The 57,671-nt window shown below is 41.1% G+C and carries 52 protein-coding genes, 1 tRNA gene and 7 pseudogenes (1 of these 60 running past the window's edge); 18 read left to right on the plus strand and 42 right to left on the minus strand.

Features of this window, described 5'->3' with window-relative positions:
* Positions 1–416 precede the first annotated feature (416 nt).
* Positions 417–599, minus strand: a complete 183-nt coding sequence (locus tag RS130_RS22130) for a hypothetical protein (protein ID WP_316027724.1) — start codon at positions 597–599, stop codon at positions 417–419.
* A 58-nt stretch (positions 600–657) separates the two neighbouring features.
* Complete coding sequence (locus tag RS130_RS22135) at positions 658–1,062, minus strand: transposase (protein ID WP_316027725.1); 405 nt, start codon at positions 1,060–1,062, stop codon at positions 658–660.
* Positions 1,063–1,207: 145 nt separating this feature from the next.
* Between RS130_RS22135 and RS130_RS22140 the strand changes: the two genes are divergently transcribed.
* From RS130_RS22140 to RS130_RS22150, 3 genes are all read left to right on the plus strand, one after another.
* A complete protein-coding gene (locus tag RS130_RS22140) occupies positions 1,208–2,218 on the plus strand; it encodes an IS110 family RNA-guided transposase (protein ID WP_316024692.1) in 1,011 nt (336 codons plus the stop codon).
* Positions 2,219–2,674: 456 nt separating this feature from the next.
* Entirely contained in the window at positions 2,675–2,845 is a 171-nt protein-coding gene (locus RS130_RS22145; RefSeq protein ID WP_316027726.1) for a hypothetical protein, read from the plus strand.
* Positions 2,846–2,857: 12 nt separating this feature from the next.
* Complete coding sequence (locus RS130_RS22150; RefSeq protein ID WP_316027727.1) at positions 2,858–3,646, plus strand: hypothetical protein; 789 nt, start codon at positions 2,858–2,860, stop codon at positions 3,644–3,646.
* Positions 3,647–3,834: 188 nt separating this feature from the next.
* Here RS130_RS22150 and RS130_RS22155 read toward each other — a convergent pair whose 3' ends face one another.
* The 4 genes from RS130_RS22155 to RS130_RS22170 form a co-directional block, all read right to left on the minus strand.
* Positions 3,835–4,902 (minus strand): hypothetical protein, encoded by a 1,068-nt coding sequence (locus tag RS130_RS22155; RefSeq protein WP_316027728.1) that lies wholly within the window; start codon positions 4,900–4,902, stop codon positions 3,835–3,837.
* An 11-nt stretch (positions 4,903–4,913) separates the two neighbouring features.
* Positions 4,914–5,636, minus strand: a complete 723-nt coding sequence (locus tag RS130_RS22160) for a hypothetical protein (RefSeq protein ID WP_316027729.1) — start codon at positions 5,634–5,636, stop codon at positions 4,914–4,916.
* A gap of 9 nt (positions 5,637–5,645) precedes the next feature.
* Positions 5,646–7,439 (minus strand): P-loop NTPase family protein, encoded by a 1,794-nt coding sequence (locus RS130_RS22165; RefSeq protein ID WP_316027730.1) that lies wholly within the window; start codon positions 7,437–7,439, stop codon positions 5,646–5,648.
* 67 nt (positions 7,440–7,506) lie between these two features.
* Entirely contained in the window at positions 7,507–8,166 is a 660-nt protein-coding gene (locus RS130_RS22170) for a hypothetical protein (protein WP_316027731.1), read from the minus strand.
* A 216-nt stretch (positions 8,167–8,382) separates the two neighbouring features.
* Between RS130_RS22170 and RS130_RS22175 the strand changes: the two genes are divergently transcribed.
* Entirely contained in the window at positions 8,383–8,559 is a 177-nt protein-coding gene (locus RS130_RS22175; protein ID WP_316027732.1) for a hypothetical protein, read from the plus strand.
* 964 nt (positions 8,560–9,523) lie between these two features.
* Here RS130_RS22175 and gcvP read toward each other — a convergent pair.
* The 3 genes from gcvP to gcvT form a co-directional block, all read right to left on the minus strand.
* Positions 9,524–12,460 (minus strand): aminomethyl-transferring glycine dehydrogenase, encoded by a 2,937-nt coding sequence (gene gcvP / locus RS130_RS22180; protein WP_316027733.1) that lies wholly within the window; start codon positions 12,458–12,460, stop codon positions 9,524–9,526.
* 116 nt (positions 12,461–12,576) lie between these two features.
* Positions 12,577–12,966 (minus strand): glycine cleavage system protein GcvH, encoded by a 390-nt coding sequence (gene gcvH, locus RS130_RS22185; RefSeq protein ID WP_316027734.1) that lies wholly within the window; start codon positions 12,964–12,966, stop codon positions 12,577–12,579.
* A 54-nt stretch (positions 12,967–13,020) separates the two neighbouring features.
* Positions 13,021–14,100, minus strand: a complete 1,080-nt coding sequence (gene gcvT / locus RS130_RS22190) for a glycine cleavage system aminomethyltransferase GcvT (RefSeq protein WP_316027735.1) — start codon at positions 14,098–14,100, stop codon at positions 13,021–13,023.
* Between the two features lie 152 nt (positions 14,101–14,252).
* Between gcvT and RS130_RS22195 the strand changes: the two are divergent.
* Positions 14,253–15,102: pseudogene (locus RS130_RS22195) on the plus strand (LysR family transcriptional regulator).
* A gap of 66 nt (positions 15,103–15,168) precedes the next feature.
* Here RS130_RS22195 and RS130_RS22200 read toward each other — a convergent pair.
* From RS130_RS22200 to RS130_RS22220, 5 genes and pseudogenes are all read right to left on the minus strand, one after another.
* Positions 15,169–15,339: a hypothetical protein gene (locus RS130_RS22200; RefSeq protein ID WP_316027736.1), complete on the minus strand. Its 171-nt coding sequence runs from the start codon at positions 15,337–15,339 to the stop codon at positions 15,169–15,171.
* A gap of 160 nt (positions 15,340–15,499) precedes the next feature.
* Positions 15,500–16,597 (minus strand): XrtA/PEP-CTERM system-associated ATPase, encoded by a 1,098-nt coding sequence (locus tag RS130_RS22205; protein ID WP_316027737.1) that lies wholly within the window; start codon positions 16,595–16,597, stop codon positions 15,500–15,502.
* Positions 16,598–16,687: 90 nt separating this feature from the next.
* Positions 16,688–17,320, minus strand: coding sequence for a PAQR family membrane homeostasis protein TrhA (gene trhA, locus RS130_RS22210; protein WP_316028122.1), 633 nt, complete (start codon positions 17,318–17,320; stop codon positions 16,688–16,690).
* A gap of 34 nt (positions 17,321–17,354) precedes the next feature.
* Positions 17,355–18,406, minus strand: a pseudogene (locus tag RS130_RS22215) (DUF21 domain-containing protein).
* Positions 18,407–18,446: 40 nt separating this feature from the next.
* On the minus strand, positions 18,447–19,760 hold the full coding sequence (locus RS130_RS22220) for a mechanosensitive ion channel family protein (RefSeq protein WP_316027738.1): 1,314 nt from the start codon (positions 19,758–19,760) through the stop codon (positions 18,447–18,449).
* Between the two features lie 281 nt (positions 19,761–20,041).
* On the opposite strand from RS130_RS22220, the gene RS130_RS22225 reads away from it, so the two are divergent.
* Positions 20,042–20,332 carry a GIY-YIG nuclease family protein gene (locus RS130_RS22225; RefSeq protein WP_316027739.1) on the plus strand — a complete coding sequence of 97 codons (291 nt, stop codon included), beginning with the start codon at positions 20,042–20,044 and terminating at the stop codon, positions 20,330–20,332.
* Positions 20,329–23,229 (plus strand): bifunctional [glutamate--ammonia ligase]-adenylyl-L-tyrosine phosphorylase/[glutamate--ammonia-ligase] adenylyltransferase, encoded by a 2,901-nt coding sequence (gene glnE, locus RS130_RS22230; RefSeq protein WP_316027740.1) that lies wholly within the window; start codon positions 20,329–20,331, stop codon positions 23,227–23,229. The genes RS130_RS22225 and glnE overlap by 4 nt, the downstream gene beginning before the upstream one ends.
* A 288-nt stretch (positions 23,230–23,517) precedes the next feature.
* On the opposite strand, the gene RS130_RS22235 is transcribed toward glnE, so the two are convergent.
* Together RS130_RS22235 and lpxL are read right to left on the minus strand one after the other, a co-directional pair.
* Positions 23,518–24,105 carry a TcpQ domain-containing protein gene (locus tag RS130_RS22235; protein ID WP_316027741.1) on the minus strand — a complete coding sequence of 196 codons (588 nt, stop codon included), beginning with the start codon at positions 24,103–24,105 and terminating at the stop codon, positions 23,518–23,520.
* A gap of 30 nt (positions 24,106–24,135) precedes the next feature.
* Complete coding sequence (lpxL, locus tag RS130_RS22240; RefSeq protein WP_316027742.1) at positions 24,136–25,068, minus strand: LpxL/LpxP family Kdo(2)-lipid IV(A) lauroyl/palmitoleoyl acyltransferase; 933 nt, start codon at positions 25,066–25,068, stop codon at positions 24,136–24,138.
* Positions 25,069–25,342: 274 nt separating this feature from the next.
* On the opposite strand from lpxL, the gene RS130_RS22245 reads away from it, so the two are divergent.
* Positions 25,343–25,918, plus strand: coding sequence for a thymidine kinase (locus tag RS130_RS22245; RefSeq protein ID WP_316027743.1), 576 nt, complete (start codon positions 25,343–25,345; stop codon positions 25,916–25,918).
* A gap of 60 nt (positions 25,919–25,978) precedes the next feature.
* Here the strand turns inward: RS130_RS22245 and RS130_RS22250 are convergent, their stop codons facing one another.
* From RS130_RS22250 to orn, 7 genes and pseudogenes are all read right to left on the minus strand, one after another.
* A complete protein-coding gene (locus RS130_RS22250; RefSeq protein WP_316027744.1) occupies positions 25,979–26,557 on the minus strand; it encodes a hypothetical protein in 579 nt (192 codons plus the stop codon).
* A 458-nt stretch (positions 26,558–27,015) separates the two neighbouring features.
* Positions 27,016–27,513, minus strand: coding sequence for an acetolactate synthase small subunit (gene ilvN, locus RS130_RS22255; protein WP_316027745.1), 498 nt, complete (start codon positions 27,511–27,513; stop codon positions 27,016–27,018).
* Positions 27,513–29,232, minus strand: a pseudogene (locus tag RS130_RS22260) (acetolactate synthase 3 large subunit). The gene ilvN and the pseudogene RS130_RS22260 overlap by 1 nt, the downstream one beginning before the upstream one ends.
* A 341-nt stretch (positions 29,233–29,573) precedes the next feature.
* The gene (locus RS130_RS22265) at positions 29,574–29,942 is read right to left on the minus strand and encodes a MaoP family protein (protein ID WP_316027746.1); all 369 of its coding nucleotides are present in this window, start codon (positions 29,940–29,942) and stop codon (positions 29,574–29,576) included.
* A 128-nt stretch (positions 29,943–30,070) separates the two neighbouring features.
* Positions 30,071–30,605: pseudogene (locus tag RS130_RS22270) on the minus strand (DUF4442 domain-containing protein).
* 138 nt (positions 30,606–30,743) lie between these two features.
* Positions 30,744–30,818 (minus strand) — tRNA-Gly (locus RS130_RS22275).
* A 191-nt stretch (positions 30,819–31,009) separates the two neighbouring features.
* Positions 31,010–31,555 carry an oligoribonuclease gene (gene orn / locus RS130_RS22280; protein ID WP_316027747.1) on the minus strand — a complete coding sequence of 182 codons (546 nt, stop codon included), beginning with the start codon at positions 31,553–31,555 and terminating at the stop codon, positions 31,010–31,012.
* A 107-nt stretch (positions 31,556–31,662) separates the two neighbouring features.
* Between orn and rsgA the strand changes: the two genes are divergently transcribed.
* The 4 genes and pseudogenes from rsgA (at position 31,663) to RS130_RS22300 (ending at position 35,294) form a co-directional block, all read left to right on the plus strand.
* Positions 31,663–32,700 (plus strand): small ribosomal subunit biogenesis GTPase RsgA, encoded by a 1,038-nt coding sequence (gene rsgA, locus RS130_RS22285; RefSeq protein WP_316028123.1) that lies wholly within the window; start codon positions 31,663–31,665, stop codon positions 32,698–32,700.
* Positions 32,701–32,853: 153 nt separating this feature from the next.
* On the plus strand, positions 32,854–33,714 hold the full coding sequence (asd, locus tag RS130_RS22290; protein ID WP_316027748.1) for an archaetidylserine decarboxylase: 861 nt from the start codon (positions 32,854–32,856) through the stop codon (positions 33,712–33,714).
* A 3-nt stretch (positions 33,715–33,717) separates the two neighbouring features.
* Positions 33,718–34,585: pseudogene (locus tag RS130_RS22295) on the plus strand (DMT family transporter).
* Between the two features lie 16 nt (positions 34,586–34,601).
* Complete coding sequence (locus RS130_RS22300; RefSeq protein WP_316027749.1) at positions 34,602–35,294, plus strand: glycerophosphodiester phosphodiesterase; 693 nt, start codon at positions 34,602–34,604, stop codon at positions 35,292–35,294.
* 851 nt (positions 35,295–36,145) lie between these two features.
* Here RS130_RS22300 and RS130_RS22305 read toward each other — a convergent pair.
* The 3 genes from RS130_RS22305 to RS130_RS22310 are packed head-to-tail and all read right to left on the minus strand — an operon-like array spanning position 36,146 to position 37,914.
* The gene (locus tag RS130_RS22305; protein WP_428982828.1) at positions 36,146–36,904 is read right to left on the minus strand and encodes an L-dopachrome tautomerase-related protein; all 759 of its coding nucleotides are present in this window, start codon (positions 36,902–36,904) and stop codon (positions 36,146–36,148) included.
* 53 nt (positions 36,905–36,957) lie between these two features.
* A complete protein-coding gene (locus RS130_RS24015) occupies positions 36,958–37,245 on the minus strand; it encodes a hypothetical protein (protein WP_428982829.1) in 288 nt (95 codons plus the stop codon).
* Between the two features lie 18 nt (positions 37,246–37,263).
* Complete coding sequence (locus tag RS130_RS22310; protein WP_316027750.1) at positions 37,264–37,914, minus strand: peroxiredoxin-like family protein; 651 nt, start codon at positions 37,912–37,914, stop codon at positions 37,264–37,266.
* Positions 37,915–38,055: 141 nt separating this feature from the next.
* On the opposite strand from RS130_RS22310, the gene RS130_RS22315 reads away from it, so the two are divergent.
* Positions 38,056–38,574 (plus strand): TetR/AcrR family transcriptional regulator, encoded by a 519-nt coding sequence (locus RS130_RS22315; protein ID WP_316027751.1) that lies wholly within the window; start codon positions 38,056–38,058, stop codon positions 38,572–38,574.
* A 484-nt stretch (positions 38,575–39,058) separates the two neighbouring features.
* Here the strand turns inward: RS130_RS22315 and RS130_RS22320 are convergent, their stop codons facing one another.
* From RS130_RS22320 to gpmI, 6 genes and pseudogenes are all read right to left on the minus strand, one after another.
* Entirely contained in the window at positions 39,059–39,478 is a 420-nt protein-coding gene (locus RS130_RS22320) for a MerC domain-containing protein (RefSeq protein ID WP_316027752.1), read from the minus strand.
* A 335-nt stretch (positions 39,479–39,813) separates the two neighbouring features.
* Positions 39,814–40,749, minus strand: coding sequence for a DUF808 domain-containing protein (locus RS130_RS22325; RefSeq protein ID WP_316027753.1), 936 nt, complete (start codon positions 40,747–40,749; stop codon positions 39,814–39,816).
* A gap of 9 nt (positions 40,750–40,758) precedes the next feature.
* Positions 40,759–41,300, minus strand: a pseudogene (locus RS130_RS22335) (divergent polysaccharide deacetylase family protein).
* Entirely contained in the window at positions 41,230–41,544 is a 315-nt protein-coding gene (locus RS130_RS22340; RefSeq protein WP_316028145.1) for a divergent polysaccharide deacetylase family protein, read from the minus strand. Before RS130_RS22340 ends, RS130_RS22335 begins: the two are co-directional and overlap by 71 nt.
* Positions 41,545–41,592: 48 nt before the next feature.
* Entirely contained in the window at positions 41,593–42,696 is a 1,104-nt protein-coding gene (locus tag RS130_RS22345; RefSeq protein WP_428982881.1) for a murein hydrolase activator EnvC family protein, read from the minus strand.
* Between the two features lie 70 nt (positions 42,697–42,766).
* Positions 42,767–44,302 carry a 2,3-bisphosphoglycerate-independent phosphoglycerate mutase gene (gpmI, locus tag RS130_RS22350; protein ID WP_316027756.1) on the minus strand — a complete coding sequence of 512 codons (1,536 nt, stop codon included), beginning with the start codon at positions 44,300–44,302 and terminating at the stop codon, positions 42,767–42,769.
* A 224-nt stretch (positions 44,303–44,526) separates the two neighbouring features.
* Here gpmI and RS130_RS22355 point away from each other — a divergent pair, with 224 nt between their 5' ends.
* The 4 genes from RS130_RS22355 to gpsA are packed head-to-tail and all read left to right on the plus strand — an operon-like array spanning position 44,527 to position 46,796.
* A complete protein-coding gene (locus RS130_RS22355; RefSeq protein ID WP_316027757.1) occupies positions 44,527–44,952 on the plus strand; it encodes a rhodanese-like domain-containing protein in 426 nt (141 codons plus the stop codon).
* Positions 44,953–44,994: 42 nt separating this feature from the next.
* Positions 44,995–45,249: a glutaredoxin 3 gene (gene grxC, locus RS130_RS22360; protein ID WP_316027758.1), complete on the plus strand. Its 255-nt coding sequence runs from the start codon at positions 44,995–44,997 to the stop codon at positions 45,247–45,249.
* Between the two features lie 26 nt (positions 45,250–45,275).
* On the plus strand, positions 45,276–45,785 hold the full coding sequence (gene secB, locus RS130_RS22365; RefSeq protein WP_316027759.1) for a protein-export chaperone SecB: 510 nt from the start codon (positions 45,276–45,278) through the stop codon (positions 45,783–45,785).
* Positions 45,786–45,800: 15 nt separating this feature from the next.
* A complete protein-coding gene (gene gpsA, locus RS130_RS22370; RefSeq protein ID WP_316027760.1) occupies positions 45,801–46,796 on the plus strand; it encodes an NAD(P)H-dependent glycerol-3-phosphate dehydrogenase in 996 nt (331 codons plus the stop codon).
* Positions 46,797–46,890: 94 nt separating this feature from the next.
* Here gpsA and RS130_RS22375 read toward each other — a convergent pair.
* Positions 46,891–47,655: pseudogene (locus RS130_RS22375) on the minus strand (SapC family protein).
* A gap of 495 nt (positions 47,656–48,150) precedes the next feature.
* Here RS130_RS22375 and RS130_RS22380 point away from each other — a divergent pair.
* On the plus strand, positions 48,151–49,335 hold the full coding sequence (locus RS130_RS22380; protein WP_316028125.1) for a dipeptidase: 1,185 nt from the start codon (positions 48,151–48,153) through the stop codon (positions 49,333–49,335).
* Between the two features lie 371 nt (positions 49,336–49,706).
* Here the strand turns inward: RS130_RS22380 and RS130_RS22385 are convergent, their stop codons facing one another.
* From RS130_RS22385 to RS130_RS22425, 9 genes are all read right to left on the minus strand, one after another.
* The gene (locus RS130_RS22385) at positions 49,707–51,170 is read right to left on the minus strand and encodes a bifunctional protein-serine/threonine kinase/phosphatase (protein ID WP_316027761.1); all 1,464 of its coding nucleotides are present in this window, start codon (positions 51,168–51,170) and stop codon (positions 49,707–49,709) included.
* Complete coding sequence (locus RS130_RS22390; RefSeq protein ID WP_316027762.1) at positions 51,142–51,444, minus strand: hypothetical protein; 303 nt, start codon at positions 51,442–51,444, stop codon at positions 51,142–51,144. Before RS130_RS22390 ends, RS130_RS22385 begins: the two co-directional genes overlap by 29 nt.
* A 33-nt stretch (positions 51,445–51,477) precedes the next feature.
* Positions 51,478–51,921, minus strand: coding sequence for a cyanase (gene cynS / locus RS130_RS22395; protein ID WP_316027763.1), 444 nt, complete (start codon positions 51,919–51,921; stop codon positions 51,478–51,480).
* Between the two features lie 100 nt (positions 51,922–52,021).
* Positions 52,022–52,831 (minus strand): formate/nitrite transporter family protein, encoded by an 810-nt coding sequence (locus RS130_RS22400; protein WP_316027764.1) that lies wholly within the window; start codon positions 52,829–52,831, stop codon positions 52,022–52,024.
* A gap of 296 nt (positions 52,832–53,127) precedes the next feature.
* Positions 53,128–54,000, minus strand: a complete 873-nt coding sequence (gene yghU / locus RS130_RS22405) for a glutathione-dependent disulfide-bond oxidoreductase (RefSeq protein WP_316027765.1) — start codon at positions 53,998–54,000, stop codon at positions 53,128–53,130.
* A gap of 134 nt (positions 54,001–54,134) precedes the next feature.
* The gene (locus RS130_RS22410; protein WP_316027766.1) at positions 54,135–54,380 is read right to left on the minus strand and encodes an EF-hand domain-containing protein; all 246 of its coding nucleotides are present in this window, start codon (positions 54,378–54,380) and stop codon (positions 54,135–54,137) included.
* Positions 54,381–54,458: 78 nt separating this feature from the next.
* A complete protein-coding gene (gene trhO / locus RS130_RS22415) occupies positions 54,459–55,487 on the minus strand; it encodes an oxygen-dependent tRNA uridine(34) hydroxylase TrhO (RefSeq protein ID WP_316027767.1) in 1,029 nt (342 codons plus the stop codon).
* Between the two features lie 1,168 nt (positions 55,488–56,655).
* Positions 56,656–57,225 (minus strand): YqaA family protein, encoded by a 570-nt coding sequence (locus tag RS130_RS22420; RefSeq protein WP_316027768.1) that lies wholly within the window; start codon positions 57,223–57,225, stop codon positions 56,656–56,658.
* Between the two features lie 420 nt (positions 57,226–57,645).
* Positions 57,646–57,671 carry the end of a CsbD family protein gene (locus RS130_RS22425; protein WP_316027769.1) on the minus strand. It continues 163 nt past the right edge of the window, so 26 of the gene's 189 nt are visible here — the last part of the coding sequence; its start codon lies off the right edge, out of view; its stop codon occupies positions 57,646–57,648.

Here is a 57,671-nt window from a genome sequence, read left to right on the forward strand (position 1 = left end):
ATCTTTAAAAGTATAATTTGAAGTAAGGCCTTAAATAATGGCTAAGTGGTAAGTGGTGAAATAAGTATTGATTCAGACGAATCTCAGGTCTAGGCTAGGGACTGTGGAAGCTAACTAACTAGCTTGCTTACAGTAGTTAAATTGCCAGCAGCAAGCGCTAACAACACGCATTGTAAATAGTAAATTAAAAGGATATTTATGCGCTACGATAGTTTAGATATTTTGCGAGGGATAGCGCTGCTTGGTTTACCGTTAATGAACATTGCGTCATTTGCAATGCCCTTCGCAGCCTATGTTAACCCCTTTGAGGATACAGGGTCAGGTCTTGTATTTTGCAACCTGCGAAATGACAGTTAAATTATCGTGAGTCTCTATAGTAATTCTTCTGACTAACGTGCTGTTGGATTAAGGCAATCTCACCGATTATGCAAGACTTGACCCCGTGCTGCTTCCAGTTCATTTTTAAACCTTTCATTGCCTAAAGTCATACCTGACTTAGTCGCCGCTCTAATATCTTCTAATAACTTACCTTCAACATGAGAAGCAAATAAACTGCGATAACAAGCTTGGCGCTCAGAATCACTCTTACCTAGCGCCATGTACAATAGATGTGGGGTACACAGATTTGAAACTTTGCCTAATGCGTTAACTTGGTAGCTAGTCCAAGTATACTCCGAAGGCTCTGACAGGATTTAATTCAATATAACGATAAAGATGAAGTAGATATACTTCATCTTCTACTAAGCAAGACTTAAAGCGCCCCTCCCACAATGTTCCGGTTCTTTTATAACTATGATTAAAATATCTGACATATTGTCGACCCCAAGCCTGCATCATTTGGCTAACACCATTTTCTTTGTACGGCGTGCATAATAAATGTACGTGATTAGTCATCAACACCCAAGGATGGATATTCACTTCAAACTTAACAGAGAATTCTTTTAACCCACCAATATAAGCAAAAAAATCGTGCTCATTACCAAAACAAATTTGACGGTTGTTTCCCCGCTGAATCACATGCTGGGCAATGTCAAGGGGGCAGATACGAGGTAAACGACTCATAGGATTTTCTTATCTCTGAGTTAACCAAATCTTGAGTATAGCCGATGTTTTATTTAACCTTGTTCTGAAAATCCTCAAGTCAGCCTCCGAGTCCATGTTCAGCTATGCTGAAAGGTGCTCAAACCATCACAAACGGGAGGCTGTTATGTCATTTTACTCGGGCATTGACTTACATTCAAACAATCACGTCGTGGTTGTCATCGACGAAGAGGATAACAAGGTTGTGGATAAGCGTATCGACAACAATTTAAACATCACACTTGAACTGCTCGCACCTTACAAAGAGCAGATAAAAGCGGTGGCCATTGAATCTACCTTTAACTGGTATTGGTTAGTGGATGGCCTGATGGAGCATGGTTATCAAGTGGAGCTGGTGAACACTGCAGCGGTTAAACAATACGACGGTTTAAAATACAGTGGCGACCATCAGGATGCCTTTCACCTTGCGCATTTGATGCGATTAGGGATATTGCCTACCGGTCATATTTACCCGCCTGAATACCGACAAGTACGGGACTTATTGCGACGTAGGCGACAATTGGTGAAACATGCATCCAGCCATATGATAAGCATTCAAAATCAAATCTGGCGCTCGTTAGGGTATCGGGTCAACTGTGTCGACATTCGTAAAAAGACCTTCACACTGCCTTTCGAATCAGGCAGTTTTTTATATCATTCAGCTCATACCAATCTCACCATCCTTAAGGCATTAGATAAACAGATTGCCATCATAGAACAACAAACACTGGAAGCGGTGGAGCTTAAAGATGAATTCAAACTGCTGACCAGCGTAACCGGTATTGGTCCGATTTTAGGTTTAACTATCATGTTAGAAACAGGTGACATCAACCGATTTGAAGCCGCTGGTAATTACGCGTCTTATTGTCGTTGTGTCAACAGTGTGCGTGAAAGTAACGGCAAGAAGAAAGGCACAGGTAACCGTAAAGCAGGCAATAAATACCTGTCATGGGCCTTTTCCGAGGCTGCCCATTTTCTAGTACGGTTTGATGCCAAAGCCAAACGTTTTTACGAGCGTAAAAAACAAAAGCGCAATGGTATTGTTGCCATTAGAGCTGTCGCCCATAAAATCGCCAGAGCGGTATTTCACATGTTAAAGAATAAACAGGCCTTCGATATCGAACGTGTCTTTAGTTAGTTTCCCGGTGTCATTCAGCCAGCAATCGGGGTTGGATATTAAACCAGTGTTATTCTGAATGGAGGGTGATACCGGACTTTATTTTGTTCGCCCGCATGTTAAGCCAAGTTGGGTCTGGAAGGCGAAAGCCTAACCACCACCTCTGTGCGTTTACCGCATTGGATAACATGGGGAACTGAAGTTTTTGTGGCGCACCGAGGTGCGTGGGAAATTGGCCTTTACAGGCCAAGGACTAGAGCCAGATGGGTGACTGTTGCGGATAAATTATCCAGCACAACCAATAGAAAAACATATTAGCGAATAAAAACCGGAACACGCTGTAAGGAAACACAAACTTAAATGTTTGCTAAAAAGCAATCCGACTTTTATCGCACTGTTGACAACGGCTGACTTATGGGTGACCCCGATATTTAAGGCAGAGCAAGTGATTCAGTTGTAGGTCAAACTCAACGCTATATGGGTTATGTAAAACATGAACTGTGTGAAGCTGGTCAACAAGTAAAAGGTATTACTATCGCCTTAGAGGACGACAGACGCCTGCGAAGAGCATTGAGCGTTATTACCAATATTGAATTTTATCGTTATCAAGTAAGTTTTAAATTATTGACGGCATCAGGCGAAAGTTAAAGGAGTAGTTTTATGGCAATGGAATATTTTGTTGGATGGGATGTAGGTGGTTGGAATTGTTCAAAGAATAGAAACAGTCGCGATGCCATTGTGATCTTAGATACCCAAGGTCAGATTATAGGTTTACCTTGGCGCGGCAACTTATCTTCTATTATTCATGATTCCTCTACCCAAAAAGAGTTTATTAATGCTTTATTTGATCTATGCAAAACAGAGTACATCGGGGGCAACTTAACTTTAGCAATTGATACCCCACTTGGTTTTAGCCAAGACTTGTGTGATTTGATAACTGGTAAGATTACTGATTGTGATACTGCAAGTGCACTAAACCCCTATCTATTTCGTCACACTGAACGTTACTTAGCTGAGTGGGGTTATACACCGCTTTCTGCGATAAAGGATATGATAGGTAGTCAATCCACAAAAGGCATACACACATTGACTAAATTTATTCCAAATATAAAGGAAACAGGTATTTGGCAAGATTCCGATTTAACAGCTATCGAGGCTTATCCATCTCCTTGTGTGAGATCTGCGCTTATTCTAGAGTTACAACAAAAAGCAGGTTTAAGTTGGATTGTTAACGAGACTGGTCATGACCTAATATGCGATAAGCTATTGCCGACACAAGATCATGTTGATGCGTTTGTGTGTGCTTTGATTGCCCAGTTGTTTGTTAAACGACCAGACACGTTGAATTTTCCAGATGAAGGAACACCAAAACATGAAGGATGGATTTTTCTGCCGAAAGATTGCTTTAATGATAAAAATAGAAAACCACAGTTTTTAGAGTGTGGATAATTGCAAATTTGACGGTTGTTTCCCCGCTGAATGACATGCTGGGCAATGCCAAGGGGGCAGATACGAAGTAAACGACTCATAGGATTTCCTTATCTATGAGTTAACCAAATCTTGAGTATAGCCGATGTTTTATTTAACCTTGTTCTGACCCCGATATTTCTTAAAATATAAAAAAGACACTTTGCAAATCAAGAGTTCGGTTCTAACAACCTTATCGTCCGTTCGATAGTTTCATCTATTATGGTAAATGCTTCAGATATACCTTCGTTTAGAGACAGTCCCAATGCTCCCAAGATAGGCAGCTGTGGTTCATGCCCAAATAAAGAGAAAGGGTCAATATGGAAGTCAAAGAATCTACTATTTTCTGACTGCCCATGAAACAATATAATCATGCTATGAGTTAATCTCGGATGTCCATTTGCACTCAAGCCATGTACATATTTAATAGTACACTCGGGGAGGTACTCCTTAAAAGCTTTGTCCTTATTTGTATATTTTGCGTCAAAAACTAAAAGAGCAGTGGTTCCTCTATCGTTAACTAATTCTATGACTATATCGGGCTCTCGTTTTTGATTCTTATGGGTTCTGACTTTAGATTTGCTGTCCTCAGAGGAAGATTTAAAAGTTCTATGCTGTGTATTATAAATAGAGCCTTTGTGATTCAAATGACCAAACATCCAATATGTTGGCTCATATAAAAGTCGAGCTTCATAATTAAACAGTTTTCCCTCCCATGCACTAACTTCACTTGTCCCAGAGGTTTGGCCTCTGAGCCTACACCACTTCTTGACTAGTAGTATCGTATATAACTCGAAAAGCTTGGGAACGTTATCAATCGCTACCAGAAGCTTCTTGGCATCCCAGTTTATAGACGAGCCCTTATACCAGTCGATCATTGAACGAAAAACAAGTGCATAAACTCGATTAGCTCTTACTTTAGGTGTGAACTTAGGTAATGTTCCATCACTCTTAGAAATCTTAAGACTTTGTTTAATAATATCTCTGAATTGCAGCAACTTTTGTTGATTTTTTAATATTCTTTGCTTTTCAGGAATAACATTTTTAAGCAACTTTTCCGCTACTGAGCCAAAGAAGCTTACATAGCCGTTATAGCTATTTAGTGAAGGACGAATTAAGGTTTTTTTCTCAGTTTCTTTCAAGATTTCTTGCAAAAATACGAGCAGGCTATCAATGTAACCTATAACTATCTGATTCTCATAAATATCGGCACTCTCATAAATTACAGGGGTTTGCACATATTGCGGAGCTAAAGATGCTCCATACCACTCAAGTAAAGTAGAGTCGGATCAGTGGTTTGCTCAAAAACAGATATATTTTCCGCTAGCCAAGATATTCCTTGCTCTTGAATGTCGATATACGGTGTGTGTCTAACGGTTTCGAGTCTTGTGTCTAGTTTAGTTATTGGTCTATTTACTATGTAAGGTATCTGCTCCTCCAAGACTTGGATATTACTCTCCAATTTTTCTAGTAACCTGTTTGGAGTGTCATTTAAGTCTGGAGCAACATCTGCACCTCTCCTCGTCGCCCCTCGCGAGTTCAGCAATTCTGACTGGTCTGTAGATAGAATAAAGCTAACCATCGACTCAATTTGAGACACCGTAGCTTTTCTAGCGAGTATATCTGCTTGTCCCAACTCCTGTAGCTCAGTTTTACTACCTGTTTCATATCTCAAATAAAAAGTGGCGATACCGAAATAATTATAAAACAGTGACTGAGGACTATGGTCTTTGTAAGCCGGTTCTGCCGAAAAGACATATTTATCGTTGCATGGTTTGCTAGGCCTTAATCTAATCTCGGCGTCTTCAATTATGATCGTGGGGTTGTCGATCCAATTAGCGGACGTCAGTGCTATTCTAAAAGCATCCGTCTCTAATAGAAAAGGTAAAATGCCATCTAATTGAATCCCCTTAACAATATCAATGATTTCACCTTTTCTCTTTCCCGAAATTATTTCAAGTTGTAGTTCCATTTGTTTTCCTTAAAAATAACTGAAACTTCCAACGTGTGCGTCACCAGTGACTAATATCGTATTGAGTATATCAGTCGTACGATTTAGTCCTGTCCGTTTCGACTGCTCTAATATTTTCTCGATTCTTCTTTTGAAATTAGGTCCAAATCCAGTAATTGATGGCAGCATATATTGCGACACAGCAAAGTCAGCAGCAGCAGTTTCATCCATATATTCATTAGCTCTTTTGAAATATGACTGCATAGCATTTATCTTTCGCTTACTAACACGAATATTTTGGCCAAACTCTCTATTAGTATCTTCAAAAATGTTGATCAGTTGTTGTATTTTTGCTGGCGTGTCCTCATAACCATCTTCAGTTACTTTCTTACCAAAGTGCATATCTAATTGGTCATATTCCACAGAGCCATTTATTTCGCTTGCTATAGCACTTCGAATACTTTGATTGTCTTGCAAGTCCATTGAAATGATTGGAACTCGATCACACAGTCTAGGAGATAACATTTCTGTTGTAGCATCATTATTTATCGTTGCTATAAACCTCAGGTTTTGAGGAACATTCAAAAACCTTCTCTGTGTATTAGTATTGCCTGTATCAATAGGCCTACCTCTTCCTTCATTGTCGAATAGTCCAAGGAAATCTGACATGTAATGTTCTATGGGGGATAAATTTGCTTCATCCAGTAATACCAAACGTAATGCTTTTTCGGCTCCTTGCATACTTCCCTGAGTTAGAAACTGAAAAAGTCCTGTTTTAGCGGGTTGATAGTTGCCCTTCAATGCATTGTAGAAGCCGATGAAATCTCGTCCTGATACCCAACCTCTGCTGACTGGTATATTCAAAAAATTATCAAAAGTATTGTTATTGCGGTCGAGATAAAGTGCCTCAGCTAATCTTATCGCAGTAGAAGTCTTTCCAGCTCCGGGAAGACCTTTTAAGACAACCATGAATGATTGTTGAATAGTTACCAGTAAGTTTGCCATCTCTTCAAAACTAAAAGAACGACCACCATCGTCAAAGCGTTCTACGAAATACTGAACTAGTGATTCTCCCTTATCTATTAACTTATCGTGAAAAATTGGAGGTGTGTACGTGATGTTTTCATTTTGCCGCGAAAAGTCCCGTCCTTGAAGTAATCCTAAAATTGTATCTTGCTTAACTACTTCTCTAGCTATATCCGGACTTTTTAGAAGCTTTTCCTGTTCATTAACAGCTGCTTGCAATTCATTTAGTCTTCTCTCTAAGTAGTCTTTTTCGCGATCTAATTCATTTATTTTACTGATGTCTTTTAATTTCTTTGATTGAAGTTCGATTTGTACTTTCAGTGTTTCTAAAGCGTTTTCTTTATCAGAGATCTCTTGCTCAAGATCCGCCATCTTCTTTTTACGCTCACTCTCTAATTGTTCTTGGGTTTGTTGATGTATTTTTTCTATTTCTTGATTTGCACTCTCTTTCTCTTGTTCTACTCTGTTTCGTGTTTGTGTGATCTCTTTTTCTAACTCTGCCTTTTCGATTTTTAGAGACGAGATTTCATCTTCAAACTGATTTTTTTGTGTTTTTAGCGCGCTGGTTTGAGATTCGAATTTTTCAGGATTTTCGTTTATTAACTTAGTTAAAAATGCCTTTCCTTCACTAGTTGATAGCCAACTATCAATGATGTCTTTTCCGATATCTTCATTTTCAAGATAGTCATTGAGTATTGTTCTGATTCGATTCAATCTTTCATTATCATTCAGCTTGAATTTCTTCTTCGCTTCCTGACTAATTGCTTGTTTGAGTTGCTCGGCTGATTTTCTGCTCAACTTTCCTGTAGAAGAGCCAAATTCATATTTTGAGAAATAGGTTATTAGTTGGGCGTCGTTAATATAATCAACTTGCTCTATATTTTTTCCTACTGTAGTTGCTAAGGTCTTTATTAGAAGATATGAAAGCTTCGAACGGAAAGTCAGTTTTATCTTGTAATGAAATATATGTATTAGCTTTTGAAATGGCTTCTAAAGGAATTTTCGCTACAAAATTTGTGTTTAACGCCAATGGAAGGCATTGTGATGGTGTTACATATACTTCCTCGTCAGTGGGTGTGGCTGTGTAAGGCCCATAAAGGAAAGAGTCATTTTCAATGTAAAACTGTTTACTCGGCACGGAGTGGCGCGTATATTTTAGAAGCCCTGTACTTTTGTCAGGAAGTTCGCTTTTTATAACGGGAAGTAGCTTTTCTGAGTCTAGCTTTTTTGCATGTTTTCCTAGCGACCAATGCTCAGCAGTGTTTGAATTAGAGCTGATTTCGTCCTTTTCTCTGTCACTTTTTTCGAAAAAATCTAATAAAAAAGGTTCGTCTCCAGAGAACTCATGCTCAATATTATTATCGTAACCTTTCGATATCCATATTAGACCAGAAGGAAATTGGTTTGGGTCAGTTGGTATTACATTATCTAGTTCATCAATGCTGCATAATATCTGTAAAACACCTGTATCTCCGGCCTTTTGACGAATTTTTTTGGTGACAACGAGACGCAAGTTAGAAGTCATATACATCCTTATAAAAGTTGAGTTTCAGCTAAGTAATTAGAGTAACCTATGTGAAACAAAGAGTTAACTCTTATTTATCTCATATACATCCTTGACGAAGATAGTTTTCAGCTCATTCTTTTACCCTCTTTGTATAAGAGACATGAAGTGGCATAGTTAATTTAGCCACCTAATAAGAGATGTTATGATCACTTCATAGCAGCATTAGGTAGCGAGATGAAAAAGAAAACACGTAAGACATTTAGCCCAGAATTTAGATTAGAAACAGCGCAGTTAGTAGCTGACCAACAATACACACAAAAAATTAACAAAACATCCATGATAATTCATTACAAAGCAACCTGGAATTCCTTGTCGGCGCAGCCATGGATTGTTCACGAAGCGCATGCTTAGTGGCAAAGCCATGCATTAGTGCGTCATTAGAAAAAAGAAATGGATTCCGGCTCAAAAGCACACCGGAATGACGTTTGGGAAATACGCCCGAAATATATATTTGCAACAGTAGCGAAAAACTTCAGTGCTATTTTTTGCTTTCACTACAATCTAACCACTGCTTCATGCTGCTAAGTCTGCTCCACTCTGCTTTATTCTGCTTTTAGTGGCGCAGCCATGCTTTTGATTTTCCTGCGACTCAAAGCTCGCTATTTTTTATTACAAACTCAAGAGGTCGATTGGCATGGATAGCCAATTGAGTGGTGTTTTGTCGGGAACAAATCAGCACGGCCTTTGGAGTTTATAAAAAATAGAATTAGAGCTTTGCTGGAGACCGGCCTCTTTTGCTTACTTTTCTTGGCTGTTGAAGAAAAGTCAGTCGCCCAGCAGGGATGCTGGATGAAAATCCGCAATGGATTGCAGTGAACGTAGTGAATAATCTTAGTGTGCGCAGCACATGCATGTGCACGAAGTGCATGCTTAGTGGCGCAGCCATGTTTTTGATTTACCCGCGACTACAAATTCCCCATCAAATAGTTGGCTTGTCGAATGTCCGAACAAGGACGTTCGGACAAGGCAATCTTTTATAGCAGGACGTGACTTATTGCCGTTTCGACAAAAAAGCCAACTATTTTCTGGAAAAGGAATTTGTTTGGAGCGCGGCTCTTTTGCTTACTTTTTACGGCTGTTGGTAAAAAGTAAGTTGGACGAAATGGATTTCGTTTGAAAAAAGGCAGGGATGCCGTGTGCGTAGCACATAAGTGAGCGAAGCCATGCTTGGTGCTCGCAGAGCATGCCTTACGACGAAGTCGTGCTCCGTGCACGAAGTGCATAATCTTAGTAAGCCCAGCGCATAAAAAAGGGCGAAGCCCATGCTTCACCCTTATTTTGTTATCCAGAAATTCTGCAATACCTTGCAAAAAATCTAATTTTTTTCGTCAATATACGACTCTATTGGCGCACAACTGCAAATCAAATTCCTATCCCCATACACATCATCAATCCGATTAACCGATGGCCAAAATTTATTGCGTGCCACGGCTGCTACTGGGTAGGCGGCTAGCTTGCGGTCGTAACTGCGGTTCCATTCATTATCACAAATATCATCAAGTGTATGTGGTGCATTAAACAATGGATTATCTGTAGCGCTCCACTCACCTGCTTCAACTTTAGCGATTTCTTGACGAATAGACACCATAGCTTCTATGAATCTATCTAGCTCCATTTTAGACTCAGACTCGGTGGGCTCAATCATTAAGGTGCCGGCCACTGGGAAACTCATTGTCGGTGCATGAAACCCATAATCGTTTAAACGTTTGGCTATGTCTAACTCACTCACGCCGCTTGCTTCTTTTAATGGGCGAAGGTCAATAATACATTCATGGGCCACGCGGTCGTTACGGCCACGGTACAACACTGGGTAATGGCTGCTGAGTTTATTGGCCACATAATTGGCATTTAACATAGCCACTTCTGTGGCTTTTTTAAGCCCTGCCCCACCCATCATTTTGATGTACATATAGCTAATAGGCAAAATAGACGCGCTGCCCCAAGGTGCAGCTGATACTGCTCCCATTCTATTTGATGAATCACGCTCTCGTATTTCACTATCTCCCGCGTTTTCTACACCTACCACGGTGTGATTAGGTAGAAATGGCGCTAAGTGTGCTTTTACGCCTATTGGCCCCATACCTGGGCCACCACCACCGTGGGGAATACAAAAGGTTTTGTGCAAGTTAAGGTGAGACACATCTGAGCCTATAAAGCCAGGAGAAGTCACGCCCACTTGCGCGTTCATGTTGGCGCCGTCCATGTACACTTGGCCACCAAATTCGTGCACTATGTCGCACATTTGTTTGATGGTTTCTTCGTACACACCGTGAGTGGATGGGTAAGTGATCATGGCGCAAGATAGGTTTTCACCCGCCTCGGCGGCTTTTTTACGCAGGTCGTCTATGTCCACATTACCGTTTTTATCACAGGCCACCACGACTACTTTAAGGCTGACCATTTGCGCAGACGCAGGGTTAGTACCGTGAGCAGAGCTGGGGATAAGGCAAATGTTTCTGTGTCCTTCACCTTTGCTTTCGTGGTATTTCTGAATAGTGATCAAACCTGCATATTCACCTTGAGCACCAGAATTAGGCTGCATAGACAAAGCATCGTAGCCGGTAATTTCAATTAGCCAGTCACTTAACTCGTCGATCATTTGTTTGTAACCTTGAGCTTGCTCAAGTGGCGCGAATGGGTGTAATTGGCCAAATTCAGGCCAAGTCACCGGTAACATTTCAGCTGTGGCGTTGAGTTTCATGGTACAAGAGCCGAGGGAGATCATAGAATGATTCAAGGCTAAATCTTTGTCTTCCAATGACTTGATATAACGCAACATTTCGGTTTCGCTGTGGTAACTATTGAACACTTTGTGGGTTAAAAATTCGCTGCTGCGTTGTAATGGTGCAGGAATAGATTGGCTGCCATTGTCGATAATATCTTGGTCAAATGCGCTGATGTCTAACTCTACATTGGCCCCAACAAAGGCTTGATACAATGCCTGTAAATCTTCACGGGTGGTGGTTTCGTCTAAGCTGATGCCTAACACGCCGTCTATATCGGTACGCAAGTTTAAATGATTGGCTAGTGCAGCTGCGGTGATTTTATCTTTGTTAGCACTTACTTTCACGCTAAGGGTATCAAACCATGTATCATTCAACAGTTCGAAACCTGATTTTTGCAAGCCTGCCGCTAAAATATCGGCAAATCGATGAATACGCGAAGCTATGGTTTTCAAGCCTTGTGGACCATGATAAACGGCGTAAAAAGAAGCCATGTTGGCTAACAATACTTGGGCGGTACAAATGTTTGAGTTGGCTTTTTCACGGCGAATATGTTGCTCACGAGTTTGTAATGCCATACGCAGTGCAGGACGCCCGCGGGTGTCCTTCGACACGCCAATAATGCGCCCCGGTAATGACCTTTTATAACTATCACGCGTGGCAAAAAATGCCGCATGTGGGCCACCGTACCCCATAGGCACGCCAAAACGTTGGGCGCTACCTAATACCACGTCGGCCCCTAATTCACCTGGCGATTTTAGCAACACTAAACTCAGTAAATCAGCGGCTACCGCTACTACGGCTTTATTACCTTGTAGCGCTTTGATGGTATCTTCAATGTCGTTAACGGCGCCAGTGGTGCCTGGGTATTGCAACAACGCACCAAATAAATCGAGCTCTAGGGCTTGCTCCACTTTGCCTACCACTACTTCAAAACCAAACATGTCGGCACGATTTTGCACCACATCTAAGGTTTGTGGGTGTACGTCGTCGGCCACAAAAAAGGTGTTGGCTTTGCGATTTTTAGACACCCGTTTTGCTAAGCCCATAGCTTCGGCCGCAGCAGTGGCTTCATCTAACAGCGAGGCCGATGCCAACTCCATCCCTGTTAAGTCAATCGTGGCTTGTTGAAAGTTTAGTAAAGCTTCAAGGCGACCTTGCGCAATCTCTGGCTGATAAGGGGTATAAGCGGTGTACCAACCCGGATTTTCTAACACATTGCGTAAAATCACATTAGGCGTGAGCGTATTATAATACCCCATACCAATGAACGAACGATTGATTTGGTTTTTGGCCGCGACTTCTTTTAAATATGCTAATGCCTCGGTTTCGGTATTGGCTTCACCAATATTGATGGGTGAAGTCAAACGGATACTTTCAGGTACCGTTTGTTGCATTAAATCATCTAACGAGCTTGCGCCAATAGCAGACAACATGTCAGCCATTTCAGCATCACTAGGGCCAATATGGCGACGGATAAAATCTTGCTTTTGTTCAAGTTCTGATAAAGAAAAATGAGTTAATGACATAACGAGATACAATTTCCAAACTAAGAATGAGGGATAAATAAAAGGTTTACTAATAATCAGTAAACCTTAAAATTTTAAACTAAATAACGGACTAAATAGCGAATGATGAAAAGCGATTACTCTTCTTCGATACTACCTTCGTACCCTTCAGCGTCTAATAACGATTCTACTTCAGTTGGATCTTCTGCTTTAATTTTAAACAACCAACCATCACCGTAGGGGTCTGAGTTAACTAACTCAGGTGATTCTTCTAAATCTTCGTTAACAGCAACAACTTCACCAGTAATTGGCGCATAAACGTCAGATGCCGCTTTAACCGACTCAGCTACAGCGACGTCATCACCGGTAGAAATTTCATCACCAACATCGGGTAGTTCAACAAAGACCATGTCTCCTAATAATTCTTGGGCATGTTCACTTATGCCTACGGTAAATACTCCGTCACCTTCGGGACGAACCCATTCATGAGTAGAGGCGTAACGTAAATCTGTTGGAATATTGCTCATTGTTGTTCCTAATAATTATCAACTAAATTGTTTAATACCAAATTGGTATGACGGTTATAAGACACTTTTGCCATTGCGGACAAAACTAGGTTTAACCACGTCTACTGTAACCCACTTTTTACGTAATTCAACTTCTGCGGTTTGTCCCACCGATGCCGGCACTCTGGCCATGGCTATACTGTGTCCTAGGGTAGGAGAAAATGTGCCAGACGTGATTACGCCTTCGCCACCAGCGACTTTTACTTTCTGCCCTTTGCGCAGCACGCCCTTCTCTTTCATCACTAGGCCCACCAGTTTGTCGGTGCCTTGCGTTTTTTGTTGTTCTAGCGCTTTTCGACCGACAAAATCACGGTCTTCTGGTTGCCAAGTAATAGTCCAAGCCATGTTTGCGGCAAGGGGCGAAACTGTTTCGTCCATATCTTGGCCATATAAATTCATACCTGCTTCTAAACGCAGGGTATCACGAGCGCCTAAACCGCAAGGCTTAACCCCCACATCTAATAATTTTTGCCAATACTCGGCAGCATCTTCGCTTGGCACCATAATTTCGTAGCCCGCTTCGCCGGTATAACCTGTGGTGGCAATAAACAAGTCTTCAGCTTGCACACCATAAAATGCCTTCATGCCTTCTACTGCTTCTTTTTGGGCTGCGCTAAATAGCTCGGCGGCTTTATTTTTTGCCTGTGGTCCTTGCACGGCAATCATGGCAAATTCAGGGCGCTCGGAGATCACAACATCAAACCCTTCAGCTTGTTGCAGTAACCAGTTCATGTCTTTTTCTCGAGTAGCCGAATTGACAACTAAGCGATAATTAGTTTGCTCAAAATAATAGACGATCAGGTCATCTACTACGCCCCCAGCTTCGTTTAGCATGCCGCTATAAAGAGCTTTGCCCTTGTCTTGTAGTTTTGCTACATCGTTGGCTAGTAAATAACGCAGATAGTCTTGGGCTTGGCTGCCTTGTACATCAACAATAGTCATGTGCGAAACGTCAAACATACCTGCACCTTGGCGTACAGCATGATGCTCTTCTATTTGAGAGCCATAATTAATCGGCATTTCCCAACCATGAAAGTCCACCATTTTGGCATTAGATTCCAAATGTTTGCCGTGTAAAACCGTTCTATTTGACATAGTAATTGTGACTCGTAACAAAACAATGCAAGGAGTATAAGTAGCCGAATAGTTAACAACAAATTGAAATTTTTAATCTATACATTTACTTTTCTTATGAATATTAGAATAATCATTAGTAACTATTATTTAAAAGGCAGTTAGCGTTGCTTATGAAACAACTTTCTCTCGACAACTTACGTACTTTTGTCACTGTGGTGGATTTAGGCGGATATGCGAAAGCTGGAGATGTGTTAGGTCGTTCCCAACCGGCTATAAGCCTACAAATCAAGCGCATAGAACAACAACTAGCGGTGCGTTTGTTTAATAAACAAGGGCAACGTCACATAGTAAATCTCGACGGTCAAAAAGCTATATAAAACAGCCAAACAAATGCTAGCCCTTAACGATGCGGTATTTAGGCAGTTTCAGCCTTCCAATTTAAAGGGCCGGATCAGACTGGGGATTCCCAGTGAATTTGCCACGACTTTGTTACCAAGTATCATCGGTGAATTTGGTAAGTTGTACCCAGATGTATCGTTAGAGGTGACATCAGCCTTGAGTAAATCACTGTTGTCGATAGAAAATAAAAATCAGTTTGATTTGATCATGGCGCTCATTGATCCCCAGGCAAAAGCTGAAGGGCAATTATTGCTTCACGACGAGTTAGTGTGGGTAGGTGATCGCAGTATACAACCTCATCCGAGTCAAATTGCCTTAGTACTCGCACCAGAGGGCTGCATGTACAGAACCCGTGTCATTAACACCTTAAAACAACAGACCCAACAATGGCGAATTACTTATACCAATGCCGATTTAAGCGGTATCACCGCAGCAATTAAACAAGGTTTAGGTATCAGTGCGTTGGCTAAAAGTAGCGTTCCTAAACAACTAGATATTCTTGATCATGGAGACTTACCGACTTTAGGCACGATCAAAATATGTTTATTTACCGGCAATACGCCACATCCGCAAGCCTGTGCGAAGCTGGCTGAGTTTATCCAATCTAGACTACAAGCATAAATTTTAGGCATAAAAAAACGCCAATAAAAATATTAGCGTTTTTAAAAATATAAGTTTTAGCTTGAACTACATTCCTTGCAGTGCAACGACTATAAAAAAACCTGTCACTAATAATAACAGCGACAACATTCTTTTGTGATACTTTCCATGATAATACGCTTTTCTGCGCTCCTTAAAAAACAGGCTATCAGGATATACTCCTGAGGGCTGATCGTTTGCATTTAAATCTTGTTTCAAAACTTCCCCCTCAAAATATCAACTCGTGTTAAACAGGATATTTTTTATACTACACACCATAGGATAAAATAATATCCCAGAAGTTCAATAAAAAAACCTTTATTTTAACAAACGATTAACCTTTGAGGTTTTTAGTCAGATTTTCGGCAAACTTGTTCACTTAATCATCGGATTTTAAGCGTACGTAGGTTTTGTACTTTTTCTGTAACAGCTTATCAATGTAACGAGTTAGTTTAATTTTTTGACTCAAGGCGTTATCTAAGGCATCAACTAGCTCGGTTAACATGGTTTTGTAATATTCCACATCTTTTATTTGCCCTTCGCCAACAGGCAGATCTAATATACCTATAGATTGTGTAGGCGGCGTTTGTGCCGGCTGTGTAGCATGCGCAGACTCGGCGGGCGCGACATTATCATCTACATTTGTTTGCTGTGGTGTTTCAGGACGAAACATTTCTTCAGACACTTCTTTAATCACGTTATCAACCGCTGCACCGTCAAATGTCTCTAATTCTTCCAAGAATCCATAGAGTAAGATCCTATCCATTAACGTATTGATCCGTCTTGGTACGCCAAGTGTGAAACGATAGATTTTATCAAATGCTTGTTGCGAGAATAATTCTTTTCCATCCCAGCCAGCATGAGTCATACGATATTCAATATACGCTGTACACTCAGAGTCAGTTAAAGGTGCTAAGTGGCAGCTGGCAACAATACGCTGCCTAAACTGTTCCATGTTTGGCGCTCTTAAGATTGGCTGCAATTCTTCTTGGCCTAATAAAAAGCTCTGTAACAGAGGCTTACCCGCAACTTGAAAGTTAGACAACATGCGCAACTCTTCAATTGTCTCTAACGGTAAATTTTGAGCTTCATCCACCAGCAATAAAGCCCGTTTGCCTTCTTTGTGAAGCCCCATTAAATATGCTTCTAGATCATTTAAGATATCTGTTTTAGTGCTGCCTTTAACAGGTACATTAAACTTGCTAGCCACCATTTTCACTAATTCGTCTGGGCTCAGCTTAGGCGATACAATTTGCGCAGCCACAATATCTTGCTGCATTTGATCTAATAAACTATTGGCTATGGTTGTTTTTCCGGTTCCGATATCACCTGTAATCACAATAAAGCCTTCAGCTTGGGACAAGCCATATTGCAAATAAGACATGGCTCTTTTATGCCACTTACTGCCAAAGAAAAAACTAGGGTCAGGGGTTAACTGAAAAGGCTTTGAATTAAGTCCGTAATAATTTTCGTACATAGTGGTAAATCGCTCGAGCCGAAGATAAAAAGTAACATCTATTGGACGGTAAGCTTAAGGATATACGCCATGCATAGCAATCTTTAATAGTTATGCGTTGTGATATATAGAAAAATAATGGCATACGCAGCCCGCCGCAACGAACAAGTGCCAGACAGCATGAGTATAGGGTATTGATTTAGCTACATAAAATATAACACCTACGGTATAACACCCTCCTCCAGCTAATAGTAACCAAAAGCTTTGTGCGCTCAAAGAATGATATAAAGGGTAAATCAGTGCAACCGCCAGCCAACCGAGGAACAAATAAGTGATTAAAGATAACTTAGGCCAGCGGTTGGCAAACAAGCATTTAAAGCCAACCCCTAAAAAGGCGATAAACCATATCAACAATAGAGATAAAAACCCTACCTCTCCGCCTACCGTAAGTAACAAAAATGGCGTATAGGTGCCGGCAATTAGAATATATATGGCGCTATGATCGACTATTTTTAGCTTTGCCTTTACATTCGGCTCACGTGCGCCGTGATACAAAGTTGAAGACAAAAACATGCCCATCATAGATAAGCAATATACGCTGTAAACCACTTGGCTATATATATCGTCTACTCGCATCCATAGGATCACCAATCCAATGGCAGACATGACAAAACCGATGGCATGAGTAGCACTACTTAGCCATTCTTCGGTATTTGAATAAGGAGGGGAGAAACCGCCAATGATTACACCTTAAAGCACAGAACAACGGCTACCACGTTTATTCTGTCTTCGGCTTGGCATCTTTACTGTCTTGCGTGCCTATTCCTTTTAGCAATCTGCCTAAAATGTCTGCGCCAGTTATCACTCTACGCTCGTTATTCGACCAAACTAAAATAACATCAGCATGCAAGACTTCATCTGAATGCGCATCCAAATCATGTGATAATTTCAGATTTTTCATTGCTTCACCTAGTGAGCATTGTTCATCTTCAATTATCAAAGGGCGATGACAGTAGGCGTAAGGGTCTTTATTGGCATCTTCGGTAATGGTAGCCCGAATAAAACCGTCGGCATCTAACATTAATAAAGGTGTGTCTTGCTCGTCAGTAAGCAATACCCATTTGTGACCAGAACGGTTAACTTCTTGGGTAAAGGCAGAAAACTGCTCACTGCCTACATCAGGTAGAGTCGGTAAATCAAGTTTACTTGGTAATTTAAGAACACTGTTTGGATCTAAACTTTCACCTTCTTGACTTACCGTTATTTTATCAACTTGTAAAAAGTTTAATGCGCCCATTCCTTGCACTTGCTCCATATCTGTTTCTTCAGATTCTATATGGGCATTGATGATCGCGGTCAGCTCTTTCTCTCTAAAATAGGTAATGCCTTCTCGTCCTAGCCAACCATCTAACACTAGAGCGGTCAGCTTGGCGACGGGAAATAATAGCACTTGATAAAATTTGATAATGGGCGTCAGCTTAGAAGCCACAGTCAGCGCATTACGAGAAAAATAAGCTTGTGGAAAAATCTCCCCTAAAAAGGTGATGACTATGGTAGAAAACATAAACGAATACATACCCGCCAACACCGAATCAGATAACAAGGTCAGCAATACGTTTATCGATACATTGCCCCACAGAATGGTCGAAAGTAAAAAATTAGAATCTTCACGCATCGACAAAATTACCTTGGCACTGCTCCGCCCCTGCTGCGCTTCAACTTCAAGCTGTAGTCGACTAAGACTAAAAAAGCCAAGTTCAAGCCCGAAAAAATAGCAGACTGGGTGACGCAAAAGGCAATGCCGATCCAAATTAAAATATCATAAGTCATTAAAGTGTTACTTCTCTCAAAAATTAATAGTTAACAATCATTACTTGTGGTTTTGCTGCTCTGGATTAAGAATTCTAACTTCACGTTGAGGGAAGGGAATTTCTATACCATTAGCACGTAGTGTTTCAAAAATAATCAACAGTAAATCACCGCCTACCCTGTTTTTACCATCATCAATACCTAACATCCAAAATTCAACAAACATGTTGACCCCAGAATCACCAAAGCTGTCTATTTCGCAATCTGGTCTTTCTTCAAATGGCACATCTAAACCACTGATCACTTGTGGGTGTTCAGCCACGGCTTCTTTAATCAATTCCACCATACTGCGAATATCGGTGGCATAAGGCACAGAAAAATCGACCCGATAACGTTGCTTAGGATCTTTATGGGTCCAGTTGACCATTAATGAAGAAATGAACTTTTCATTGGGCACTAAAATGTCTTTGCCGTCATAGGTTTCTAATACCGCATAACGCATTCTAAACTCACGAACAAAGCCTTTTTGACCATCGTCTAATTCCACAAAATCGCCCACGGTCAAAGAGCGGTCAAGTAATATGATAATTCCAGAAATAAAGTTTGAGGCGATAGATTGTAAGCCTAATCCCAACCCAACCCCGACGGCGCCACCAAATACCGCTAGAGTGGTTAAATTCACGCCCATCACATTTAACAGCAGCAGTACCACAATACAAAATAAGCCAACTTCAAATAGCTTGCTGAACACTTCTTTTGTTGGTACATCTAAGGATTCTTGTTTACGGATTACCGCCTTACCAAAATTATTCGACGCTCGGCCCAGCCAAAATAAAAAGCTACCAAAGATCAATACGCGGCACACACCATAGGCAGACACGCTGACATTTCCGACGTTTAGCGACACTTCTTCAAGGGCGCTAATTACCGCCGGCAACAAATCCAATAAATGCAACAGTAAAATAGGTAGGCCAATCCATCGAAACATTGACGCTACAAACTTATGCATAACAAAAGCGCGGATTAAAGAGTTAAAAAACAATAACACCGCGATGGCCAGCGCTGATTCAATTAACCAAGGCGTGTACTCTAGCTTCTCACCTGCTTTAGTAGATATTTGTAACAACACAATTGCCAGCAAAGGAAACAATATACCTCCGACTCTAAAGGCAAGTTTGCGCACCGGATGAGCGGTCAAATCTGGCTCATTATGGGTAAGGCCAATTCCGTGGCGAATTTTATATGCGGCCAAATAACTGATCATATAAATAGTCGCTAAAATGGCGAGTTGAATATACGTGCTAGTGTCGGCTAGCGCGTGTTCTGCGGTGTGTAGAAAGTCAGTCACAGTAGTCACAATCGGCGAACTGCTCATAAGTGTAAACTCGAGTAATCATAATAGGCGTACTATGAAGCATTTATCAGAATTTGCCTAGAAACTGTTGACGATTATTGATTATTTTTTGCTAGCGACTTAGCTAGCCTAAGTCGCCGCTAGGCGGGGCAATCTGATTGACATATGTAGTGTAAACCTTAAGCTTAGCTTTTATCGAACATTCAGATTAGAAAGAGATTTTTATCAGTATTTCAGCGAATAAAATCGAGACACCGAACTGCGCCGCCACTACAGAAATAGCGCAAGAGAAATCGTGGAATGTGTATATCATCGAGAATAAACTTGGCCAATACTACACAGGGATTTGCACCGACATAAACAGACGTTTTCAAGAGCATCAATCTAACGGCCCAAAATGTGCCAAAGCGTTAAAAGGAAAAGGACCTCTTACGTTAGTATTCCAGAGTAGCGTAGCTGACCATTCTCAAGCGTTAAAAACAGAAATCTGGATAAAAAAGCTAACCAAGGCTAACAAGGTAATGTTAGTGAAGAATCAATTAACTGAGTCCCCTATTAAGAACATGCACCTCATTCAGGAGTCGTTAAAATGAGCATAACATTGCAAAACTTGCCACAAGAATTAGCCACGCTAGGCCAAGCGCGTTGGCTGCAGTTGTCCAGCCATAAAGACTTTAATTGCGCGCTGAAAGACCATGAACAACTAATCGTCCAAGCTATATCACTCAGTGACTTTATTTTTGAGCAGATCAGCCACAAACCTGATTGGTTACACGCTTTACTGATTGAAGAACAACTGTTTGCAGAACAAATTGACTATTGCCAACATTTATCCACAACGCTGGCGACGGTAGAAGACGAACTAGCTTTACATAAAACCCTCAGGCAATTTCGCAACTTTCATATGCTACGCATTGCTTGGCGTGATTTACTGAATATGCAACCAATCGAAAACTCTTTAGCTCAAGTATCTGATTTAGCAATACAACTGATCAATCAATGCAACGATTGGCTATACGCATTATTACAACTCAGGTTTGGCACCCCTGAAGGTGAGCATGGCCCGCAACCGATGCTTGTTCTAGGCATGGGGAAACTAGGCGGCGGAGAACTCAACTTTTCGTCTGACATAGATTTGATTTTCACTTATTCCGCTCAAGGCGACACCCAAGGTGGTAAAAAGTCTATCGAACACCAACAGTTTTTTATTAAGCTGGCACAAAAACTGATCACCGCTTTAAATCAAATTACCGCCGACGGACAGGTGTATAGAGTGGATATGCGATTACGTCCATTTGGTGACAGTGGCCCTTTAGTTTTACATTTCGACGCCATGGAAGATTATTATCAAGAACAGGGCAGAGACTGGGAACGTTATGCCATGCTTAAGGCGCGCATACTCAATAGACCAGATGCCTACACAGCAGAATTAAGCCAAATTCTAAGACCATTTATTTATCGACGTTATCTTGATTTTAGTGCCATAGATTCACTACGGACCATGAAAAATATGATCCAACAAGAAGTGAGACGCCGAGGGCTAGTCAACAATATTAAACTAGGACAAGGTGGGATCAGAGAAGCTGAGTTTGTGGTGCAAAGTTTACAGTTAATTAATGGTGGCCGAGAGCCCAGCTTACAGGTGCAAAGTTTACAACGCGCTTTAAGCGAATTGCAAAATCTCGATATTTTGCCTCAATCGAGTGCAGAAAAAATACTCAGTAGTTACATGTGGCTGCGTAAAGTCGAGCATTGTCTACAGCAGTTTGCGGATAAACAAACGCAAGTTTTACCACAAAATCCTATCGACCAAATCCGTCTTAATCATGTGTTAGGTTACCAGCAAGCCGAAGATTTTATGCAGGCCTTGCATCAACACCACAACTGTATTCACCAGCAGTTTTTATTATTAGTGAAAGATGAGCACGAGAATAACACCAAGCCTGTGGATACCCATGACCAAGTTGCTTACGATTTATGGCATCTTGATCTTGAGCCTGATGAAATTGAAGCTCTGTTTATCAAATTAGCAAAAGAGCCGCTTTTAACATTTTCAGCCGAGCAACTCAGTGACTTTTATCAAACCTACATCACCTTTAAAGACAATCTGCAAAAACGTGTTATAGGGCAAAGAGGCTTAAGTATATTAAACAACTTAATGCCATTAGTATTAAAACTCATTTGGTCTTGTGAAGCCCATAACCCATTAACATTGCAAAATAGAATTTTAACCGTACTACATGGCATTTTAGGCCGCACTGCCTACTTGCAATTATTATGGGAAAACCAAGGGGCGCTAGAACAACTCATCAGGCTTTGCGATGCTAGCCCATGGGTAACCGAACAAATATCTCGATTCCCATTACTATTAGATGAACTATTAAACCCAGCAGCGTTATATCAACCGGTTGACAAAGGCCAATTTAGTGATGAACTACGACAAGTATTTTTACGAGTTGAACCCGATGATTTAGAACTACAAATTGAAACATTACGCTCATTTAAACTCAGCCAACAACTAAAAATAGCCGCTGCTGACATCTCCAATGCACTCCCTATAATGCAAGTGAGTGACTATCTGACCTATTTGGCAGAAGCCATTATCAATCAAGTGGTCGACCTCGCTTGGCAGCAAATGGTTGACCGATATGGCGTACCCATCTGCCAAGACACTGGCCCTAAAACCAATGAAGACAAAGGATTCGCCATTCTAGGTTTTGGCAAAATGGGGGGCTGGGAATTGGGCTATGGTTCAGATTTAGATTTAGTCTTTATTCATGATTGCCAAGGCAACGAAGGAACCAACGGCAAAAAGTCTATAGAGTCTAAAAGCTTCTACTTAAAGCTTGCCCAACGGATAGTGCATATTTTCACGATAAAAACAGGGCTGGGCATATTGTACGAAGTAGACATGCGACTTAGACCGTCTGGTAATGCAGGGTTATTGGTATGCCATATTAATGGGTTTACTGAATACCAAAAACACGATGCATGGACCTGGGAACATCAAGCCTTGTCCAGAGCCCGGTTTATCTCCGGATGCCAACGACTGCACACAGCGTTTAGCCAATTGCGCCTAGCTATTCTCTCCATGCCCAGAGTGTTACCAGACCTCAAAAAAGAAGTAGTAGATATGCGTGAAAAAATGCGCACTCATTTAGCCAAAGGTACGGCCGACTATATTGACTTAAAACAAGATAAGGGCGGAATAGCTGACATCGAATTTATTGTGCAATTTATGCTGCTGGCGCACACTAAAAACGAGCCCAAACTGGCCAAGTGGACTGATAATATTAGAGTGCTCACTTCGTTAGCAACCTATGACTGTCTGCTAGAAACCGAAGTACAAACCCTTACTCACGCTTATTTGGCATACCGAAACAGTTCTCATCGACTGGCCTTACAAAATGGTCAATTAGCTAAATCAACGCCAGAATTATTGGCGCATCAACAAAATGTCATAGCGATCTGGGATAAATATTTAACCTGAGTTCTGGATAAGAAGTATCGTTTAAGCTAAACACTAGTTTACGCTAAGCAATATCAATATAATTCAATGACTTAATATATTTTGTCTACATAACTTGAGCTAAATGTTACTCGGTAACGAAGTTTTTCGTATAGCAAGGCGGATTGTTTGTACGTCATAACGGGTTATTGCTAAACAATCCAACGCCGCTAGACACAGAAAGAGCGTTATCCAGAGGTTCGGCTAATCCAGGATTCAGGTTATTAACGATTGATTAAGACTAACGGCGAGCTTGGGTGCAATATTGACTCAGGTAATCGCTATTTTTTGAGTGATCACTAACGAACGCTGGCGAGGACACATATAGGCTTTTACTTCACCATCAAAATTGGCATCAATGGCACTGGCGATCACCCTTAGGCTACCTAAAATTGAATTATCTAACTGAAATGTATGCTTTATAATAAAGTCTTGTTCTAACTCCCAAATCACTCGCATACCTTCTGATTCTGCATAGTCAGTTATCACCGAGCGCAAGGTACTACCGGATTTAAACGAGCGATACTTGTGCTCCCCTTCCCATCGAGCAGACATTGGCTGTTGTATACTTTCCATTTTTATCAAGCGGTCAGTTAGCGGCTCTTCGGGCGCTTTTACCGCGACCACAAAGTCGCCATAATCTTCTTCTTTGGGACTACGGGAAGTGAGTTTATAGTCAGCATAAAAATCTCGCATGCTGTTTTCAATACTCTTAGGTTCGGCGTCTCCATCTTGCATATTGGCCTCGCGGCTAGATTGCAAATACAGCACTATGCCGCCAACCACTAAAATCACTATGGCAAGCATTACATGTTTAAGCCAAAACAAAGAATCAGAGGCTCTGCTTCTATTTTCCATAAATTAACCTAACTATCACAGTAACAGCCATTAATCATAAAGCGACGCATCATCTACCGATGGTCTCGTTTTGAATCTTTTGTGCATCCATAAGTATTGCTCAGGAGCTAACGCAATCAGCTCTTCAACTTTTTTATTTATACGACCTACATCATAGTTATCGTCACCAGACGGGAAATTCTCCAATCCAGGAAGCACTTTAATTTTATAACCGGTTTGGGTTCGAATTGACGCCAGAAATACCGTTTCACAATTTGCTTGCTTGGCAAATATCAACGATCCTGTCGTAGTCGCTGTTTTATCCACAGCAAAAAACGGCGTGAACTCACATTTGTTGCGACCATAATCTTGATCCGGTAAATACATACATAAGTCGCCGTCATCTAAGGCACCTATCAACCCTTTTACATTGCGTTTGTGGATCATGTATTTATTCGCACGACTACGGCCATAATACTGCATATATTCCATTAACGGATTATTATGCTTACGGTAAAAGACCACAGAAGGCTGTTTGAGACCCAGAACCCGACAAGAAAATTCCAAATTCATATTGTGTATAGCATAGCCTAGAACGCCTTTTCCCTTAGCCATAATCGCTTCAATATGCTCGAAGCCTTCATATTCTACTTTTCGTTGTACACGCCAGTTTGGCCACCACCAGCCCATGCCCGTTTCAAGAATAGCGATACCTGCATTTTCGATATTAGCTGCAAGAATGGCCTGCAATTGTTGCTCGGAATAATCGGGAAAGCATAATTCTAAATTTCGCTTAGCCACTAAGCAGCGTTTTTTAGCGGCTTTTTTCAATAACTTGCCTAACAACTTACCAATAGACAGCTGCCAGCGATGAGGTAGCCAAGAAATACTAAACAAAATTGCAAGACCAAACCAAGTTAACCAATATTTAGGTAATAAAAACGCCAGTTCAAATTTAGGCGCTTCGACCTTTTTTCGTTGCAAAACAAACCCTCACTCAATAATTTGAGACATTATACCCAATCCATTGAAAAATGCCCCTTATGTTAAGGGCTGGTATTAATAAACGGCGAAGGTATAATTCTGCCAACTTTGTCCCAAATAACTGTTATTACAACACGTCGGCCCATACATGTAGCCAACAAACCTGTACTTTCAACAATGAATAAGACAACTAATATTGGAGAACGGCTCGGCTGCAAAACTTGCCTGTTCAAAGTCAGTTAATCTTCACAACGTCTGTTAACGAGAACACCATATGGCCCAGCTTTACTTTTACTACTCTGCGATGAACGCGGGAAAATCTACTTCACTATTACAATCAGCCTATAACTATGCAGAGCGTGGTATGCGAGCGGCTATCTTTACTGCTGCGTTAGACGATAGATACGGTCAAGGTAAAGTCGCTTCTCGGATTGGACTGAAAGCCGATGCAGAACTGTTCACCCCGCAAAGCGATTTATTAGCCACAATAACAACAATGAATGAACAACAACCACTTGATTGTTTGTTTTTTGACGAAGCGCAATTTTTGACCAAAAAACAAGTACAAGATCTTGTATGTGTAGTGGATGACTTGGATATCCCCGTACTAGCCTATGGCTTACGTACCGATTTTCTAGCCGAGACCTTTGAGGGAAGCCGTTATTTATTGGCATGGGCCGATAAATTGATAGAACTCAAAACTGTCTGTCATTGTGGTAGAAAAGCAACATTTGTAGTCAGACTAGATGAAAATGGCGTAGCCGCTAAAGAAGGTGAGCAGGTTGAGGTGGGGGGCAATGATAGATACGAATCTATGTGCCGCAAACACTTTAAAGAGTTAGTTTGGTAAAAAAACAAACAGCCCTTAGGCTGTTTGTGGGTGTTTCTTTTACGTTCTGTAACCGGAATATTACTGCGTAATATACTCTAGAACATTCGTCGCATTATTTTGCTCAAAAAACTCAGTTAAGCTAACACCGCCACAAGAAATATTATTTCCTTCAAGTGCTATGTCTAGCACTTTTTGTCGAGAAGAAGCAATGTTACCTACTTGTCGACTTAACGCTCGTTTAAATTGCCCCAAGTCATTGTTGATCGCTGATTTACAGAAGCTTGCAAATTCACTATCTCCAACAAATTTATACTTGCTAGAAGCCTGTTGAACTTCTGGCGTTGATTGAGAATCAGTAGACGTTAAATAGTTAGCCACATCAACAGAGCCTTTCATTTCTGAAAACTCTACCAAGCCTTTACCAGAACATTGGAAGTTATTTTCTTCAGCGATAACTCTCAACATTTGCTTATTAGAAAAGCCAAATTCAGAGGCATGCTGTCTAACACTTTGCTTCAACATTTGAGTATTATTGGTAGCAGCCGCTTCACACAAAGAAGCATATTTTGTTTCACCAACAAACTTCATCCCAGCATTAGCAGTAAGTGACATAGAAGCAGTAAAAACCACAACAGCAGATAATAATATAGTTTTCATAACAACACCTTCATAGATTAAAATAAAATAAAATAAATTTGGTAGAGCGTATTTTCTCAACTCGATGAAGTAAGTGTAATTAAATTACAGAATTATGTTGTTTTTTTTCTGTTGCAATAAATTAACCAATTGTAAAGCAATTAATTTACCACCTCACAAAAACCTTACCCATTGATTTTTATCGATTTATTTATTTTCAACATTCCCAAAAGAAATAAACATAGACCATAAAGATATAAAAATTCTGTAATTTAATTACAGAAACAATTACAAATAGTGATTTTTGGTTAGGAAATAAATGAATAGACGATTATTTTGGGTTATCTACACGACCAATTCCTTGCAAAATTCAGGTAGATGACTCAAAGATGAGCATACAAATTTATGAAGAGTATTGATCACCCATAAAAAAAGCCCCGCAGGGCTTTTTAGTATAATGATTTAGTTCAATCAAAATATTACAAACGTAGCGCTTTTTCACCCCTAGCTAATCCACAAACACCAGATCTTGAGACTTCAATAATCTCAGTACTTTGGCTAATTGCATGCGCAAAACCATCTAGTTTATCACTGGTACCTGTAACTTGGATCGTATAGTTAGCCGTGTCTACATCTACAATCTGAGCTCTGAATATATCAACGTTACGTTTCACCTCTGCACGCACTGAGTCTGAGCGAGTCGCAACTTTAATTAGCATAAGTTCACGTTCAACATGCATGCCATCAGACAAATCAATCACTTTGAGCACATCAATCAACTTATTCACTTGCTTAGTAATTTGTTCAATTACTTTATCGTCAGCTTCAGTAACAATAGTTAAGCGTGAAAGGCTTTTATCATCGGTGGGTGCCACACTTAATGAGTCAACGTTATAACCGCGTTGTGAGAAAACACCAACTAAACGTGATAACGCGCCCGGTTCGTTTTCCATTAATACAGATAATATTCTTCTCATTAGGTACGCTCCGTCTTACTTAATCGCATATCATCCATCGCACCGTATTTTATTTGCATTGGATATACATGTTCATTTTGATCTACGCGAATATCCATAAACACCAGACGATCTTTCTCTGCAAAACAGCGAGCCATTGCGTCATCTAATTCTTCTGGTTTGTCTACTCGGATCCCAATATGTCCGTATGCTTCAGCTAATTTTACGAAATCAGGCAAAGAATCCATATAAGAATGAGAATGACGACCTTTATAAATCATGTCTTGCCATTGACGTACCATACCTAAAGCACGGTTGTTAATAGAGATAATTTTTACTGGTATGTTGTATTGTAAACATGTCGCTAATTCTTGGATATTCATCTGAATACTGCCATCACCTGTAACACAAGCAACAACGGCCTCTGGATGCGCCATTTGTACACCCATGGCAGCAGGAAAACCAAAGCCCATGGTGCCAGCACCACCTGAATTGATCCAACGTCTAGGTTTCGAAAATGGATAATATAAAGCAGCAAACATTTGATGCTGACCTACATCAGAGGTAATAAACGCATCGCCATTAGTATGCTTATACAAAGACTGAACCACTTGTTGCGGCTTAATTTGTTTATCATCTAATTTGTAATCCAAGCACTTTTTGTCACGCCATTGAGCGATTTGCTGCCACCAATCAGACAAGCTTTCTTTTTGTGCTGCAGTATCGAAACCTTCCAGTTTTTCAAAGAATTGCTCTAATACGGTATCGATTGAACCAACAACTGGAATATGTGCCGCTACTGTTTTAGAGATAGAAGTTGGATCAATATCAACATGCACGATCGTGGCATTTGGACAGAACTTAGCGACATTATTTGTTACCCGGTCATCGAAGCGAGCACCTAAGGCGATAATACAATCGGCATTGTGCATTGTTTTGTTCGCTTCGAATGTGCCATGCATACCTAACATGCCAACAAATTGTTCATGAGTACCTGATACTGCACCCAATCCCATCAAAGTAGAAGTGACAGGACAAGCTAGTAACTCAGCAAATTGTGTAACTTTTTCGCTCGACTCACTGGCGATGACTCCGCCACCAATATAAAGGACAGGTTGCTTCGCCGCCTTGATGGTTTCAATCGCTTTTCTAATTTGCTTATTATGGCCTTTTAGCGTTGGGTTATAAGAACGCATTTGCACCGTATCTGGAAAAACATAAGGGTGACTTTCCAGTGGGTTAACAATATCTTTAGGTAAATCAATTACCACCGGACCAGGTCGTCCCGAATTAGCAATGTGATACGCCTTAGCAATTGCCATTGGAATATCTTCAGCTCGTTTCACTAAAAAGCTGTGTTTCACGATAGGACGTGAACACCCAATCATATCTGTTTCTTGGAAAGCGTCTTCGCCAATATGCATAGTAGGAACTTGCCCAGAAAGCACCACCATTGGAATCGAATCCATATAAGCGGTGGCAATGCCAGTTATAGTATTAGTCGCACTCAGGGCCTGAGGTGACCAATACTGTACCTGTTTTGCCTGTAGAACGAGCATACCCGTCTGCCATATGTGCAGCCGCTTGTTCGTGTCTTACCAATACATGTTCTACGTCGTCCTGAACATATAGCGCATCGTAAATATCAAGTACAGAACCACCTGGGTACCCGAAAACGTGTTTAACGCCAGCATCTTTTAGCGCTCGAACTACCATCGCAGCGCCTGACATCATTTCCATTAGTAACTCTCCAGAAATTAGTGATTTAAAATTAATGTCGGCACTATACGTGACCAGTTAGGAAGAATAAACACTTAACGCGCAATAAGTGAGATTTTTATCCAAATAAAGAACTAAATTAGGATAAACATCCCAATATTGTTATTTTTAAGTTAATATTTTAGGATATCTCACCACCCTACTTTTAAGACACAAAAAAGCCGCAAAAAATTGCGGCGACTGAAACTCACGCTAGAGTGAGGTATAAAACCAATAATAAGTTAGCAGATAATGTGTTTTATCCTTAAGAGATCGTCACAGTTATATTGTCTGCAGCGTTGCATGATTGCGTGTCATTTTTATCAATCGTTGTCTAACTCAATTTGAATATCATCTTCTGGCTCAACCGCATCATCATCTGTTACCACTCGACTAGATCCATAAATCCCCCCCAATTTAGGTCGATTAATCCGTTTTTGATATTTAACCCACGCTTTTTCGGCAACGGTCTCTGGCTCCTTTTTAGCAAACGCGGCCGCTAACAGCCCTTGCTCTTCATCCGTCTGGGGCTCTATCAGACCATCAACTAAAGCAGCAATAAGACAGCCTAACTCTGCTAAAGCTTTGCTTTCGGCAATTGAAAAATCTCCAGAACGGGAAAATCCATAGGGGTAATTTTTAGGGTCTGCAAATAGTCGAGCGACTAACGCGTCTCTGCTAGGTTTTGCCATCACTAATCTCACAAATATTAATTAACTAAATACACTGACTGAGCCTGCGTAAGAGTCAGGCTCTAAATTGATTTATAATTTAAAATGAAAATCTGTCAATATTATTTGCATGAATTTTTTGTGATTGGTTACGGCCTAACCTTTTTCGCGACCCATGCCCAAATCATTTGACAAATTACAGGCTCGACGCCAGTGGCATCTGTCACTTTGACTGCAACACAGGTTTCACCTTTATCGGTGGTTTGCATTAAGTGAATTTGCTCATCAGTTAAACTCGCTACCGCTGTCATATCGCCTGTGGAGCGTTTCACATAATCTAAATGCATGCTTTTAATTAAAGGTAATTTATCACCAAGGTAGGTTGATGCCGACAATAAAGCCAGTACTCGATTCGGCTAGCAATGCGGTGGCAGCCGCATGCACGCTGCCAATATGATTTTGTGCTTTACGGTAATTTTTTTGTCGATACGTCACTGTTTTACCGTCTGTATGCAACACTTCAATGCCTGTCGTGCCAGCCAATTTGACTTTGTAACGAAAGACTTTGGTGAGTAGCCACGAACTTAACCAAGCCGGCCTACGATTAGCGAAATGAACAAAATTGCGTAAGGGATTCACTTGTACTTTTGATTTTACTGTTGAGTCGGGGTGTGATCGCAACATACATACTCCTGGTTAGACCAGTTGAGTTTGCATGCTAAAAGGCCAAAAAGCAAATCTGTCCAATTTTAGTGGGCACTAGCTAAAATAAAAAATGAAGATATAACGAGTAGATTTAGGTTGAATCTGAGGCTATAAATTTGGAGCGGGAAACGAGATTCGAACTCGCGACCCCAACCTTGGCAAGGTTGTGCTCTACCACTGAGCTATTCCCGCATAAATTTATATTGATGCACTTTTTTGATTGCTTTGATAGCAACTAAAATTCACATCGCGTTTCAAACAGTGCATGTCTAAAACGGAGGCGCATTTTACAAAAACTATGGGGCTATGCAAGCAAAAAATGGATTTTTTTAATAATTTTTTTTACAAAGAGAGCTTTTGTTTAAACATTCAACACAGTTCGATTAAATTACAAACACATGTTCTCGAAAATATACTAGTTCGGCAATAGACTCGCGAATATCATCTAAGGCCAAATGCACACCTTTCTTTTCAAAGCCATCGAGTAATTCTGGTTTCCAACGGCGCACTAGTTCTTTGATACTACTGACATCAATATTTCGATAATGGAAATAGCCTTCTAATTCAGACATGTATTTCACTAAAAAGCGCCGATCTTGACCAATGGTATTACCGCACAAAGGGGACGCACCTTTAGGCACATATTGTTGTAAAAAGGCGATAGTCTGTTGTACTGCTTGCTGCTCAGTGACTGCACTGGCTTTACAACGAGCGGTTAAACCTGTTTTACCATGCACGTCGATGCACCATTGACTCATATTGTCTAAAACGTCATCAGATTGGTGTATCGCCAATACCGGTCCTTCAGCGATAATATTCAGGTCTTTGTCCGTAACAATAGTCGCTATCTCAAGCACTACATCGGTTTCAGGCTCTAGACCTGTCATTTCCATATCAATCCAAACCAGATTTTCGCTACTAACCGACATTGTGACTCCTAAGACTAACGATAAAAAGAATTGCCAATACTATTTGGTATAAAACTCAGCAAACGTTACCATGATACTAGAAAATGCAACAAGCTCTACAGGTAAACGTGGCCAAAAAACCAAAATTAACGAACCGCCAGAAACGTCAGGTTTCAGAAAACCGCTCTAAACGTCTGTCGAATCGTCAAAAAACATCGGATTTAGCAGATGATCAATTCGCCGAACAACAAAGCGGCAGAGTGATAGGTCGGTTTGGAAAACATGCAGATGTTGAAGACCAATTCTCCACCATTCACCGATGTCACATGAGGCGCACCATCACCAGTGTAGTATGTGGTGATCGAGTATTGTTCCGTCCAGGTAAAGACCAAACTTTGACGATAAGTGGAATCATTGAAGCTGTAGAAGATCGAAAGTCCGTGCTAACTCGCCCTGATTTTTATGATGGCGTCAAACCGGTAGCCGCTAATATTGATCAAATCATTATTGTCAGTTCGGTTATACCCAGTTTGTCTTTGAATATTATCGACAGATATTTAGTGGCCTCAGAAGATGTAGAAATCACACCCGTTTTGCTGCTTAATAAAGTTGAATTGCTGGACGATACTCAACGAGCAGAAGTTGAAGAACAGCTTAATATCTATCGTGATATAGGCTATCAAATTGTCTACACCAGCTGCAAAACCCTTACGGGTGTCGATCAATTAGCAGCTTGTTTAAAAGACAAGGTAAGCGTGTTTGTTGGCCAATCAGGCGTTGGTAAATCAAGCTTAATTAATGCATTATTGCCCGAAGCAGACGAAATCATCGGCGACATTTCCGACAACTCAGGCTTAGGTCAGCACACCACCACCACCGCCAAGTTATTGCATTTCCCAGCTGGCGGCGATTTAATCGACTCACCAGGAGTGCGAGAATTTGCTTTATGGCACCTACCCGTAGAACGGCTTACAAATGGCTTTAAAGAATTTAGAGAGTATTTAGGAAGCTGCAAGTTTAGAGACTGCAAACATGGTGATGATCCTAGCTGTCGACTAAAAGAAGCCGTTCAGCAAGGAAAGATAAGCGAAAAAAGATACCAAAGTTACCACAAAATATTGGCAAATATGGACGAGTTACGCCCGGCCCATATAAAAGGCGGCTGAGCATTCAGCCGTTAACACCCAGTAAAGACCTAGCGATAATTTATCCAAAAATATACGACTAGCATATAGCTAGTTGAACTTAGCTTAAATCACATATGTACTTTTATTGAGGTACAATTCTGCACGGTAAATATAGTAATCAGGAATTTTATCTTGTTGGATTCTCTTAAAATTGCATTGCAATACATTATGCCTAAACATCTAATCTCTAGATTGGTAGGCTGCTTAGCGGCGGCAGAAGCGGGCGCAGTCACTACAGCGTTAATCAAACTTTTTATTAAACAATATAAAGTGGATATGTCAGAAGCGCTCGAGCCCAACCCTGAAGCTTACAAATCATTCAATGAATTTTTCACCCGAGAGTTGCATCCCGATGCAAGAACTATTTGTGCCGAGCAAGACAAACTTGCTTTACCGGTAGATGGCGCAGTCAGTCAATTGGGAGACATAAAGCATGATGCTATTTTCCAAGCCAAAGGTCATGACTACAGCTTAACGTCATTGTTAGGTGGAAAACCTGAAATTGCACAGCCCTATTTAAATGGCAAGTTCGCGACTATTTATTTATCTCCTAAAGATTATCACCGCATTCATATGCCAATCGACGGACAATTAACCGACATGATTTACGTGCCCGGAGAATTGTTTTCGGTTAGCCCACTAACAGCCGAACGAGTACCTGGTTTATTTGCCAGAAACGAACGTGTTGTCGCCATTTTTGATACCCCAGTTGGCAAATTCGCCATGGTATTGGTGGGCGCAACAATTGTTGCCAGCATTGAAACAACTTGGGCTGGAACCGTTTCCCCACCGGCTGGTAAAAATGTACAACACTGGACTTACCCAACGGAGGGAGACAATTCAGTGTTCATCAAAAAAGGCGAAGAAATGGGTCGCTTCAAGCTTGGCTCTACCATTGTTGCTTGTTTTGAATCTTCTAGTATTGAATTTGCAGACTTAAGTGCTGGAGACGTCACGCGCCTTGGCGACGTTTTTGCTTCGATATCGAAATAACCTGTGGATCCTGTTAAAAAGAGCCTGATCTCGCTTCACTTTACTGTCGTAATGCTGGGGGCTACGGGGCTTTTCTCTAAGATCATTCCTTTGTCTGCCATAGATATTACCTTCGGCCGTTCGATTGTCGCTTGTTTAATGTTAGTCGCTATCGTCAAACTTACCGGTCGCCGATTATCGTTATATAGTGCCAAAGATTACATGGTTGCCTTAATATTAGGTCTATTAATGACTGCTCATTGGGTTACTTACTTTGCAGCGATGCAATACTCATCAGTGTCTGTGGGTATGATTGCCTTATTTACCTTTCCGGTGATAACTGTATTGTTAGAACCCTTTTTTGAACGTATACGCCTAGTTTGGCAAGATATCATCAGTGCTTTAGTAGTGTTGTCTGGTATAGGCTTAATCATTCCAGAAGCTTCTCTAAGTAACGACATCACGTTGGGAATAGGTTTAGGGATAGTATCTGCGATTTTGTATGCATTGCGCAACCTGATCCATAGAAAACACTTTTCTCATTATTCTGGGGCTCATGCTATGGCTTATCAAACCTTAGTCATATTTGTATGTTTGAGCTTTTTTTCCTCGGACCAGCTATTTAGCGCAGATCAACACACCTACATTTGGCTATTTGTTTTAGGAACATTACTCACAGCGGTACCTCACGCCCTCATTGCTGCGAGCTTACGACATTTACGAGCCAAAACATTCTCTCTTGTTGCCTGTATGCAGCCTCTTTGGGGAACCATCATGGCCATTATGATTTTACAAGAACAACCTACCTTACGAAACATTTGTTGGTGGATTAATGATTATTTCTGCTGCAATATACGAAACTTACAACGCTCAAAAACTTCACGGTAAATAAACCAAGAGAGTCTGACATGTTAGTTTTTGCTCATAGGGGTGCCAGTGCGGACGCCCCAGAAAACACACTTGCGGCCATTGAAGAAGCCCTCAAACAACAAGCTGATGGCATTGAAGTAGACATCCAACAAGTTGACCAAGAGTTTATTGTTTTCCATGATCGAGAGATGTCTAGGCGCACCAATGGCACGGGCCTACTAAAGGATTATAGCCTATCTGAACTACAAGCTTTAGACGCAGGACAAGGCCAAAACATCCCTACCCTGTGGCAACTACTTGAGGCGATTAACGGACGCTGTTTAGTCAATCTAGAACTGAAACGCATAACCGACGTAGCGTTACTGCACGACATCATCGATCAAGCGATTCAATCCCTCAATTTTACCGCTGAGCAATTTATTATATCGTCTTTCGACCACCATCTTTTATTGGCAACTCAACAATTGGCTCCTCATATAAAAATAGCCGCACTGACGGCCAGTAAACCAGTCGAATACGCCGCCTTTGCTCAATCACTTAACGCCTACTCGGTGAATGTAGACATGACTTGCCTAGATCAACACTTTGTTCAAGATGCCAAGCGAAGAGGCCTAAAAATAATGGTCTATACGGTGGATGAACCAAAAGAGCTACTCCAGCTAAAAGAGTGGCAGGTCGATGGAGTATTCAGCAACTCGCCACAGCGTAGCTTACAAATACTACGTACATAGCCCCCATTCGGCACTATGGTTCCCTGCTAACAGCATGCAGGGATGACGGGGGTTGGAGTATTTGGATCCCTGCTAACAGCATACAGGGATGACGGGGGTTTTTAACTGTTATTCCTGTCGTCTCCACCTTTGTCATTCCGGTATGCTTTTTAGCCGAAACCAGCTTTGCTCCAACCTCGTCATTCCGGTGTGCTTTTTAGCCGGAATCGGTTTGCTTTTTACTGTTGTCGTTACTTTCAACTATTCGGCATTATGGATCCCTGCTAACTGCATGCAGGGATGACGGTTTTTTAACTGTCATTCCCGTAGTCATCATCTTTGTCATTCCGGTGTGTTTTTTAGCCGAAACCAGCTTTGCTCCAATCTCGTCATTCCGGTGTGCTTTTTAGTCGAAACCAGCTTTGCTCCAATCTCGTCATTCCGGTGTGCTTTTTAGCCGGAATCGGTTTTGCTTTTTGCTGTTGTCGTTACTTTCAACTATTCGACATTTTGGATCCCTGCTAACAGCATGCAGGGATGACGGGGTTGGGGTATTTGGATCCCTGCTAACAACATGCAGGGATGACGTATGAGCCGGAATCCGTTTCGCTCCAATCTCGTCATTCCGGTATGCTTTTTAGCCGGAATCGGTTTGCTTTTTACTGTTGTCGTTACTTTCAACTATTCGACATTTTGGATACCTGCTAACAACATGCAGGGATGACGGTTTTTTAACTGTCATTCCCGTAGTCATCATCTTTGTCATTCCGGTGTGCTTTTTAGCCGGAATCGGTTTGCTTTTTGCTGTTGTCGTTACTTTCAACTATTCGGCATTATGGATCCCTGCTAACAGCATGCAGGGATGACGGGGGCTATCGTCCAATTTTTGCATCAGACAGAGCCTTAAAGCGAACAATTTTGAATTCACCTCGCGTACCGTCTTTTCCATTATTCAAAACCGGAGAGCGATGTAGCTCATTTATGGTTGCGTAAATGTAATTATCTGGGCCGACCGCTAGTCCATCAGGCCATGACAAATCTTCACGCTGAATAAGTGTATTATAGCGACCATCCTGCTTTGTAAAACCAATTGCATTCTTTGTAATGGAAGTAATGTATACATTGCCAGATTGGTCAATTGTTATACCGTCAGAAATTGGTTTATCACCATAGCGTTGAACATTTTTTTCTAACTCTTGCTCTGTTAAAGTTACGTCTAATAGTGCTTTCGTCTCAATTCTGTATAGGCTCGTACCAGACATCGCGCCAAAATACAGATACTCGAAGTTACTATCGATTGTGATTGGGTTAATACCCATACGAACTGGTTGGCCATTTAGATAAACGGTTTGATCATCAATGATCATATTAATGTTTTCGGCTTTAGTCGATTTCGATTCTTTCAATACACGACGAACAACGCCTGATTCTAAGTCAACCACAATAATTGAACTAGTACCCGTATCGGCAATGTATATTGCATTGTTCTTGCTATCTACTGCCAAGTCATTTAGAAAGCTTGAGTTTGTAATCATCGGTTTAGCTAAGTAAATAATCTTATGCAACTGCTCAGTATTGGTGTTCCATGCCACTAGTCGACCAGCATTCTCAGGCCCAGATGTGTCTAGCAACCATAGAATACCATTGGAGTCGACATTTAGCCCAAGAACACCATAAAGACCACTTAAGGTTTACCGCTTTGAGGTGCATACGCCCATTCTTTATTTGGGTATGGTTTCGTCACGCCATTAGGTAGTAACTCAACTAATCGCAAAGATTTATTGTAAAACTCATGAATACTTAGAAAAATCCTGCCATCTGAGCCAATGGCAATGTTATCAGGAGGAGTATCAGCATTAAGTTTGGCAACCACTTCTAGTTGACCCATTTGATCTGCAGCTGCGACACTGAAATTCAATGCACTAATCGCAATTATGGCAGTTGATACTAATAATTTGAATGAATGAGTCATTTTGAAGAGCCCTCTTAGTTATTTGCAAATTTTCTTAAGAGATTCAACAACATCTCTTGGCTCTGCTCGTTGAGTGTAATCGGCATTTACATCCGCAAATACAATTTTGCCAGCTTGATCGATAACATAGGTCGCCGCCAGTGGTAACTCGAAAACGCCCTTGCCGTTGTGAGCTTCTAGCTCAATATTAAAACTACTGTAAATAGGTTTAAGTGAATCAGCTAAGGTGAAAACTAAGCCTAAGGTTTTAGAAAACTTCGAGTTAGGATCAGATAAGACAGAGAAGGTTAACGCATTCTTTTCAGCCGTTGTGAGCGACGCGTCAGGTAACTCTGGAGTAATGGCTAATAGACTAGCGCCCTGTGCTTTTATTTCATCAAGAACGCTTTGATATGCACGCAACTCTAGGTTGCAATATGGACACCATCCACCACGATAAAACGTCAGAACCACAGGCCCATGGGATAGCTTTTCTGAGAGACTGACTTCATTACCTAGTTGGTCTGTAAGAGCGAATCTAGGAAAAACGTCACCCACTTTAGGAGCGTATTTCTCAAGCTCTCTTGCTTTTAGGATCTCAGTTTCAGCGAGCATAACAGAGAGTTTATCAGTAGGAATGTTTCTAGCCGATGCTTCTCGCACTTCGGTCAATTGCTCTTTAAGATTCATGTCATTTCCTTTAAGGTTAAATAATATTTTGAATGAACGTTCAAAATATTATTTAACTCGCAGGCTGTTGTCAATATTAATTTGAATAGTCATTCAAAATGTTATTAAATGACTTCTGTAATCAATAGAGTAATGAGCATAATGGCAACTAAAAAATTTGATGCAGATGTAGTACTTGAGCAGGCGATCAACACATTTTGGCAGTACGGTTACCACGGAACTTCTATGCAGCAATTGCTGCAAGCCACTGGACTGCGCCCGGGTAGCTTGTACCGAGAGTTCGAAAGCAAAGAAGGGCTATATTTGCTTGCTCTTAGTCGCTACGCTGCGACCACTATTGATAATGTAAATAACAGGATAAAACACAGCTCAAGCGTACTTGAAGGTATCAAATCGATACTAGCGAATTTATTTGAAGAAGCAAAAGCGAAAGACTATTGCGGCTGCTTTTTGGTTAAAACTCAATTAGAGTTGTCTGCCCATAACGCGTCAATTCTAACCAATGTATCCGAAGAGTTTGCTAAAATTGAAGCGAACTACTGTGCGAATCTAACAACAGTATTTACCATTGAACAAAGTTTACATTATGCAAAGCAGCTCATGCTGGTAATTTTGGAATTCGTGTTTACTGCTATCAAAAAGATCAACCCGAAGAAATAGATGAATTTATCTTATCCATGTTACCTTGGCTAAAAGAAGCCAATTAAGACACCCATAAAAAGCCAATTAAGACACCCATAAAAATCTTGGATCCCTGCTAACAGTATGCTGGGATGACAGGGTTTTTAACTGTCATTCCCGTAGTCTTCATCTTTGTCATTCCGGTAGTCTCCACCTCTGTCATTCCGGTGTGCTTTTTAGCCGGGATCGGTTTTGCTTTTTGCTGTTGTCGTTACTTTCAACTATTCGACATTTTGGATCCCTGCTAACAGCATGCAGGGATGACAAGGGTTGGGGAATTTGGATCCCTGCTAACAGGGGTGCCTGTCAGTTAATTTGTGGATTTTTAGTAGCACTTAGCATGAATAAATAGCAAGTATTTCATGCAGTTTGACTATTGCCTAGATGGGTATCTTAAATTTTAGTGAGTAGCTAAGTACTATATTTTACGATAAATGACGAGGTCTAACAGGCTAAAATATGCTTAACTAGCACAACCTGAGCCTGAATCAGAGTCTGATTCACAACTATGACAGCTTTTACATAACTTCAAATTAGTCACATGAGCGGCGATAATGAGAAACGCACCAACCGCAATAGTAAAAGGTTCGTATTGCTCGCCTAATATATCCTTGTTCCAATAAATCAAGCCGCCTAACGCTAAACTATATAGAGGGTATATCTGTCTGTGATAACGATAAAAGCCAGAAAATAAAGCCCAAAAACCAACAATCATTGACGTTGACAGAATAATTCTCTCAAACCAATCTTGAGCAAAAAAACTCGCGCCGATAAGAGGCACCAAAGGAATAAGAATTGGCAACACCAAACAATGCAGGGCACACAAACTAGAGGCCCAAATGCCTAGTTTATCAAAAAGTGATTTATCTTCTATTGCGCGCATGAACGTTACCTTAAAAATTAGGAGCGTTATAATATAACATTTCAAGGGTTAATCAAGAAAATTATTTAATTTTTGTGCTTGTGAAAGCGCAAAACTACATTTTACCTCGCCATATTAGGCGCCTTTGCCAACCTGCAGTCTGCTTTTTTGGACAATCCTCAGTTTTGCGGCTGAGAATAATGCCTCGGCAATAGTGAAAACCATTGCAACATGCCTTAGGCATTCCTTTAGGAGAAGTTTGCTTAAGGGTAATATATCAATACTGGCTTTTAGTGAAGATGCTAGGCAATAACACACGCTAAGTTGACTAATTGCCATCAAAATTATCTGCTCTTTTACCGACCAGATTTAAACAACTTAATAGCACTCGTCACAATTAGTAAGACGACACTGCCAGCAATCACCCCTATTACTCCTTCCAATAAAATAGGAGCCACTGCAGACACAACCGAGATAGCTTCAAACTGTTTAAGTAAAGGTTCGATTGCATGATGAATAAGGGGAATACTATGAACAATAATCCCGCCACCGACTAAGAACATAGCTGCAGTACCGACTATTGCTAGCGTTTTCATTAATACAGGCGCAATAATCAATAACCCTCGGCCTACTGAACGCTGTAGCTGACTAAATGATCCGGTGATGGATTTTTTCAATAGGTACAAGCCTGCATCATCCAATTTCACTATGCCCGCCACTAAGCCATACACTCCAACGGTAATAGCAATCGCCATCAACGACACAACGGTGACTTGAGTCATAAAAGGTTCGGCCTGCACCGTGCCAAGTACGATTACCACAATTTCAGCTGACAAAATAAAATCAGTCCGGATCGCTCCTTTTATTTTTGCTTTTTCCAGCTCAACTAAATTGACTGTTGGATCAGCAATCGCCGCTAGTTTTTCTGCGTGCTCAGCATCGCGCTGTTGTTTAGAATGCAAAAACTTATGCGCTAATTTTTCCACTCCTTCGAAACATAAGTACAGTCCTCCTAGCACTAACAGCACTGTAATTAACCAAGGTAAAAATGCGCTGATCAACAAAGCTGATGGGACAAGGAGCAACTTATTTAAGAAAGAGCCTTTTGCCACAGCCCACACAACAGGCAGCTCCCGTTCGGCTTTAACTCCAGATACCTGCTCAGCATTGAGGGCTAAGTCATCACCTAATACACCAGCGGTTTTCTTTGCCGCAACCTTAGACAAAACGGCAACGTCATCCAATATGGTGGCGATATCATCAATAAGCGCGAGTAAATTTGCTGCTGCCATTTTATATTCCTAAAGTGCAGGCTCACTTGCCTGTGAATTTTGAACAGAAGCGAGCTCTGACGAAGTAGAGAGAACATCACTTATTTTAACTAATGACACACCTTCGGCTGCTAGTTTGCCCAAATTAGCCGCTAAATACTCGAGTGTTTCAACATGAGGGTGGGCAATTCCCACCGCGTGTCCATGTTTTTTGCTAACGCTAATAGCCGATGGAACTGGAGATCAATTTCAGCCACTTTCACTATATGATCAATAAACACATTTCGTTTAGTATTTACCACACCGAGCTTGGTCGCTATACGTTCAGCCTTACTAAAGCGAGTCGTTCTACTGTCAACAAAATATAAACCTCGTTTGTGCAAATACTCCATGGTCACAGACATTGGTAACGACAATTGCGTCAGTCGGCTGCCCATATGGTTATTCATTCCTACGGCATTGGGAACGGTCGCTAAAGCCTGCTTGAGCGTTTGGATTATTTCACTGGGTTGCATGGTTGAGAGTAAAACGCCCTTCTCTTGTTTTACTCTGGCCAAAGATTCCATTGGCATGTGCAAAATAACTTCTCTGTGCTGTAACGCGGCGCGTTCTGAAAAAGGAGATCGATAAGGGCTTATTCGGCAAAATCGCAAAGGTTACTTCTGCTGGCAATGAAAAAGCTTGAGCATCCCGTTTATTATTGCCCATATCATCAATAATTAATGAAACCTGAGCAGCGTTAATTGGACTACAAAAAAGAATGACTACAGTTAAGAAAATTAAACGCATTTTGGTAATTATTATTTTTGATAACAAACAATTAGCTAGTACTCAGATTATAAATAGATGAGTCAGCATTACAATCTACTTTAACCAACTGGTAGGATTTATCGGTTTACCTTTGTGCCTAATTTCAAAATACAAATTGGGTTGGCTTTGACCGCCACTTTGGCCTAACAAAGCAATTGACTCACCTGCTCTGACTGTGTCACCGGCTTGTTTTAGTAAGGCTTGATTATGGCCATATAGGCTCATGTAACCATTTCCATGATCGAGTACAGTAACCAATCCAAAGCCCCTCAGCCAATCAGAATACAGTACTTTAGCATCGTGAATAGCTACCACTGCACTACCTTCCTCGCCATAAATAACAATGCCTTTCCACTTAATTTGCCCTTGCCTCAATCGTCCAAACATTTTACGCAAACGACCTTCAGCAGGCTTAATCAATCGTCCTTTATGAGCACTAAGTCCAGCAAGGGTCACCGTTTTTTTAGATTCTGCCAAGGCCTTAGCGGCCGCAGCGGCTTTGGCAATAGCATCAATTAGGTTCTTTTCATTAATTTGTAACTGAGCGACTTTCGACTCGTCGCTTTGAATTGAAGCCCGCAGTTGCTTGAGTGTTTTTTCTCGTGCGGTTTGTTGAGTGGTCAGCGTTTTTTGCTGACTCAATTGGCGTTTTTTTAAGGTTTCTAATTCTTGTTGTTTTTCAATTAATTCTGCGTTGACTATTTGCAATTCTTCAACCAAACCATTAAATAACTCTATTTGCGATTTTCGAGCTTTATTCAAGTACTGATAATAAGTAATAGTGCGTTCGAAATTAGCGGCACTTTGTTGATTGAGTAACATTTTAGCAAAGTCATAATCACCGGTCATATAGGCACTTTTAATTTGTTTTGCCAAGGCTGACTTTTGTTTATCTATAGAAGCTAAATGGGCTTTCTGCTTCGCTAACAACTGTTTTTGTTGCTGCTGAATGTTGGCTAACGAAATTTGTGTCTGATTCAGTTGTTTAGCGGTGCTAGCTATTTTTAATTCTTCTTTTTGTAAGTTATTTTGAATTTTTTTAGCCGCTGCCAACTGTTTGTAAATCGCAGCTTGCTTGCTTTTAATTTGTTGCTGAATACTCTGTAAATCATCTTGGCTTTGAGCCAACACATTGCCTGACAATAAAATAGCCGAGATCGAGAACAAAAAGGACAACCAAACATTGGCTGTCCTTTTGTCACTACCTTTGTGGACATTAGCTATCAAACTAATCCAAGGTCACAATAGGTTTACCGGTCATTTCTGCAGGCTGTTCCATGCCCATCAAATGCAGCATAGTTGGCGCCACATCACTTAATGTTCCCCCTGAACGAGCAGTAGTTTTACGACTACCTACATGAATAAAAGGCACCAGTTCACTAGTATGGGCGGTATGCGCTTGGCCCGTAGACTCGTTGCGCATTTGCTCAGCATTCCCGTGATCGGCCGTGATCAAACAATCTCCACCATTCTTGTTAATTGCTTCTACGATCCTGGCAATACATGCGTCAACAGCTTCAACCGCCTTAACCGCTGCGTCAAAGTTACCTGTATGACCTACCATGTCACCGTTAGGGTAGTTACAAATAATGGCATCAAACTTACCTGACTCAATTGCTCCAACTAACTTGTCAGTTAGTTCGGCAGAATTCATTTCGGGTTGCAGATCATAGGTGGCCACTTTAGGAGAAGGGATTAAAATACGTTCTTCACCTTCGTACAAGTCTTCACGTCCACCGCTATAAAAAAACGTCACATGGGCGTATTTTTCTGTTTCAGAAATTCGCAGTTGGGTTTTATTATGCTGTGCCAACCAGTCCCCCATCACGTTAGTTAACGCAACCGGTGGGAAAGCACATGGCGCTTTAATGCTTTCTGCGTATTGGGTTAAGGTAACAAATTTAGTTAATTCAATATGTTCACCTTTATCAAAATCAGCAAAGTCTTTTTCCACAAAAGGACGACTAATTTCACGGGCGCGATCGGCTCTGAAATTCATAAAGAATACTGCATCGCCATCTTCAATTGGCACTGCGTCGCCAATCACTGTTGCTTGCATAAACTCGTCGTTTTCGTCTCTTTGGTAAGACGCCTCTAATGCTTCAATAGCAGAGTTAGCCGTTTGGCTTCCTTGCGCTTTGGCGATCAAGTTATAGGCAGTTTCTACTCTATCCCAACGTGCATCACGATCCATGGCGTAATAACGACCCACTACCGTTGCTGTTTTTCCAAAACCTAATTCAGCAAATACAGCATCCGCTTGCTCAAGGGGTCCTTTAGCACTACGAGGGGCAGTATCTCGGCCATCCAAAAAACCGTGTAGATAAATCTTTTTAGCGCCCCGCTTTGCTGCCATTTTAATCATCGCAAAAATATGGTCGATATGACTATGCACACCACCAGCAGACAACAACCCCATCACATGCACGGCTTTATCGGCTCGAATAGTGTTATCTAGATGCTCAAGCAAAACTGGGTTTTCAAAAAACTCTCCATCGTCAATGGCTTTAGTTACGCGAGTAAAATCTTGGTATACCACTCTGCCCGCACCTAAATTAACGTGGCCCACTTCTGAATTACCCATTTGCCCCGGCGGCAATCCAACATCTAATCCAGAACCTGATATCAAAGTATGAGTACAGGTTTTATCTAAATCATCTAAAACAGGAGTATTAGCGTGAGCAATGGCATTGCTATCTTGGTCTTCTCTGTGTCCCCAGCCATCTAAAATTATCAATGCTGTGGTCTTTTTCATTTCGCTCATATTCTATTTCCTATCCAATGGTCGCTAAGGAGGTGATTATTACCGCTAATCTTATCCTTACTCGCCTGCTTCGTCATCTGCAATTAGCCTGAAAAAACCAAATGGATAACAATAAGTTATTCTTTGCGGTACATATGTTTAATATCAAGGGCTAGTTTCTGACTGCAAAACCTATATACTTTGCCCACTTTTTTTAAGTTATATTTTTAGTGGACCCCTTAGTTATGGATCAAATGGTAGAATTCGTTACAAATCATTATATTTTGTCTGGAATATTTGTAGCCCTTGTCGTAGCAATAATTTACACCACAGTAGCCAGCCAACTTTCTTCATTGAAAGAGCTCAGTACTCACGAAGCCACCTTACTGATAAATAAAGAAGACGCCTATATTTTAGATGTTAGACCCGCTGCAGATTTCAAAAAAGGTCATATTTTAGGCGCTCAGCAAATAAAAGCAGAATTAATCACTAAAGCCGACTTTAGCTCACTTGAAAAACTAAAAAGCAAACCCATCATAGTTGTCTGTGCAATGGGAATGACAGCTAAACGTACTGCCTCGCAGATGGTTAAAGCAGGCTTCGAAAATGTGTCTGTTTTAAAAGGTGGTATGAATGCATGGCAAGCTGCCAGTCTGCCCATAAATAAGTAGTGTTTAAGCAACATTTAACCGATAACTTTTTCAGGTAAAGACATGAGCCAAGTAGATATTTATACAAAAGGGCACTGCCCCTATTGTCATCGTGCCAAAGCACTATTGACGCAAAAGCAGGTTAAATTTAATGAAATTGAAATTGATGTAAATCCAGAATTGCGTGATGTCATGATCGAAAGAGCTAATGGCGGATATACTGTTCCACAAATATTCATTGATAATCAACACATAGGCGGCTGCGATGACTTGTTTGCTTTAGAAGCAAAGAAAGAATTAGACGCACTACTCGCTTAATCGCACAATACATTTAAGGAAATACCATGGCTGACGAAAATCAACCAAATGAAGCAGCTGCTCCACAAGAAGCGGCACAAGGTCCACAATTTAATATTCAAAGAATCTTTACTAAAGATATCTCTTTTGAAGCCCCTAATTCCCCTGCTATTTTCCAAAAAGAATGGAAACCAGAAGTACAATTAGACTTAGATACTAAAAGCACCCCTTTAGGTGAAAACCTGTATGAAGTCGTGCTAAGTGTAACAGTGACCGCGAAACTTGGTGAAGAAACTGCGTTTTTGTGTGAAGTTCAACAAGCTGGCGTATTTAGTATTAGCGAAATGCCTGAGCAAAACATGGCTCACATGATTGGCGCTTTTTGTCCAAATACTTTGTTCCCTTATGCTAGAGAAACAATCTCGAACTTAGTAAACCGTGGTACTTTCCCACCGTTAAACCTAGCGCCAGTAGACTTCAATCAGATTTTTGCGGCGTACATGCAACAAAGAGCTGAACAAGCTAAAGAACAAGCTCCACAAAAACTAGACGCATAATTGGTTCATATATAAATGAACTCTGTTTGTGTGTTAGGGGCAGGCTCTTATGGCACTGCCCTTGCTTTTTGCCTCGCTAGAAACGAGATAGATACTGTTCTTTGGAGCAGAGATCCACAGCAAGCCAAACTCATGGCGAGCACCAGAACCAATGATAAATACTTACCCGGCTCTAGATTCCCCGACGCGCTAGAGATTGATTCAGACATTGAAAAAGTTTTGGCCAATAACCAAGATATTTTACTGGTCGTGCCTAGCCATGCTTTTGCCGATACACTGACTCTCATTAAGCCCTTTATCACTGACCAGCACCGATTAATTTGGGCAACCAAAGGGTTAGAGCCTAACACTGGGCGCTTACTTCAAGAAGTCGCAGTAGAAATATTGGGCGACAATATTCCACTTGCTGCACTTTCAGGGCCCACATTTGCAAAAGAAATGGTAGCCGGTTTACCCACCGCCATCTCTATCAGCTCGACCGATGAAAAATTAGCAGAAGAGTTTGCCAACAAATTACATTGTGCTAAGTCATTTAGAGTTTATCGGACCGATGACTTTATTGGTATTCAACTAGGTGGCGCAGTTAAAAATGTCATTGCCATAGGCGCTGGATTAGCAGACGGTTTAGGGTTTGGCTCTAATGCCAGAACAGCACTAATAACCCGAGGATTAGCAGAGCTTACTCGGTTAGGCGTTAAAATTGGCGCGAAACCAAGTACCTTTATGGGTATGTCTGGTTTAGGGGATTTAGTACTAACCTGTACAGACAATCAATCTAGAAATCGACGCTTTGGTTTGGCCCTTGGACGTGGGCTGAGCATTGAAGATGCCATTGCCGAGATTGGCCAAGTGGTAGAGGGGTATAAAAACACTAAAGAAGTTCATGTGTTATCTAACAAAGTTGGAGTGGAGATGCCCATCTGCGAGCAAATTTACCAAGTTCTATATCAGGGCAAATCGGTTAAAGAAGCCGCTTTATCGCTACTGCAAAGAGATCAAACGATGGAATAATCAGATACGCTCAAGAACAAAGCAAATTGCGCCCAGCAAATACAAAAAAGCCCACTAATCAATCTTGATAGTGGGCTTTTTTAACGAAGAGAAGTTATTGCGCTGGCGCGTCTTCTTTTTCGTCTTTTTCTACTTGTAGTCTTAAGTTTTGCACTGGGTTTTCACTATCAGCAGTATTCTGCACAATACGATTCAATTGACCAAGAGACATAAGTACCGCATAAATTGCGCCTAAGAATCCAGCTTTGTGTAGCTCAAGAATTGTCTCGTCGCTAAGTGCTTTAAGGCGAGATTCATTAATGGTCTTCATTCCATTAATGTTGCGCTGCTAGCCATTCGCATATTTTGCATTAATGACAATTGGATCTAACAAGTCAAGTTCGATCAGTTTCTTAACGAAATTTTGCGTGGCCATTTCACTGTTAGCAAGCTCAGAAAGAAGTTTCTGACGATTATCTAAATACGGGCTTGGGCCCCCTTCTTCGGTGAACAACAACTCACCTTCTTCGCCACCCACTAAGTCACAGTTTTCGTCAATGTAGACACCTAACTTGTCGCCATCAGGGCGCACGTCAAAAGGGTATCGTTGAACATTTAAAGGAACAACATGCCCTGTCCACTTGTTGTCTTTCATAAACAAGTTTACGCCTTGCTCAATTCCTAGCATGGCGACAGAATGAGTAGTGTTACTTTTTGGATCAGTAATAAATACGATTGGCATACAACTAGCAATTTGTGCATATTCCAAAATAGAAGCTGCAGCTAAATGCGCATCTTTAGCATGTGCAAATTCATTGCTTAATTTTACGCGAAGTGCTTTATGTTTTTCTTTGTCTAATGGAACATAATTCGTAGTCATTGAAGTTTTCTCTATATTTTAAAGTAATCCAAGTATTCACTTGTGAATGTTAGTTATGTTTTGCCACATATTTAAGGAAAACATAACCGCTGTGCAACTAATTTGGGGACTTAGGATTATTATTCAATAGGCTAAAGTAAATTGTTAAAAAAAGTTGAACATAATCAGCCTTTGTCAGCCAGTGAGACCCAGTCCAGTTCATATTGATTAATACTCGCTCAAAAAGCATCCAACGATTTTACACAAAGTATCGTCTGCAAGAGCGGAGCAAGCCCATGAAAGACTCTCAGCACAGGGCAAAAGCCGCTGAGGCGTTTCTGTTAGGCAAGTGTTACGTCTTTTGGGAAAACAGACGCAAAACTTACCGCTAGACAAACAATCGAACATTTACTTTTTCAGCCTGATCTATAGACTGAAAATCAATGGGGAATTTCCCTCATGTCAAAACCCTACTAGCAGGAGACATCCGTTTTGAAACCTTGTTTATTTAAAAAAATGACAACCAGTTGCGCTTTGGCAATTAGTGTACTGGCCAGCACGCAGTCTCAAGCTATTACTGTAACCGAGAAAGCTAAAAAATTAGCTCAAGAAAATATTCTGGTCGACACTCATATTGATGTGCCTTATCGCATAAATAAAAAATGGGAAGACGTCACTCAAGCAACCAAGAATGGTGATTTTGATTATCCTAGAGCGGTGCAAGGCGGACTAAATGCGCCTTTTATGTCTGTGTACATTCCAGCCACTTTAGACAATTCAGATCAATCAATCATGTTAGCTGACAAATTAATCGATTATGTAGAAGCGATAGTCGGTAGAGCTCCAGACAAATTTGCCATTGCCCGTAGCCCAGAAGATGTAAGACAACAGTTTGCAAAAGGATTAATTTCTCTACCGATGGGCATGGAAAATGGTTCACCTATCCAGGGCGACTTAGCGAACTTACAGCACTTTTACAAGCGAGGGATCCGCTACATCACCTTGGCACATTCTCAAAGCAACCACATTTCTGATTCAAGCTACGACCTACGCCGCCAATGGAAAGGCCTTAGCCCATTTGGCAAAGAGTTGATTGCCGAAATGAACAAACTGGGCATATTGGTAGATATTTCCCATGTCTCAGACGATGCTTTTTACCAAGCCATTGAAATCAGTCAAACCCCAGTTATTGCTTCACATTCTTCATTGCGTAAATTTACCCTAGGGTTTGAACGTAATATGGACGATAAAATGATTAAAGCGCTGGGTAAGAATGGCGGCGTAATTCAAATTAATTTTGGCTCAACCTTTGTCACTAAAGGGGCCAATGCATGGAGTAAAAAACGTGGGGCCGATTTTAAAGCCGCAGAACAAAAGCTAGGCAAAGATAGTGAAGCCTATAAGAGCTTCTCTGGTAACTACGTTAAAGAAAACCCTCTGCCTTATGCGACATTAGACAGTGTATTGGATCACATTGATCATGTGGTTGAGTTAATAGGCATTGATCATGTAGGTATTGGTTCAGATTATGACGGTGTAGGTGACTCATTACCTGTTGACCTGAAAGATGTTTCAACCTACCCCAATTTGGTGCAAGGGCTATTGGATAGAGATTACAGTGATGAAGATATCATTAAAATTCTAGGCAAAAACTTTTTACGTGTTTGGCAAGAAAACGAGGATTACGCCTCTAAGTTCTAACCTTCTGGTACTTTCTAACAAGTATAAAAACCCCAAATGGCCTCGTTGATACGAGGCTTTTTTCATATTTGTTATGGGTGTAGATTATACGTAAACTGCACCCGCAACATCTATGTAACCTGAATCCTGGATAAGCCGAACTTCTGGATAACGCTCTTTTTGTATCTAGCGGCGTTGGATTGTTTAGCAATAACACGTTATTGGGTACAACAATCCGCGTTGCTATACACGAACAACTTCGTTACCGAGTGACATTTAGCTGAGGTTATGTAGACAAAGACATATTAAGCAATTGAATTATTTGATATTGCTTAGCGTAAACTAGTGTTTAGATCACGCGATACTTCTTATCCAGAACTCAGGTTATGTAATCAAGTACTTTTGTGGGATAGTAAAAATAAGATGATCACCACCAAGATAGCACTGATACCCTGCCAAAACTTAACAGGATCCCGTTCTAAAAGCGGCGGTTTATTCTTACTTAAAAAACTCTGGCTGGGCTGACTCAAATCAAAAACAAATTCAGATAATTCTTGATAACGTTTTAGCGGATTGGGCTGTAACGCCTTTTTAAGCGTATCGTCTACCCAAGCTGGTATCTCTCTGTCATCATGTAACGCGGTTCGGTATCTGAGCTTATCCTGCGCAGATTTAGTGCGAGTTTTAGCCACTTCTGCACCAAAAGGTAATTTACCGGTTAGCATTTGGTAGGTGATTACCGCAAGTGAAAATAAATCTGAACGCGGTGCGCCTACCTCACCTAAGAAATATTCTGGCGCCGTGTACTGGGCAGTACCTAAAATATTTTGTTGAGCGATGGGACTGGTCATTTCCATTAACCCAGCTACTTTAGTCGAACCAAAGTCAATGATTTTCACCACACCTGAATTATCAATCATAATATTCTCGGGGCGTAAATCTTGATGGATCATTTCTAAACGGTGAAAGGCTTGTAAGCCCTTAGCAATTTGCCCCACTATTTCCCGTACCGCTTGTAAACTAGGCTTGGGATTGTCTACCATCCATTGTGTGAGTGTTTGTCCTTCAATAAACTCAAACGCCGTATACAGGTAATCTCTTTTTCTGGTTTGAATACAAGGCTTCATTACATGGGCGCTGTTAATCCTTTTTGCTATCCATTCTTCTAGCAAAAACCTCTCGACACTTGCAGCATCGTCTTGCAAATCTACAGATAGGGTTTTAATCACGACAGGTTTGCCAACACCCTGTTGAATTTCTTCCGCTAAATATACCCTGCTTCGACTTGTACTATGTATATTTCTAAGGATCTTAAAACCGTCAAAATCAGCTCTTATAGCTAAAGCTGGAGGAAAAGGCAGCTCTGTTAACTGTTGGATCCTTTCTTGTGCATCTTGACTAGGGAGCGAGTCAACACGCACAATTTGCACACTCAGGTTATCGGTACTGCCGTTCGAGTAGGCATAGTCGCCAATTAATTTGGCTGCAGAATGTAGATCATCCAAGTTTTCTTGAATAAATGCTTGAAGTATATCCATCGGTACATGCTCATACACTCCGTCTGTCGCTAAAATAAATACGTCATCAATTTCGATTGCTAGAGACGAGTAGTCGAGCTCAAGTTGTGGAAAGATCCCCATGGCACGGCTCAAGTAACTTTGCTCACTCGACACCCAAGTACGATGATCTTCGGTCAATTGTTGAGGAGAACCGTTTCGAATATGATAAATTCGGCTGTCACCTAAATGAAAAAGATAGGCAGTGGTAGATTTAATTATGACTGCGCTTAAGGTGCACACATACCCTTTGTTTTTATCAAAGCGATGTTCACTTTTTTGGGTTTGCGAATGCAACACAGGTGTTGTTTGCTTTAAGTACTTGCATGGCCGACTTTTTAGCCGACCATGTTTCTGAGGTACAAAAATAGTCGTCAAGTAAGCTTCTTACGGACGACTCACTAGCAATATGACTCACTTTACTACTGCTGATCCCGTCAGCTATAGCTGCCACAATCCCCTTAGTTGATAGTTGTGGCTCGTTCGGCACCATCACGCCACAAAAGTCCTGATTTTCGGCCTTTCGGCCTTTATCAGAATACTGACCAACCGTTACCGATAATTGACTGGGCATGGTGCGAGATCCTTAGTGACTAAGACAATAAAATTAATAGCTTCTATAAGGCAGAAATTTACCTGTCATGGTGATTTTTACCCTATCGCCTTTGGGATCTTCTTTACGGCTTAAGTCCATATCAAAATCGATGGCACTCATGATCCCATCGCCAAACTCTTCATGGATCAGTGCTTTAAATGTGGTGCCATACACACTGATCAATTCGTAAAAACGATAAATAAGTGGGTCGGTTGGTACCGCGGTCGGCAAAGAACCTTTATAAGGCACAACCTGTAACTGTGCTACAGCTGCCGCTGGCAACTCCAATAGTTCGCCTACCGCATTAGCTTGTTCACTTGTGAGGGTCATTTGCCCCAATAAGGCTGCGGTGGTCCACTCTTTACTTTGCCCTACCGCTGCAGCCAGTTGTGGCCACGTAAGGTTCTTAACTTGCTTTTGCAATACTATAAGTTCAGTTACTTCATTGCGATTCATTGGTATCTCCTAACTAATATAGATTTCATAATAAATAGAATAAGCTCGCTGACCGTATAACTAACAGTCAGCAAGCTTTTAGAGCTTGGTTAAATAAACATTAAGCGTTGCGAGCTTTAGACTCACGCACGTGAGTAAGGTAAATGGGTAACCCAACCAACAAGAAACCACCGAATAAGTTACCCAATGCTGTTGGAATTTCATTCCAGATCAAGTAATCAGAAACAGCAAACTCACCACCCATGATCATTGAGAATGGGAACAAAAACATATTCACAATTGAGTGTTCGAACACCATGAAGAAGAACAGCATGATAGGCATCCACATAGCGGCAATTTTAGCACCGGCAGAAGTGGAAATCATAGCACCCACCACGCCCATAGAAACCATCCAGTTACACAACATGCCGCGAATGAAGATAGTAAACCAGCCGCCAACACCTTGCTCTTTATAACCCAATGTTCTAGATTCACCAATTGACGCCACTTTTTCAGCGATGACCCCGCCATCAATTTGATAACCGTAGGTCAGTATAAAAGATGCAAAAAATGCCGTGGTCAATGCCCCTGCAAAGTTTCCACAAAACACCAACCCCCAATTGCGCAACATACCTTGTACGGTACACCCTGGGCGTTTATCAATAACGGCTAAAGGTACTAAGGTAAATACGCCGGTTAACAAATCAAACTTCATTAGATAGAGCATGATGAAACCGACGGGGAAAAGCACAGCTCCAAGAATTGGACTACCTGTTTTTATAATGACTGTGATGGCAAAAAATGCAGCTAAGGCAAGTATGGCACCTGCCATAAATGCTCTGACTAACGTGTCTTTGGTAGACATGAATATTTTTTGTTCACCCGCGTCGACCATTTTAGTGGCAAATTCGCTTGGTTCTAAATAGGACATTACCGCACCTCTTTTATGTGTTTATCTGTTCTTGACGTTTTTAAAACAAAAAAAAGCGCCCATCCACTCACCTGAAAACTCAAGTGAGTGGATGGACGCCGTTATCCGTTGAATCTTTTATTTTAAGTCAGCGTTGACCTTGATTCATTTAGTTCTTTGCAAAATCCGAACCAAAACGCAAACTACTGTTTTTATTAGCTAATCCTAGCAGTGGACGATAGGTATAGCGCTGTTATCATGCAGATAAGTAAAAAACGCACTTTTTAGGTGCGTTGTTAACTGGGTTATTCAATGCACTATTTTGCTGCCTCGCGCTTATCTTGTGTTTGCTCAACAAAGTCACTGGCAGCGTGTCGCTCATGTAATTGCTCACTTAACTCACCCCAAGCTCGATTGACTTTTATGCCCCGCTTAACGGCAGGGCGCTGTGCCACTTGATTAGCCCAACGTAGTACATTTTTATAGTCTTTTACTTGTAAGAATTCAGCCGCTTCATATAAACCGCCTCGAACTAACACCCCGTACCACGGCCAAATAGCCATATCAGCAATACTATAGTCTTCACCGACTATATAAGTATTGTTAGCTAATTGTTTATCTAACACATCTAATTGGCGCTTAGCTTCCATTGTGTAACGATTAATGGGGTATTCAAACTTTTCGGGTGCGTACGCATAAAAATGACCAAATCCTCCCCCTAAAAATGGGGCCGCGCCTTGCGCCCAAAACAACCAATTGAAGGTTTGCGTGCGAGCATTACCTTGCTTGGGTAAAAATCGACCAAACTTTTCTGCTAAATGCACCAAAATTGAAGCGGACTCAAATACATTCACACTATTGTCGCCAGACTTATCAACTAATGCCGGAATTTTAGAATTAGGGTTAACATCTACAAAACCCGAAGAGAACTGATCACCTTCACCAATATTAATCAGGTAAGCATCATATTCAGCCTCTGAAATACCAGCCTCTAATAACTCTTCTAACATCACGGTCGCTTTCACACCATTAGGTGTGGCGAGTGAATATAGTTGAAATGGATGCTGCCCTTGAGGGAGGACTTTATCATGGGTAGCCCCAGAAACTGGACGATTGATTTTAGCGAATTGGCCGCCACTAGCCTCATCCCAAGTCCATACCTTAGGTGGCGTATAACGAGTGTCTGTCATAAATTTATTTGCTCTCATTTAATAGGTGAATATGGAGTACGTTAAAATAAAGAAAAAATTTCAGGCTCATAAAAAAAGCCCAAATACTGCTATTTGGGCTTCCAATTAAAAATCAATATTTACATCTGTAAGAACTAATATTCCCACCAAGATTGTTGCCACCAAACCAAAAATTCATCAAAATCAATAGAGCCATCATGGTTCTTATCAATTAAGCCAAATCCTTCTTCCACATGACTTGCTTTTGTTTTTGGTGACAGTACCGTTAACAGTTCAATAAACTCTGTAAGTCCAATCTGGCCATTACCATCGGCATCAAAAAAATCGAATTCTTTACGGGCTTCAGCAATCTGTTCTGGTGTTAATTTTTTATCAGTCATAACTTTTCAACTTTGTTTCAATAGTTTAAGTCTACCCCGTATTAGGAGTAGGTGTCTATTGATATTCTGTAGCGTAAACTAGCCGTTCGATTTACCTAAAGCGGTTCGTTGTGCTCTACGAGCCGCTCCTTTTTGTTGGCGCCTCAATTTTATTGCTTTTCGAGCCTCTAAACCTAAATGTTCTTCGTTACGCTCTTTAGCCAAATTGACCTGTTTTTCTCGTTCACGAAAACGTTTAATTTGTTCTTCACTGTGTGTGCCATGGCATTTAGGACAACTCACACCAGCTTCAAATACATCGCTTAGTTTATCTTCCTCGGTGATGGGTAGCCGGCAGGCATAACATTGATCGTAATCACTTTTTTCTAAGTCATGATTCACCGCCACTCGATTATCAAACACAAAACAATCCCCCTCCCACATAGTGTCATCTTTAGGCACGTCTTCTAAATATTGCAATATGCCGCCTTCAAGATGGAACACTTCATCAAAGCCCTGCTCTTTCATGTAAGCAGTTGATTTTTCACAGCGTATTCCACCAGTACAGAACATCGCCACTTTTTTATGCTTGGCCGGATCAAGATTGTCTTTAACGTACTGCGGAAACTCTCTAAACGAATCGGTTTTTGGGTTGACTGCATTTTGAAAAGTCCCTATTTCTATTTCGTAGTCATTACGCGTATCAATCAGCAATACTTCGGGGTCAGAAATCAATGCATTCCAGTCTTTAGGTTTAACATAAGTCCCCACTGTTTTTAGCGGATCTATGCCTTCAACGCCCAACGTAACGATCTCTTTTTTGAGTTTAACTTTAGTGCGATGAAACGGCTGGGTGTCATCCAAAGATTCTTTAGTAGAAATAGGGTTAAGGCGCTCATCAGCATTTAACCAAGCCAATAAGGCGTCAATACTTTCGCGGGTACCAGACACAGTACCGTTTATCCCTTCATGGGCTAACAGTAACGTACCTTTAATGTTATTGGACTCCATAAACTGGAGTAAGGGTTGGCGTAGCGCTTCAAAGTTTTCTAATGAAACAAATTTATATAAGGCGCACACTACAAATTTTGTGTTGTTTGACTGCACAGTCGGCGATTGTTTAGACATATTTAACTACCTTGCGAAGTTGGGGCGTAATCCCAGAGCAAAAAAAGAGCGCGGTACTTTACCAAAAGTGTTTTTAATTGGCTAGTTAATAACCATATTTTTATTAGGGTTACCCTGAAGAGATTACGCTACACGTGCCAAACATCCAAAAACTTAACATCGCTGCAGAATACAGCATGCACTTTTTTAAACCCAAGAATGACTTAATTCTTTCACCTACGACCTGCGTGCACAAAGCATGAGCTTCGCTCACAACGCTAAGCGTTTGTACATCTACATTGTTTGCAAACCTTGAACTCGCCATTGCAAAATAAAACAAACACCAATGAGTTTTGTCGAGACGCTCAATGAGTTTATTCAAATTTGTTGGTTTAACCATGGGGGGATTAATTAGGTGTCGTTGGTTTGATCATGGGTGTCTCAATTGGAGGACGGGCTGATTTCGAACAATATTGCCAAATGATCAGGCTGTATTCGTCATCCCTGCATGTTGTTAGCAGGGATCCATATCTTTGGCTTAAGTGAGACGCCAGCTCAGTTCATCAATCAAGTAGAGCGTTAACAGTAACTACTATTACCGCGGCGGAATAACCTTTTAGTTTTATAGGCACCGCCTTGATTTCAAAGGCATTGTTATAAGTTGGTTATCATGGGTGTCTCAATTGGAGGACTGGCTGATTTCAAACAATATTGCCAAATGATCAGGCTGTATTCGTCATCCCTGCATGTTTTTAGCAGGGATCCATATCTTTGGCTTAAGTGAGACGCCAGCTCAGTTCATCAATCAAGTAGAGCGTTAACAGTAACTACTATTACCGCGGCGGAATAACCTTTTAGTTTTATAGGCACCGCCTTGATTTCAAAGGCATTGTTATAAGTTGGTTATCATGGGTGTCTCAATTGGAGGACTGGCTGATTTCAAACAATATTGCCAAATGATCAGGCTGTATTCGTCATCCCTGCATGTTTTTAGCACGGATCCATATCTTTGGCTTAAGTGAGACGCCAGCTCAGTTCGTCAATCAAGTAGAGCGTTAATAGTAACTACTATTACGGCGGCGGGAATAACCTTTTAGTTTTAGAGGCATCGCCTTGATTTCAAAGGCATTGTTATAAGTTGGTTATCATGGGTGTCTCAATTGGGGGGAAATGACTTTTGTCGTTAGCTTCAAGAAGCAAACCAAACAATACCAACTATTAGGGTGATACCGATCGTGGTCGGCAACTTGTATTTCTTAAATAGCGCTTCGGCTTGATTTCCTACTAGCTTGACGAGTAAGGCAAGTCCAAAATATCGTAGTGAGCGGGCAATAAACGTAGCGACAATAAACATCACGAAAGAATATTTTGCAGCCCCTGCAGCTAACATGGCAATTTGGAAAGGTATTGGCACCAGACCAATCGACAGCACATACCAAAATCCTTTGACTTGCATTTGCTCTGTGACTTCTTTTAGCTGCTGCGGATCAGAGAACCAACTTGCGATTTGTTCGGAGAATGTCTCAAACAAAAAATATCCCACTAAATAGCCAACTATCGCTCCCAGCACACACCCAACAGTCGCCCAAAAGGCCAGTAACCATATACTCTTGCGCTTTGCTTGCATCAAAGGAATTAATATAGTTTCTAAGGGGATAGGTACAATGATTGATTCTAAGAATGACATTATCATTAACACCCCAAAAAGCTTGGGTGAATCCACAAGTTGTTTAGTTTTGTTTTGCAAATAATGAATCATGTTACCCCTGAATTGGCGATAGGCACTTTCTAATGTTCGGTATTACAAACGCAGTTAAGCGAGACTTTACATGTGCGTGATCAAGGCTTAACTGTTTGAATTAATCACGAGTTAATAGTAAAGAGCTACATTCCATCGAGCTCGAGCAACACACATAAAGTGCACTTAACACTCGCCTGAAAGCAATGCACCAGCGGCTTTTGCCCTAGGTTCTCGGTATTTGCAACTGAACAACCATTCCTTCACACCGATGCCTCGATCAAAATCCGCTGGATACAGTCAAAAAGATCACTCATCAATATGGATTGGCATTCACACCTTGACGATGAAGGGAAATTACAGCGCCAAGGTTGCTAACAGCTGTGTTGATAAGCGTCACTAAGTTTTAATTTGATACTGTAAAGCTATCAGTCCTTTGATTTAGCCAAGCTCATCGAAAGCCTTTT

It is taken from the genome of Paraglaciecola aquimarina, assembly GCF_032464635.1.
Classification (GTDB): domain Bacteria; phylum Pseudomonadota; class Gammaproteobacteria; order Enterobacterales; family Alteromonadaceae; genus Paraglaciecola; species Paraglaciecola aquimarina.

What these genes read in the sequence shown, in the direction of transcription:
- RS130_RS22130 (WP_316027724.1), bottom strand. Translation starts at nt 599, where the DNA reads ATGGCGCTAGGTAAGAGTGATTCTGAGCGCCAAGCTTGTTATCGCAGT.
- RS130_RS22135 (WP_316027725.1), bottom strand. Translation starts at nt 1,062, where the DNA reads ATGAGTCGTTTACCTCGTATCTGCCCCCTTGACATTGCCCAGCATGTG.
- RS130_RS22140 (WP_316024692.1), top strand. Translation starts at nt 1,208, where the DNA reads ATGTCATTTTACTCGGGCATTGACTTACATTCAAACAATCACGTCGTG.
- RS130_RS22145 (WP_316027726.1), top strand. Translation starts at nt 2,675, where the DNA reads ATGGGTTATGTAAAACATGAACTGTGTGAAGCTGGTCAACAAGTAAAA.
- RS130_RS22150 (WP_316027727.1), top strand. Translation starts at nt 2,858, where the DNA reads ATGGCAATGGAATATTTTGTTGGATGGGATGTAGGTGGTTGGAATTGT.
- RS130_RS22160 (WP_316027729.1), bottom strand. Translation starts at nt 5,636, where the DNA reads ATGGAACTACAACTTGAAATAATTTCGGGAAAGAGAAAAGGTGAAATC.
- RS130_RS22170 (WP_316027731.1), bottom strand. Translation starts at nt 8,166, where the DNA reads ATGACTTCTAACTTGCGTCTCGTTGTCACCAAAAAAATTCGTCAAAAG.
- RS130_RS22175 (WP_316027732.1), top strand. Translation starts at nt 8,383, where the DNA reads ATGAAAAAGAAAACACGTAAGACATTTAGCCCAGAATTTAGATTAGAA.
- gcvP (WP_316027733.1), bottom strand. Translation starts at nt 12,460, where the DNA reads ATGTCATTAACTCATTTTTCTTTATCAGAACTTGAACAAAAGCAAGAT.
- gcvH (WP_316027734.1), bottom strand. Translation starts at nt 12,966, where the DNA reads ATGAGCAATATTCCAACAGATTTACGTTACGCCTCTACTCATGAATGG.
- gcvT (WP_316027735.1), bottom strand. Translation starts at nt 14,100, where the DNA reads ATGTCAAATAGAACGGTTTTACACGGCAAACATTTGGAATCTAATGCC.
- RS130_RS22205 (WP_316027737.1), bottom strand. Translation starts at nt 16,597, where the DNA reads ATGTACGAAAATTATTACGGACTTAATTCAAAGCCTTTTCAGTTAACC.
- RS130_RS22220 (WP_316027738.1), bottom strand. Translation starts at nt 19,760, where the DNA reads ATGAGCAGTTCGCCGATTGTGACTACTGTGACTGACTTTCTACACACC.
- glnE (WP_316027740.1), top strand. Translation starts at nt 20,329, where the DNA reads ATGAGCATAACATTGCAAAACTTGCCACAAGAATTAGCCACGCTAGGC.
- RS130_RS22235 (WP_316027741.1), bottom strand. Translation starts at nt 24,105, where the DNA reads ATGGAAAATAGAAGCAGAGCCTCTGATTCTTTGTTTTGGCTTAAACAT.
- RS130_RS22245 (WP_316027743.1), top strand. Translation starts at nt 25,343, where the DNA reads ATGGCCCAGCTTTACTTTTACTACTCTGCGATGAACGCGGGAAAATCT.
- RS130_RS22250 (WP_316027744.1), bottom strand. Translation starts at nt 26,557, where the DNA reads ATGAAAACTATATTATTATCTGCTGTTGTGGTTTTTACTGCTTCTATG.
- ilvN (WP_316027745.1), bottom strand. Translation starts at nt 27,513, where the DNA reads ATGAGAAGAATATTATCTGTATTAATGGAAAACGAACCGGGCGCGTTA.
- RS130_RS22265 (WP_316027746.1), bottom strand. Translation starts at nt 29,942, where the DNA reads ATGGCAAAACCTAGCAGAGACGCGTTAGTCGCTCGACTATTTGCAGAC.
- orn (WP_316027747.1), bottom strand. Translation starts at nt 31,555, where the DNA reads ATGTCGGTTAGTAGCGAAAATCTGGTTTGGATTGATATGGAAATGACA.
- RS130_RS22300 (WP_316027749.1), top strand. Translation starts at nt 34,602, where the DNA reads ATGTTAGTTTTTGCTCATAGGGGTGCCAGTGCGGACGCCCCAGAAAAC.
- RS130_RS24015 (WP_428982829.1), bottom strand. Translation starts at nt 37,245, where the DNA reads ATGACTCATTCATTCAAATTATTAGTATCAACTGCCATAATTGCGATT.
- RS130_RS22310 (WP_316027750.1), bottom strand. Translation starts at nt 37,914, where the DNA reads ATGAATCTTAAAGAGCAATTGACCGAAGTGCGAGAAGCATCGGCTAGA.
- RS130_RS22315 (WP_316027751.1), top strand. Translation starts at nt 38,056, where the DNA reads ATGGCAACTAAAAAATTTGATGCAGATGTAGTACTTGAGCAGGCGATC.
- RS130_RS22320 (WP_316027752.1), bottom strand. Translation starts at nt 39,478, where the DNA reads ATGCGCGCAATAGAAGATAAATCACTTTTTGATAAACTAGGCATTTGG.
- RS130_RS22325 (WP_316027753.1), bottom strand. Translation starts at nt 40,749, where the DNA reads ATGGCAGCAGCAAATTTACTCGCGCTTATTGATGATATCGCCACCATA.
- gpmI (WP_316027756.1), bottom strand. Translation starts at nt 44,302, where the DNA reads ATGAGCGAAATGAAAAAGACCACAGCATTGATAATTTTAGATGGCTGG.
- RS130_RS22355 (WP_316027757.1), top strand. Translation starts at nt 44,527, where the DNA reads ATGGATCAAATGGTAGAATTCGTTACAAATCATTATATTTTGTCTGGA.
- grxC (WP_316027758.1), top strand. Translation starts at nt 44,995, where the DNA reads ATGAGCCAAGTAGATATTTATACAAAAGGGCACTGCCCCTATTGTCAT.
- secB (WP_316027759.1), top strand. Translation starts at nt 45,276, where the DNA reads ATGGCTGACGAAAATCAACCAAATGAAGCAGCTGCTCCACAAGAAGCG.
- gpsA (WP_316027760.1), top strand. Translation starts at nt 45,801, where the DNA reads ATGAACTCTGTTTGTGTGTTAGGGGCAGGCTCTTATGGCACTGCCCTT.
- RS130_RS22380 (WP_316028125.1), top strand. Translation starts at nt 48,151, where the DNA reads ATGACAACCAGTTGCGCTTTGGCAATTAGTGTACTGGCCAGCACGCAG.
- RS130_RS22390 (WP_316027762.1), bottom strand. Translation starts at nt 51,444, where the DNA reads ATGCCCAGTCAATTATCGGTAACGGTTGGTCAGTATTCTGATAAAGGC.
- cynS (WP_316027763.1), bottom strand. Translation starts at nt 51,921, where the DNA reads ATGAATCGCAATGAAGTAACTGAACTTATAGTATTGCAAAAGCAAGTT.
- RS130_RS22400 (WP_316027764.1), bottom strand. Translation starts at nt 52,831, where the DNA reads ATGTCCTATTTAGAACCAAGCGAATTTGCCACTAAAATGGTCGACGCG.
- yghU (WP_316027765.1), bottom strand. Translation starts at nt 54,000, where the DNA reads ATGACAGACACTCGTTATACGCCACCTAAGGTATGGACTTGGGATGAG.
- RS130_RS22410 (WP_316027766.1), bottom strand. Translation starts at nt 54,380, where the DNA reads ATGACTGATAAAAAATTAACACCAGAACAGATTGCTGAAGCCCGTAAA.
- trhO (WP_316027767.1), bottom strand. Translation starts at nt 55,487, where the DNA reads ATGTCTAAACAATCGCCGACTGTGCAGTCAAACAACACAAAATTTGTA.
- RS130_RS22420 (WP_316027768.1), bottom strand. Translation starts at nt 57,225, where the DNA reads ATGATTCATTATTTGCAAAACAAAACTAAACAACTTGTGGATTCACCC.